Genomic DNA, 57,486 nt, shown 5'->3' with positions numbered 1-57,486 from the left:
GCGCAAGAGTTTCAGTATGGGAGAGGCGGACGAAAAGCGCTTCTATCTGGAGTGCCGCCGCTTGTTCTAGCTGTTTTTATGCGTGCGGAAAGTTTAATACCCAGACGCTTGCGTCGTATAAGGGATATTAAATCCGGCTTCAATCGCTACGCGGCTGTAAATAGTACTTTTTAAGAACCTGCAACCCCGCTGCTTGCGGCGAGGTTGTTGATTGTACCCTTATTCCAGCCGTTCACTTATAATACTGAGCAGTTGAGAACCGATTTTTTCAGCCTTGGCTGTTCCTATTCCAAAGATACTAAGAAGTTCTGCTTCGGACTGAGGTTTCTTTTCAACCAGTTCTTCAAGTGTCTTGTCCCCGAAAATAACGTACGGTGGAACGTTCTGTTCATCGGCATTTTTTTTACGCCATTCCTTTATTTCTTCGTACAGTGCAAGGTCGTTTTCGCCAAGTGTTTTTACGAATGCGCCTTTTTTGTGCAGCATGAACATAGGATTTGAGGATTTTTTCTGCTGCGGCGCATTTAGTACCGTTGACTGGTGAAGCAGCAGAGGAAGTTTTATCGTTTTTCGCTGTACAAGTGCATCTTGTCCGTCTTTTGTAAGGACAAGGACGTTATATTCACCGTATTTCTGAATGTACCCTGCTTCAACTAGAGCTTCGGAAAGTGCAAACCAGTCGTCTTTTTCAATTCCTGCGCCTATTCCCCAGGTAGAAATCGTTTCGTGGCGGTTTTCCAGAATGCGCTTCTGCTTTGAGCCAAGAAGGACGTCAATGATGTATGATGCTCCGAAGCGCTGTTTTGTCCTTATTATGCAGCTCATAAATTTCTGCGCAGGAATGGTAACGTCAAGGTCTGGAACAGGACCGCAGACGCAGTTGTCGCAGCATTCTTCCGGGGCGCAAGAGTTTTCTTTTAGCACTTCGCCAAAATATCCCAGCAGAAGCTGACGGCGGCATTTTCTTGTAGAAGCGTACTGAGTCATCCCTTTTAAAAGCATTTCTGCTTTTTCGGGATCTGCGGAATCTTCAAAGAAAAATCGTATTTTGTGAATATCGCCTGCGCTGTACAAAAGCAGTGCGTGGCTTGGAAGACCGTCGCGTCCTGCCCTGCCGATTTCCTGATAGTATTCTTCAAGAGATTTTGGCATATCGTAGTGGATTACGTATCTTACGTTCGGCTTGTCAATTCCCATTCCGAATGCAACAGTTGCTACCATTATGCGCACTTTATCCTTAATGAATTTATCCTGATGGTCAGCGCGTACTTTGTCAGAAAGTCCTGCGTGGTAGTTCAGTACTGAAAAACCCATACGGTCAAGGGATGCAGTAAGTTCGTCCGCGTGTTTTCGCGAAAAACAGTAGATTATTCCGCTTTCGTCACGGTGGCGGCGTATGCAGTCCGTAACCTGCTGGAGCGCGTTCTTTTTAGGCTTTACTTCAAGAAAAATATTTGCGCGGTTAAAACTTGCCGTAAAGACTTTCGGATTTTTCATCTGAAGGTTCTGCATAATGTCCTGCCGGACGCTTATCGTTGCAGTTGCGGTAAGGGCAAGGCATACTGCTTCCGGAAACTGGCGGCGGATTGCGGCAATTTCAAGATAGTCCGGGCGGAAATCATGTCCCCATTCGCTTACGCAATGTGCTTCATCTATGGTGATGCAGCTTACGGGAATTGACGAGTCGTGAAGTATTCCCTGAAGCCGCTCTGTTGCAAGTCCTTCCGGCGATACATAGACAAGTTTTATCTTCCCTGCCTTTATCTGCCTTACAGCGGCAAGATATTTTTCCCATGTCAGCGAACTGTTCAGAAAAACTGCCTCTACGCCGTTTTCCTGCAGTGAAGAAACCTGGTCCTGCATAAGCGAGATGAGCGGCGATACTACAATCGTAATTCCGTTGAAAATAAGCGCAGGAATCTGGTAGCACAGTGATTTTCCTCCGCCGGTCGGCATAATGGCGAGCGTGTCGCACCCTGAAATTACGCTTTGTATGATGTCAAGCTGCAACGGTCTGAAACTGTCGTAACCGAATATGTCTTTGAGCAGCCGTTCTGCCTTTTTTTTCGTTTCTTCCATAATTTTGTCTGTTTTTTCATTATAGCGTGCTTCTGCCACTTGAAAAACCCCGTATTTTTATGATATAGTTTTCACGTACGCCGGAGTGGTGGAATGGTAGACACGAAAGACTCAAAATCTTTTGCGGGCGACTGCGTAAGAGTTCAAGTCTCTTCTCCGGTATAGGCGGTTCTTTTCAGAGCCGCTTTTTTTATTTTCTGTTAATACTATCGAATTTATTGTTAAAAAAATGCACTTTTTGCAAAAAAAAAGAGCTTCCGTACGGAAACTCTTTTTTCAGCTTCAGACTGTTTTGAAATCCCTGAAAACACAGGTTTTCAGGAAATTTGTTTTATTTCTGGTGATCCTGAATTTTATCCTTTTCCTTTTTGATTTTGTTGTCAAGAACGTCCATCATCTTGTTGAGTGCCGCGCCGAAATCAAAATCTTCTCCTGAAACGTGAGCGGAAGTTCCCCAGCGGAAATTTACCGTTGCATCTGCAACGTATGCCTTTTCGTGCTTGATGTTCAAAAGCAAATCAACGATTAAATCATCTGCATAGGCAATTCTTTTAAGTTTAGAATCAACCATGTCCGACTGCTTTTGATCCAATGTAAATCCAACTGCTTTTACTGATGTAGTCATACTGTGCCCCCATAAAAAAGACGGCAGGAAAACAATGTCTTCAAACCGGCTTTTTAGCTGCTTTTCTAAGCAGCAGTTGATGTTATATCCTGATAATCAGGTCTTATATATAATATACAACCGTAATTGCGAAAACGCAAATTTTCTTTCTTTTTTCCTGTGCGAAAAACAGGCGGACGGACGGCGGATTTTTGGAAAAATCTGCGTAGTATTGTAAAATTCTATTTTACTGATTGAAAAAAATAATTGAGGTGTGTATAGTATACTTATATGTCGGATAAGAAATTCACTGTTTTGGATTTGCTCGAGCTGGACTTGCCGGGTCACGATGCGCTTGAACTGCGCTGCATCGGAGGACGAAGAGGCTTGCCGCGTGAAATTTCTATTCCTGACATAAACCGTCCGGGACTTGCGCTTTCCGGTTTTTTTGATGCTTTTGCATTCAAGCGCGTACAGCTTTTCGGGCGCGGCGAAGCGGCATACCTTCAGAAACTTCACGATGAAAACAAGAATGACAATCTAAAGGCGCTCTTCAGTTATAAAATTCCATGCTGCGTTTTTTCCAATAACCGTGAACCGACTCAGGAATTTTTCCAGCTTGCCGAGGAGGCATGCTGTCCGCTTTTACAGACTTCCCTTGATACGACAGATTTTTCTACGCGCCTTATCCGCGTATTTTCCAATATTTTTGCACCTAAGAAAACCGTTCACGGCGTTCTTGTAGAAGTTTACGGCGTTGGAATTCTTCTTACCGGTCATTCGGGCGTAGGAAAAAGCGAAACAGCTCTTGAACTTGTTGAACGCGGTCACCGTCTTGTTGCCGACGATATTGTAGAAGTTCGGTGCGTAAACGGAAACGTCGTTTTGGGGCGCGGCGCAAACGCCCTTATAAGTCATCATATGGAAATACGCGGTCTTGGAATTATAAACGTTTCCCAGCTCTACGGAGTCGGTGCAATCCGCGACCAGAAGGAAATTCAGCTTGTCGTTCAGCTTGAGGAATGGGATTCCGGTAAAGTGTACGACAGGCTTGGCGTTGACCAGAAATATATGGACATTCTTGGCGTAAAAGTTCCTGCCATCGACATACCGGTTCGTCCGGGACGAAATCTTCCGATTATCATCGAGGCTGCGGCAATGAACGAACGTCTTAAAAAGATGGGCGTTAATTCTGCAAAGGAATTCAATCAAAATGTCCTGAAATGGATAGAAAATGGAGAAGCTCAGTCCGCATTCTACGGAAATGATGATTCTTACTAATAATAAAAGGAAAGGAAATCTGTATGGTTGAGAAACTGCTTACTGTAAAAAATCGTGCCGGAATTCATGCAAGACCGGCTGCAATTATCGCTCAGACTGCCAATAAGTTTGAATGCGAGGTTATGCTTGCACGTGATGACACGACTGTAAATGCAAAGTCAATTATGGGTGTCATCACAATGGCGGCAGGATACAATACTGTTCTTACGCTCAGGACTGAGGGAACGGATGAAAAGGAAGCAGCTGATGCAATCGAGGCGCTTTTCAATTCAAAGTTTGAGGAGGAGTAAATGAGACAGATTACAGACCGGCAGAAGGAAGTTCTGACTTTTATTGCTGATTTTACGGAAGAGAACGTATATCCGCCTACAGTACGCGAAATCAGCGAGCATTTTGGAATTTCCCTCCGTGCAGTGCAGGATCATATAGCGGCATTGCAAAAAAAAGGCTACCTTTCTACGGAACAGAAGCGTTCCCGTTCTATAAGGGTGCTTGTTGATGAGCGTCAGAAAGAGCCTGCGCTTTTTGTGAGTAAAGTTCCGCTTCTTGGAACGGTTGCTGCCGGAAAACCTCTTTTGTGTGAAGAAAACCTTGACGGCTATGTGAACCTTACGGAACCGTTTATCAGACCGGGAAAAAGTTATTTTGCACTGCGCGTTCGAGGAACGAGTATGATAAATGCCGGAATTCTTGAAGGAGATCTTGCTGTTGTTGAACAGACGTCAACTGCCGTAGACGGTCAGATTGTAGTTGCTGTTCTTGACGATGCAATTACGCTCAAGCGGTATTATAAAGAGGCTTCTCGCGTCCGCCTTCAGCCGGAAAATCCTGATTTCCAGGCAATTTTCTGTCAGGACGTGCGCATAGTCGGTGTTCTTACAAATATCGTGCGGACTTATTAAATTTTTTAAGCAACGGAAGAAACGCAATGAGCGCACCTGTATATCTTTTTACAGGACCGGAAGCGGGAAAACGCAATGATGCCGTTCAGGCAGTAAAAGACTCCCTCAAAAAAAAGTACGGTCAGATAGAAGAATATTTATTCTACGCCTCAGAATCTGCGGCTGCCGAATATATGGCGGTTCTGCAGAACGAAAGTTTATTTGCGTCTGCTTCCTGCGTTGTAGTAAAAAATGCAGATTTTATAAAGAAGAAAGACGAAATTGAGATGATTACGGACTGGATTTCCTCCGTAAAATCTGATTCTTCTGTTCTTGTCCTTGTTTCCGATGAAATTTCCGTTGATTCCAAGATAGAAAAAGCCGTCCCGTCTGCCAATCAAAAAAAATTCTGGGAAATGTTTGAAAATCAGAAACTTCCCTGGCTTAAAAACTTTTTTTCCGGGAACGGCTATTCCATTGAAGAAGACGCTGCCGCCCTTATTCTGGAAATGATTGAAAACAACACGGAAGCGCTTAAAAATGAATGTTCGCGATTTTTTGTGTGTTTTCAAAAAGAGCATAGAATTACGCCGGATGATGTTGAATCGGTGCTGGCGCATACTCGCGAGGAAGATGCGTATTCTTTGTTTAATGCGATGGCGGCATATCCGGAAGAGCCACGCGTCCGCCTTGAAAAATCGCTTGATATTCTTCAGAAAATCAGGCTTTCAAAGGACAATGCGTCTGTGGGAATACTTGCGCGGCTTACGTTCTGCTTCAGAAATCTTGTTCTATGGCAGAAACTTTCTGCGGCAGGAACGGCAGATGACTTTAACCTTAAAATAAATGGCTTTTCAAGCCTTGCAAAAAAGCAGCTTTACGGACGCGCCGCACGAATATGGTCATCCGGTCAGGCAGTTGCCGTTTTGTCGCTGATTGCCGCTGCTGATATGAGCATACGTTCCGGCGGCAGTCTTTTGGAAGATGTCCTGCTGCAGAAACTTTTGTACGAGATTATTATGAAAAAAGGCGCTGCGAGCGCCTCTTACGAAATTTCTGACTGAACGGACTAAAGCGGAAGCGCGGAAATGATTTCTCCGAGTTTCTTTATTTCTTCGTCTGTCAGCGTAACGCCTTTTCCCATTTTCTGGTGATCCGGCGACCAGCTGCGAAGGTCGAATTTTGCCGGACGTCCGCCCCAGGACACTTTGTTCAGTTCCAGCGTCCAGCCAGTTTTGCTTACAGAAATTTCACCGACTTTTTCTGTAATCTGAAAAGAAAAATCGTCTGCCATAAAAGCCTCCGTAAAAAGTCAATATTTATCTTACTTTGAAGAACAGTCCTACAACGGCAACCGTGATGAGAAGCTGCATAATCATAAATTTAAGAAGAACCTGTGTTGCAGACCAGCCTCTGTTTTTCCTCATATGGTCGTGAAGCGGAAAGCGTATGTTTTCAAAAATGCGTATCTTTAAGAAACGAAGAAGTGCAACTTTCAGAAGTCCCATTCCGCCGTTCAGGAAAATGATTGTGGACGTTGCAATGAACATAAGCGGATTTCCTGTAATCAAAACCATCGTTCCTATAAAAAATCCCAGAGCACGGCTTCCTGCATCGCCCATCAGAACGGCGCTTGGATACGCATTGTGCCACAGATAGCCCATAAGTACGCCGGAAAGCGAGAACGTCATAAGTGCCCATTTTGCGCCGTCTGCAATATGCGGAACAAGAAGATATGCCGCAATCCGGCTGTGTCCGAGGATAAAATAAAATATTACGCCTAAAGTTAAAAGCGCAATAAGAACGAGCGTTCCGGAAAGTCCGTCTACGCCGTCCGTACAGTTTGTCGTGTTGATTGAAGTCCACAGAAGAATGACGCCTATGATGATAAATACGACTGGATGAACGATTACAGGATTTGTTATGAACGGAAACCAGAAGTGGACGTGACCGTCTGAACTTGTGCGCGAAAGGCAGTAATAAATCAGCAGGGAAGTTGCAATGCTGATGATTAAGTCAAGAAATCCTTTGAGGTATTCGCCCCAGCTTGTAACGCTTTTGTCGTCAAGAAAGCCTGTGAGCATTGTAAGCCAGGTAAGCGTAAGGACGCCTGACTGAAGAATTCCCATCGGAACAAAAAGAATGCAGATAATTGCATAAATTGTAATGAAAACTGCACCTGCTCCCGTCGGTTTTCCTTTTGCCGCTTCTGCCGTCAGTGTAAATTCTCTTCCGCGGTCGTGCGGAAGGCGGCTGTAAAAGCGCGGAAGCAAAAGGCAGGTTGCAAAAAATCCGGAATACAGTGCCAGCGCAATAAGTACTGTGTAAGACTGAAGCAGCCGCGCAGGTCCGAAAAACTGCTGTATATAGGCACCAAGATAATAGAGCATACGAGTCTCCCATAAAAAGTCAAGAAGATTGTTTCAACAATCGATTGACTTTTTATGCCGCTTCGCAATGAAATGAGAAGCGGCAGTTGATAAGGAAGTTCGCAACGCGAACTTGTGAATACGTCGAGTCAAGGCACGCTGTCGCTTAAAGCCTTGACTTCTCCGTTTTTAAGGTTTGTATTAAACCTTAAATAAAAACTTTGACGCTATTTCAGGCAGAGTTTTTATTACACCTCCTGATAAGAAAATAATCTTCAGCGAATTAAAAAGCTATATGGCGCATTCCGGTGAATACCATCGCAATGTCATTTTCATTGCAGTAATCAATAAGCTGCTGGTCAGACGAGGAACCGCCGGTCTGTATTATTGCCTTAACTCCTATTTCCACCGCATTGCGGATTTTATCATCGAACGGAATAGAAGTGTCGCTTACTAGAATTTCGGCACTTGTATCGGAAGAGGTTAGCCCGTTTTTAAAACATTCTTTTGCATCTTCTACGGCAAGCAGAACCGCCTTGCGCCTGTTCGGTTGACCGAACGATATTCCGATTGCGGCAGAATCGTTTATGATGATTGCAGAGTCTGATTTTGCGCCGAGGCTTATCATCGTTCCGAATGCCATTGCGTCAATCTGCGCCTGTGTAGGGCGGCGCGTAGTTACGACGTTCCAGTGCTTGAACAATGTGTGGTCTGAAATCTGGGCAAGAAGTCCGCCGTCGATTGTTGCCGTTTCATAGAAGCCGCTTACTGTATTTGATGCGACTATAAGGCGGAGCGAATTGGTTTTTGCAAGAATTTCACGCGCTTCTTTAGTAAAATCAGGGGCAATGATGGAATCAAGCGTCATTTTTGAAAGAAGAAGTGCTGCATCCCTGTCTATTACTGCGCTGCATCCGAGGGTTGCCCCGTCGAACGTTTCCGGTGCACAGTTCAGCGTTTTGGTGAATGAATTACATACGTCCGTTCCTAGCGCCGCACCGATTGGATTTCCGTATTTTATTCCTATTGTAAATACAAAACCTGCTGCCGGAGTAAACTGCGTTGAGTATGAGTAGCCAGAACTGTCCGTGCTTGGAACTTCAAACGGATTTTTGATGATTTTCAGGAACATACTGACGATGTTCCATGCGGCAAAATAATTTTTTATAAGATTGTAGTCAACTTCCTTTCCCTGAATTTTTTTAATTCCTGCGAGCGCAGAATTATGAAGTCCCTGCGAATACAGCCACGCCTGCTGGTGATTGTTTGCACCCTGCGCAAGACGTTTTTCTTTTTTATATGGGAATATAAGGTAATTAGGAAAATCAATCTGTTCGCGTTGAAAAAGAATTGAATATGCACAGCTTGCATCATACGCGGAAGTAAGATTCAGCGCTTTTCCTGCAAGATACAACCTGAACTGCTTTGAAATGCTTTCTGTCTTAAGCTGGATTATTGCTTCCTCATAGTCTTCCGGGTCTGTCAAAATCAATACGTTTGAATAATTTTTTGCGGCGGCGCGGATAAGCGACACGTGCTTTAAGTCTATGCAGTTTTCGGAGGAAGATTCTTCCAGAAACCGTGCAATGCTGTGGTATTTAGGCTGAATGTTTACGCAGAGAAGGGAAGCCGCATCCTCGTAATCAAGAGATGTATACGAGTCATAAGTTTCTTCGGATTTTGAATTTATTACAAGATTTATGAGCGATGTAAAACGGTCGTGCCCTTTTGTAACGGAAGAAAGAGACGGCTCCATCGTGTAGGGAATTAAATTCTTTGAAAGGAATTCGGCAGTGTCTCCGCTGGAAATTATTTCCCAGTCGTCCTGAACAAGGTAATTTACTAAAGTCAGAAGCCTGTCTGTGTTTTCTGCATATATAATTGCTTTTTTCTTCATATATTTATAGTAGCAAAAAACAAAATAATGTTGAAGTGCGAAATCCTTTGGTACAGCGCAGTGTGACAGCCTGCGCTGTTCGGATGTCATTTACATTTCCCGCAGTGCCGCCTGAATGTCTGAAAGCGAATATGCGTTTCTTTCGTTCTGTCGGGCAATCAGTGCCGCCCTGTTTATTACGGATTCAATCTGCGCGCAGGAAAAGCCGTTGAAGCTTCGTGCAAGAAATTCCGCCGTGCAGTCGGACGAGGCGTTTTTCCCTGCGGAATACCGTTCAATCAGTTTTTCGCGCGTAGTAATGTCCGGGAACGGAACGGTGTATTTTGCATCAAAGCGGCCCGGGCGTATAAGCGCTTCGTCTAGGGCGGAACGGCTGTTTGTGGCGGCAAGGACTAGTATTCCGCTGTTCTGCGTAAATCCGTCAAGTTCGTTTAAAAGAGCCGTTACAATCCGGGTGTTTTCCGTTTCTATTGCCGAGCCGGAGTAGTTCCGCCGCGTTCCTATTCCGTCAAATTCGTCTATGAACACAATGCACGGCGCACATTTACGCGCTTTGCGGAAAAGCAGCTTTACTTTTGCCGGACCGATTGCCATAAACATACTTTCAAAATCGGTTGCTTTTGCAGGAATGAATGAAACATCCGCTTCTCCGGCAAGTGCACGCGCAAAAAGAGTTTTTCCGTTTCCGGGCGCGCCTTCAAGAAGAATTCCCTTGGGCATTCTTATGCCTTTTGCGCGGTATTCCGCAGGGTGTTTCATAACTTCAATAATCTGTTTCATGTCTTTTTTTAGCGAGTCCATTCCGATGACGTCATCAAACGTAACGCCGGTTTTGTGAACCGTCCTGAACGTATTTGGACTTATAAACTTTCTGAAAACGATGATGATTGCCGCAAAAAATATAATGTAGAATATGCTGTCAAAAATGAGCGCAATAATTTCGCCGGCATCTTTTTCTTCGCTGACTGAAACGCCGTTTAAAAGCAGGTATTCTTTTAGTGAGGCGGAGTGCGGGTTTTCGGTGGAAAAACGCTCTTTTTCTGTGATACCGGTTTCATCGTCAGTTCCGCTGTTTTTGAATGTAAATACGATTTTGTCTTCGGAGATTTCAGCCGTTTCTATTTTTCCTTCCGCAACTTCGCTGTAAAACGTTCTGTATGGAACGGCTTTTGTTTTGGGTGAAGAATAGTAAAAAAATCCTGACGTAACGGCTGCTGCTGCCAGCGCAAAAATCAATATAATGCGTTTCTGTTTCTGCATTTCGGTTTCCCCTTTATAGAATTACTTTCTTGTAAAATTATGTGCTATGTTCTGATGCGATTTTAAAATATCCTGTAAGATATTTGTAGAACGCTTCAACGTGACTGTTTTCCTGCTTGTTACGCCGGTAGGTTATAAGAATATCCCTGCTGCATACCGGGTCTGTAATTTCAAGAAGAAGCACTTTTTGGGTATCAATTTTTCCCCATGAAAAGTCCGGCCAGAATCCTATTCCCATATTCGCCGCAATCATATTTTTTACAGATGCAGGATTGTCACTTTCAAAAATGATGTTCGGCTGAATTCCTGCATTTTCGCAGTATTTGTCGCAGATGGAACGCAGCTGCCGCGACCCCAGAAGCGATATAAATCCCATATCCTTTACTTCTGCAAGCGATATTGTTTTTCGTCCCTGAAAGCGCGGAATGTTCGGCACGGCAAGATAGATTTTTTCCGTGCAGACAAAAATCGAATTATGCGGACTTTCCGGCTCCTGATAGAAAAGGCGCGTCGTAACGCCGATGTCGTAAAAATCGTTCTGTTCGTTCTGCTGGATTTGAATTCGTATTTCATCGTCGATTTTCTGATATTCGATGATTGCCTCTGTTACAAGGGTGGATGCGGCAAGGACGTTCAGGTGGATTGTGGTGTTTTCCGTTTTTGCCATTAAATGAAGCTGGTCTGGCAGCGAATTCAGGGTGGAAAGCAGCGGACGGAGCTTTTCGTAAAAAAATGTGCCGTATGGGGTAAGGACGATGTTCCTTCCTTTTTGCGCGAACAACGGAACGTCAAGTTCTTTTTCCAGGCGGTGAATTGCCTGCGTAAGCGCCGGCTGGGCAACATTCAGCGTTTCGGCACTTTTTGTAACGTGCTGCGTGCGTGCTACTTCCAGAAAATATTTTAGCTGCGTAAGTTCCATTCTGTCTGTTTTCCTGTGTTTTGTCCGGCTGATTTATTTATTATTCAGGTACTTTTCATAACTTTAACATTATGAAATATTTTTTCAAGTGGCAGAATAATAATAATCCGTTATTAAAATAATAAAAATAATATATTGGAAGTTATGAAATTATTGGTGTATATTCATCACGAACGGAAAGGGATTTTCCGTATTCTATAAAAAAGGACGAATGATATGTCTGAACTTCTAGAAACTGTTATGTTGGTGTGTTTTGGTCTTTCATGGCCGATTAATGTCTGGAAAAACGTAAAGGCAAAAACTGCAAGGAATATGAGCCTTCGTTTTATTATGCTGATTGTAGCAGGATATGCAGCAGGCATTATAGCAAAAATTCATTCCGGTTCAGTAAGCTATGTGCTTGCCGTCTACATTCTTAATCTTGTTATTGTTGCCATAAATATTCCGGTTTATTTTATGAACAGGCGGTATGACAGGCTTGGTAAGGAAGAAAAAGTTTCGGCACAGGACGGAATTATCCAGCCGGAAGCAGTCTGATTTTTATTTTTTAATTCAGGAACATAAAATGAAACGATTTGAAGATAAAATTGCCGTATATAAAAAACTGAACGCACTTTCACGTAAAGGTTCTGCCGTATGTTTCGGCGCGCGTTTTTTCAGTTCTATGAATATAGAAGAACTTGCGCTTGACTATCCTGTTGGAGTTCCCGTATACAACAGAAGTTTTGAAAAACTTGACATTACATCTGCTGCCTCCGTTGCAGAATCGTGCCTTTACGAACTTCAGCCGTCAAAGATTTTTATCAATATCGGAGAAAATGACGTTCAGTCCGTACATTTTGATGAAAAGTCTTTTGCCTCTAAATACGAATGGCTGTTGCTTACGATTCACCGAAACTGCATAAACAGCCGTCTGTTCATCGTGTCCGTTGTTTCTGACAGCCCTGCTGCCATTCAGCTGAACAGGCGTCTTGAGGCACTTGCAAAGGAAGTCGGATGTACTTATGTTGACATTAACGTTCCGCAAAATGACGGAAACATATTTCTTAGGGCATTCAATATTCTGAAATCATATATACGTAATTTTCCGCCGAGCTTTGCGGACGCAATGGGATTTCAGGCCGTCTGACTCTGAAATTTTTTATTTCTGCCGTTTTTAATGATGTTTCTGCCCGGCACTCCGTGCCGTAAAAAATGAATTGTGATAAAAAACAGATAAGTAAAACAGTCTGTACGTTGAAAAGAATCATTAAAAATGGTATTATGCAGGCACTTTCAAATATAAGAGGTTTTGGAAAAGATGCCATATTCTGAGCCAACAGAACTTGCTGTTATAGCATGCCCGGGCGGAGAAGCCTTTGCAGATGCTGTAATTACGCACTTAAAACACATGTACAAGCATCGTTTTACTCTCAAAAACGATGCTATTTCAAAGCGTTATAATCTTGATAAGAATGAGCTTGTAAAAGACATCAATCTTAGAAATGATTTGGAAACATCTGATTTGATTATCCGCGGCGCAACGGACAAATACCGTGCTCCGGTTTTCAAAGTAAACACAACCTTTACGTATTTTGCAAACGGAGAATTTAAGACCGAAATCAACGAGTCTATCCGTGGAAAGGACATTTTTATTTTTCAGGACGTTGAAAATCACGAGGTGATTTCCCTGAACGGAGGAAAGAACAGGCTTTCACTTTCTGTTAATGACCACGTAATGAGCCTTCTTGTTACAATTGATGCAGTTCGTCAGGCTGGTGCCGCAAACATTACGCTTGTCGTTCCTGTCTATCCGTACAGCCGCCAGCACAAGAAGAAGGGACGCGAAGGTCTTACTGCTTCTATGCTCGGACACGTCTATGAAATGCTCGGCGTTTCAAGAATAATAACGCTTGACATTCACAGCCGAGAGATTATAAACGCATTCAACACAATCAATCTTGAGAACCTTCACGCAAGTTACCAGATTATCCGGGAACTTGGAAAAATAGTTGACCTTACAGGTCAGAAAGAAGAAATGGTCGTCGTTTCTCCTGATACAGGCGCTATCGACCGGAATAAATTCTATGCGTCCGGCTTAAAGCTTCCTCTTGCAATGATTTACAAGGAGCGCGACTATTCTGTTGTTACGCAGAACGCACACGAAACGAACATAAAGAGCGTAAAGCTTCTTGGCGACGTAAAGGGCAAGGTTGCATTCCTTGCAGACGATATGCTCGGTACTGGCGGAACTCTTCTTAAGGCAATGAGCTTTTTGAAGGAAAACGGTGCTACAAAAGTTATCGCTGCAATCAGCCTTCCGTTCTTTACCGGAAACGCCATCGAACTTTTTGACGATGCGTATAAACAGGGATTGTTCTACCGCATCATCGGAACGAACGCAGTTTATCACGAGGAACTTCTTAAGAAGGAATGGTACATCAGCACCGATGTTTCAGGATTGTTTGCAAATGTCATCACGCGCATTCACCATAATCAGTCTATCGGCGATTTGCTTGACAACCGCACGATTATAGAAAAGATTGTAAAGCAGCAGCAGGATGCTGCCACTGCAGCAAAAACTGAATAGAAGTACTATGGGCAGCATATTGTGTGCTGACATCGGGACGACTTCGCTTAAAGCCGGGATTATAGGCGGCTTGGGTGAAGTCGTTTCTTTTTGTATGCAGCCGTTTGTATGTGAAGATTCCTCGTTTATCGCAAACTGCTGGAAAGACGTATTTTTGCGTTGTGCAGAAGAGTGTCTTTTGCAATGCGCAAAAAAAGGCGTTTTTCCGTCCATTGATGCAGTTTGTATTTCAGGAAACGGACCGACAGTTGTTTCGCAGAACGGACGGACGCTTTTATGGAACAGTGCGCTTTCTGCTGGAATTCAGCCTGATTTTCCCAAGACGGATTCTTTGTTTTTGCCGCAGATTGCGTCTTTTCACCGCCTTTACAAAGAAGATTACAAAAAATCTGAACAGATTTTCTGCGGCCCGGAATTCCTTGTGTATGCGCTTACCGGTAACGCCGTTACTGTTCTTCCGGAAAAGCGTTTTGAGCCTGCCTGGTGGACGGACGATGAGGCGGCGCGCTTTGAAATAGATAAAAAAAAGCTTCCGCCGTTTGTTCCGCTAGGATATGCGGCAGGAACACTTTGCAGGGAGTATGCGGAACGGCTTGACGTTCCGTGCGTTCCAGTATTCTGCTGCGGTCCTGATTTTGCCGCCGCTTTAATCGGTACGAATACGCTTCGTCCCGGGCGGATATGCGACCGCGCCGGTTCTAGTGAAGGGATAAACCTTTGCAGCGACAAACCTGTTTTTGCTGAGGGTGTGCGGACTCTGCCGTCCGTAATTCCGGGGCTCTGGAATATAAGCGTCCTTATTAAGGAAAGCGGCAGCCTGCTTGCAGAATTCCGCCGGGAAATCAACGGACTTGAAAAAAAAGACAATTCTTTTAATGAAATAATTGATTTTTCGTTTGATGATAAAAACAGCGAAGGCTACAGGATTTTTACGGAAATCTCCTGTTCTGTGCGCGGTGCAGTACAAAAACTTAAGGCGCTTGCGGAAGAAAATGTCATCCCCTTTGACAAGTGTATGACGATGACCGGCGGACAGGCAAAAAACGGACGCTGGGTGCAGGAAAAAGCCTTTGCCGCAGGAATTGATATTGCTGTGTGTGCCTGTCCTGATGCGGAACTTTTGGGTAATGCAGTCTGTGCAAACGTCGGTCTTGGAAAGTACAGGACAGTTCAGGAAGCGGCAGATGCGCTTGTGTCCGTGCAGAACGTTTACAGCCGGAAAGCAGTAAAGCGTCCGCCGATGAAAATCTATAAAATTCCGGCAGACATAAAAACAATTATTTTTGACATAGACTCTACGCTGTATACAAGTGCGGCGTACGCTTTTGAGCAGGTGGACGCGCAGATTCGCTGCTTTGCAAAAAAAAGCGGAATGTCGCCTGCGGCGGCGCGCAATATGATAAGCGAATTCAGGCGCGACTGGTCACGGAAGAACGGCGGAAAGAAAATCAGCCTTGGAAATGCTTTTACCCATTTTGGCGTAACAATCGAAGAAAGCATAAAGATGAGGCGCGAACTTCTTGAACCGGCTGATTTTCTCTCTCGTGATGATGCGCTTATCGCCGCAATTACGGAACTGAAAAAATCGTATTCGCTTATCTGCGTTACGAATAATCCTGTTCTTCCAGCGCGAAAAACGCTTGAGGCAATCGGAATTGCAGACCTTATCCCTGACATTATCGGTCTTGATACGTGCGGAAAGTCAAAACCTGCAAAAGAACCGTTCCTTCTTGCCGCTTCCCGGACGGGTGCGCTGCCTGAGCAGTGCCTTAGTGTCGGCGACCGTTTTGATATGGACATTTCGCTTCCGCTTGAACTTGGAATGGGCGGAATTCTTGTAGGCGGCGTTTCTGATGTATATAAACTTCCTGAAATTCTGCTTCACGGTTCGTCCTGCGCTTGCAATTCCCTGGAAAAATCGTTATAGTAGAACAATCTTTACGGTATCCCGTTGGAAGGGAGGTGAAATTACAGATGGCAACAATCGTTGTAGAAGATTCAGAAAATCTTGAGAAAGCAATCAAACGCTTTAAGAGAATGGTTGAAAAAGAAGGCATCATCCGCGAATACAAAAAGCGTGAGTATTATGAAAAGCCGTCTACTATTCTTAACCGTAAGAATAAGACTCTTCAGCGTAAACTGATGAAAAAGAACCGCAAAACTCATGATTCAAAATCTGCATATTAATCTGTATGCACAAAGAAAGGCTGCCGGACGAACTTGTTTCAGGCAGCCTTTTCTGTTTATAGCGTGCATCTTCTTTTGTTTTATATGTATTACACTCTTCTCCTGCCGTACAACAGACGTAAACAAGCCCTGTATTCCTGTACCTGATTCTGCACTTTTTCCTTATGATGCGGCTAAAATAGAATGGCAGCCTGTTTCCGCCGGAATGGACGTGTTTGTCCATAAAGACAGGAAAAACAGCATTATGTACGAAATTGTCCGTATTGACCTTGCAAACCCGGCGCTTTCTGTTTTCAGTATGAAATCAAAGCCGGAATGGCAGAAATCTACGACGGTAAAGGCTTTTGCAAAGCGGACGAATGCTGACGTTGCGATAAATACATCTCCTTTCTATATAAAAAATTATATTCTTCCATGGTCAAAGGGAAGACCGTGCGGACTTGTCGTGTCTTGCGGAGAAGTTCTTGTTCCGCCGGATGAACGCTACTGTGCAATTGCGTTTTATAAAGAAGAATGCGGCTTTTCGGCGCAGATATATGACAGTCAGGCGGAAGTGCTTTTGGAAGAGCGGATACCTTTTGAAGCTGCCGGCGGTTTCTGGACGATATTCCGTGATGGAAACATACGTCAGTTTAATAATATAAAAGACGTCCGCTCTGCTGCTGCAACGGCTGATGACGGGCGGACGCTGTATCTTTTTGCAGGAACAAACCTTACTTACGGCGAATGTGCCGTGATTTTCCAAAAACTAGGAGCTGATACTGCGATGGAATTTGACGGCGGCTCTTCAACGCAGCTTGTTATTAATGGAAAAAATACAATCCGTCAGTCGGTTCAACGGAGTGTTTGCGCAGTTATCGGTTTTTCCATAAAAAAATCCGCTGAATAGAAAAAATATTAAAAATAATTATAAACATTGAAGAACAGTTATTATTATGATATATTAAATAAGTATGGGACCGACGATAGCTGTAAATCAGATAATAAACAGATATTATGATTTATACCGCGAAAATGAGATTATTTTCACAAAAGATATAATCCGCTATCTGAAAATAGATTTACGCCAGATTTACGTAAAGTGCGCCGGTGCTCAGTGGCCTTGCATTATAAATTCAACGTCTTTTCAAATGACAAAAATTATTATCGGAACGGCCGGCGGTGCTTTTCAGCAGATTACCAAAAAAGACGCTCCGCCGGTAAACATACGTTATTGTTTTATTGAAGACGACGGTCATCCGATTTATTTTTTTGTTTCCTGCCACGTTACTGAAGTAACTCCCTATATGAATTCAAAGGATCTTGCCGTTGTTACGCTGACTTTTACGCAGCGTCCGCCTGATGATTTGATTTTGAAACTTGGAACTCTGCTTGATGCAAAATCCGGGTTTTTAAACAGAAAAACGGAGCGCATTGTCCTGAATGATGCATCAAAACGGCTTCTGGGGCTTAGCAAAAAAGAATCAATTATATTTGTGCAGAATGTTCCGCGCCGCTGTATTCTGTGGGATTTGTCTTTTTCCGGAGCAAAAATCGTCATTATGGGACTTGCAAATTTCCTGAAAGGCAAGGACTGTATGCTGCGCTTTATGTTCTCTGACCCTGACGAAGTTGTAGACGTAAAAGGTACTATCGTAAATGTTGATCCTATTGAAGGACGGCGCGATATCGTTTCTGCCGGTATCAATTTTGACGAAAATCAAGTACCTCTTTCCTACAAAATCAGAATAAATGATTATCTTTCTACCAATAAAAAAACATTTCTTGAAGCATCTTCCGTTCTGCAGGCAAAAAGAGAGGCAGAAGAAAAAGAAAAGGCTGCTGCGGAAAATGCAGTTAAGCCTGTGCCTTCGCCAGCGCCTTCGGTTCAGCAGGAACAAAGTGCCGGAAGCAGTAATGCCAGTAATGTATAAAAGCAATAACATTTTTATGGAGCAGGTATGAATCCAAAAACACCTCTTGAGTCGGTATATTTTATTTCCATACCGGAAAATTTTGAATTTTCAAATGCAGCTTTAAAAATCGACAGGACAATTCCTCTTCCTGTGCAGAAAAAAGACAGTGATGCACCGGGCAATTTTAATATGGAAGAACTTGCGCCGGAGCAAATTCTTGCAGGAATTCTTACTGTTCTTGCATACGATCATCACAACGAACATCTAGACTATTACCGTTCGATTATAAAACAGGCGCGTCCCGGAATTGAAAAGGAACTTACCGAGGCAGCAATCCTTAAGACAAAGAACGAAGACTGGGATTTGGCGGAAGAACTGTTTTTAACGCTCAAAGGACTTCTTCCTGATGATCCGGCGGTAACGCTGAATACGGCGCTTTTCCTTGACCAGCGTGCGGAAAGTTACCGCCGTTCAGGGCTTCACGATGATGCCGACGCATACGACAATGATGCCGCTGAATATTACAAGGAAGCGATGGACGCAGAGCCGCCGCTTGCAGATGCGTTTTTTAATGCAGGTTTTTTCTACCTAAAACAGCATGATTTTTCCGAAGCAAAAGGCTGTTTTGAAACGTATCTTGCGCTTACCTGCGATATTGACGACAAGGAACTTGGAGAAAACGGAATTTACAAGAAGGAACGCGCTCAGGAAATTATAGACAACATTACCAATGATAATATGGACGATCAGGCGTTCCGTAATGCCTATAAGCTCATTTCGTCAGGGCAGGAAGAAAAAGGACTTGAAGAAATAAAGAAATTCCTTCAGACAAACCAGAAAGTCTGGAACGCGTGGTTTCTGCTTGGCTGGGGAATGAGAAGGCTCTGCCGCTGGGAGCAGGCTCAGCAGGCGTTCCTTCAGGCATTGAGCTGCGGCGGCGATAAAAATGCCGATACGTACAATGAACTTGCAATCTGCCTTATGGAACTTGGAAATCTTGACGAAGCGAAAAAAACGCTTTTAAAAGCATTTGCGATTTCCCCGGAAGATACAAAAATCATATCAAATCTTGGCTATCTTGCAGAAAAGCAGGGAAATAAAGAGGAGGCGCAGAAATATTTTACCGCCGTCCTTGAATTTGACCCGAACGATATTATTGCCGCTTCTGAACTTGCAAAACTTGAGGCTTCAAACTAGTTAAAATCAATGATGAGTATGTCGCCGGCAGAAATGCCGGCTTTTTTGTACCAGCCCTGCGGCACTTCAAGTGCGTATTTTACATAGCCGGTACTTGTAACGTCTGCAAGGCTGTACGGCGTCATATCAAAAATATCGCGGATTTTTCCGCCGCTTGTAATATACGCAATAGAAAGCGGAGAAGGCGTGTTTTTCATCCAGAAGCGGAGAATCTGGTCGTTTTCAAAAACAAAAAGCATTCCCGTTCCGTCTGGAATGTGTTTTCTGTTCATAAAGCCGTACTGCCGCTGTGTGTCCGTTACTGCCATTTCCGCTTTTAGCGTTACTACAGTTCCGTCCTGTTTTTGTATGGAAAGTGTCTTTACTTCGCATTTTTTTTCTGCGCAGGACGCAGAAAAAAGCATCGTAAGGATAGCGGCAATTATGCAGGAAAAGCGGATAATTGAATTTTTTTGAATTAAAATCATAAATTACAGACCTTCAAGGAAAAGTTCTCTCGTCATCTCCGTGCCGGACGGACCTACAAGCGATTTTTTTTGCAGTTTATTGAACGTTTCGTTGTCAACGTATTTCAGCGTAAGCGGACGTTCAAGGCTCATCGTAATGTTTCCGTCTGACCATACCGATTTTTCCGGCGAAACGGAATCTGGATTTCCGTATTTTTTGCACAGTGTGTCAAAAATTGAAAAATGATCCATTTTTTCGCGGTTTACGTTTATCGTTATGATGTACAGCCTGTCATTGTAGAACTGAAACCAGCACCTTTCCAAAAAAGAAATCGTATGTCCTGCTTCTGCGTCTGTTTCTATAAGTACGCGGTTTTCACCCGGCAAAAGCGAAACGTCACGGTCGCCGTGATAGCCAAAGTCCGAATTTTTTTTAAGTGCATCTTTTGTCTGTTCTACCGTCATTCCAAGTGTTATTCCGCCGTAGCCGTCAGGAACGTTTTTTTTCTGTGCAAACGAAAAAGCAGCTGCAGACACAAGAAGTGTTGCCGCAAAAACAGTGCATTTTTTCATACGGGTTTTCCTTGTGATTTTGAAGATGTTGCTTCCTGTTTTCTGAAGAATGCGGCGGCTTTTATGATTTCTGCGCAATCAGGAACGAAAATCTTGTTCTGCACGATTTTTATGGACGGTTCACTGTGAATCTGAACGTATGCCTGCGGCTGCAGTTGCTGTGGAATTCCGCACATATTGATTATGTCATTTACCGAATAGTCAGTCTGGAACGAGCCTGAAAAACGGCGTGTTTTTTCAAGTTGAAGGGCAAGCATATCAATTACTTTGTGCATAGGTTCTCTAAGGCATGTATTTCCAAGCTGTCGGTACATAGACCACAGGCGTTCTGCAAGAGTTGTGGTAAGGCGGGTAATCAGCTGAGGCTGGCTGCTTACCATCTGGTTAAAGTTGGAACGGTTTATTACCATAAGAACGCAATCCTGATGTGCTATTGCACTTGCAGAACGCGGCTTGTTTTCCAGAATGGCCATCTCTCCGAACATATCGCCTTTTTTAAGGACGGCAAGGATTACCTCGTTTCCGTCAACGACTTTTGAAATTGAAACCTGTCCGTCCTGAATAACGAACATTTCCGAACCGCTCTGACTTTCCGACATAATCATAGTTTCCTGCGGATAGCGGCGCACAAGTTCTTCCGTAGGTTCAAAGTAGACAGCCTTTGATGCAGGCTTGAGTGCAACAAAACGCTTCTGCGCAAATGCTGTGTGTGCGCCTTTAGGACATTCCTTGAGATAGCGGTAATAAGCATACGTTGCAATATCCGTACGGCCTGTTTTGTCATAAAACTGTGCAACGTCAAAAATGTGTTCAGGAGTATCTTGCGAAACGTTTTTAAGCGTAAGCTGAGTAAGCTGCTCGTTCATCTCGCGTGTCCTCGTTGCAAATGTCCTGATGATTTTTAATGCTACGGGGATGTTCTTTGCAATTAGTTCTGGGTACTGACCTTTCGGAACGGAAATGCATTTTACGTCTGTAAGGGCAATTGCGTTTTCAATCTGAGAATGGCAGGACATACAGGGAATGACACCGACAAAGTCGCCGGTTGTAAGGATTTTTGTTGCATTCTTTCCTGGGTCAAGGGAATTTGAACAGCTTACTTTTCCGGACTGAATGATAAAGAAACGTTCGCTGTTTTCTGCCCCGTCTACGAGAATGTAAGCTCCTTTTTTAAATTCAACGAAAGATAACTGCAACACCTCTGCCTGCCTTTGCTGCATTTACAGCATATATAGAAGTATAAAGGTTATCCGTCTGCAATTCAAGATGATTTTTGTGCACGAGATTCTGAATGAACGTCATTCTTTTTTTATCAAAATGGATTTCAGTCATTTTATTTGCCGCAGAAAATTATTTCCGGCTGCAATAAAAAGCCTTTTTTTTCCTGTACCGTGCGGACTGCTAAATCTACAAGATCGCGGACATCTTTTTGCGTAGCATTGTCAGTGTTGACGATGAAATTTCCGTGCCAGGGAGCAATCTGCGCGCCGCCGATACGTTTTCCGCAAAGTCCGCATTCATCTATAAGTTTTCCGCTCGGTTCGCCAAAATCCCTGTTGTTTTTGAAAACGCTTCCTGCACTCGGATACTTAAAATGACCTTTCTGCACGCGCTCGTTTACATAACGCCTGCATTCGGCGGCTATTCTTTCCAGTTCGTCAGAATGTTTTTTTTCAAGGGTGAAAGTTGCCGATGTCAGGATTTTTCCTCCGCACTGAAACGGCGAACGTTTGTAATCCCAGTCATTTTCGCAAAAATCGTAATGGACGGTGCTCATTGTCTTAAGGTCGATATATTCTGCGCTTTTAAGAAGGCCGCTTATAGAAAGGTCGAAGCAGCGTGCATTCATAAAAAGCGCGCCCCCGATAGAACCCGGAAGCCCTGCAAATTTTTCTATGCCTGAAAGACAGTTCTGCGTACAGTAAGAAACAAGGCGCGCCGTCGGCGTTCCCGAAAGGCAGGTAACTTCTGCCGACGAGCCGGAAACGAGGCGGAATTTTATGTCGTTCAGCCGGGAAGTAGAAATTACTGCGCCGTCAAAACCGTCGTCAGAAACAACGATGTTGCTTCCGCCTCCAAGAATGAAAAACTGTATTTTGTTTTTACAAAGCGTTTCAAGCGTGAATAAGAGCGAGTCCGTATTTTCCGGCTCAAAATAGAGCGGCGCAGTTCCGCCGATTTTAAACGTTGTTTTTTGCGCAACCGGCTCGTTTAAAAGAACAGTGCCCTGATACCGTCCGGATTTTACGAAAAATTCCCTTATTTCCGTTGTTTCTTTCATAATATAGAAATATACTGAAAATATCTGTTTTTTTACAGTAGGGCACCTCAAAAAACTCGTCTTTGTTGATTTTTTCGAAGTGCTGGCGGGTTCTAAGTTGCTATAATATCACAATTTAGAACTCGCATTTTCAAAGTTACCTTTAAAAATTGCAATTTTTAGAGGTTCCCGGTAGTATTTTGAAAAATCCGTCTTTGCAGCTTTACGGCTGTTTTTAGGGAAGTGCTGATTAACACTTGAAGCGATTACTCAGCACTTCCCGTCAAATTGCCGTAAGTCATTGACTTACGGCAATTAGCTAAATTCAAGGTTAACACTGAAAAATCCTCAATAGGATTTATTCAGTGTTTCCTTAGAGGTTCTTTATGTGGCTTATATTCGCCGTTCTTTCTGCCGTATTTGCGGCGGCAACGTCAATTCTTGCAAAAGCCGGAATTGAAGGCATTGATTCTACGGTTGCTACGGCAATCAGGACAGCTATTGTGCTTTGTATGTCCTGGCTTATGGTTTTAGTTTCTCATTCCTGGAAGGGAATTGGCGGAATTTCCGGCAGAATCTGGCTTTTCCTTGTGCTTTCCGGAATTGCGACCGGCGCATCATGGCTGTGCTATTTTAAGGCTCTGCAAATCGGCGATGCATCAAAAGTCGTTCCTGTTGACAAGATGAGCACGGTTTTTACGATTGTCTTTGCGTGTATTTTTTTGCACGAGCAGTTTTCCGTAAAGACGGCTGCAGGAATCATTCTTCTTACTGCCGGAACGCTTTTTATTGTTTTGTAAATTTTTTTTTCATTATGCAGATGTTTTTCCTGTTCGGTGTAGAACAGAAATAATCTTTGTGATATATTTGTTTCTACTCATAGTAATAGTAATGATAGGGGCAGTGCGGCAGGAATTATGAAGTTTCTGTTCTGCGTATGCCATCTAGCAGTTTATTTATCCGGGGTTATATATGAAAGAGATTTCTTCACTTTTAGGTTACAGGGAAGGCGTGCGTGTTGTTGACGCAACGCTCCGCGACGGAGGACTTGTAAACAGCTTCCGTTTTTCAGATGAATTTGTAAAGGCGCTGTATACGGCGAACATTGAAGCCGGCGTTGATTATATGGAAGTCGGCTATAAGGCATCAAAAAAGATGTTCGACGTTCAGGAATTCGGCAAGTGGAAATTTACGAATGACGAAGATATTTTAAAAGTTATCGGCGAAAATGCGGAAAAGAAAATCAAGCTTGCCGCAATGGCAGACGTAGGACGTTGTGACTACAAAGAGGACATTCAGGACAGGAAGAACAGTCCGCTTGATGTAATCCGCGTTGCCTGCTACGTTCATCAGATTGCCGCCGCCATTGAAATGATAGAAGACGCCAAGAAAAAGGGATATGAAGTTACCTGCAACATTATGGCAATTTCAACGGCGCAGGAAGGCGACATACGCGTTGCGCTCGATATGCTGGGAAAATCTCCTGTTGACACTATTTATATAGTAGATAGTTTCGGTTCTATTTACCCGGAACAGCTTGCGCGAATCGTGAATCTTTACAAGGAATATGCGGATAAATACGGAAAAACGCTTGGACTTCATGCGCACAATAACCAGCAGCTTGCGTTTGCAAATACGATTGAGGCTGTAGGTGACGGTGTTGACTGGCTTGACGCTACATATAACGGAATGGGCCGCGGTGCCGGAAACTGCTCTATGGAAAATCTTATCGGTTTTCTGCACAATCCGAAGTATAACCTGTTCCCGGTTCTTTCGTTTGTTGAAAAATACATTATGCAGCTGAAAAAAGACGGCGTTGTATGGGGCTACGACTTGCAGTATCTTGTAACAGGTCTTTTGAACCAGCATCCGCGCACGGCAATCGACTTTACAAAGCAGAACCGCACTGACTATTCAAAATTCTACAACGAAATGACTGCACAGGAATAGACTGAACGTTTTTTTGTTTGCTTAGGATTTTTTTCTGTATAAGAAAATGCCCGGTATTCATTGTAAAATGAAGCCGGGCATTTGTTGTTTTAGATACATTCAGTGTTTCTTTGTTTTCGGATACTAATCAGCATTTGCTATTCTATATTTTATCTATTAAAAAAAAAGCATCTCTTGTAAATACAGTTATCAGGAATGGTTTTAGTTATTGTTTTGCCAGCAATAGTGTAATGTTACTGCCCTGTATATATCCGTAATCGTAATGTAAATAAATCCGTAAGACTGTCCATAATAAATCCATTGTGCAGGCAGTAAGCTCTCCGTATAACAGCCCCCTTACTAGACTAGTAAAGGGGCTACTGATTAGACTAGAAAGTACCCTGCTTCCTAGTCTAGTAAGTGGTGTGCTGATTAACTAATCAGCGGTGTGCTTATAAGGTTAGTAAGCAGTATGCTGATTAACTAATCAGCAGTCAGCTTACAAACAGATTTGCGTAAGTTTTTTAAGTGAAGAACAGAGGTAAAAAAACCGCCCGGTTTTGAAAACCAGGCGGTTGTGATTATTAATTTGGCTTATAATTCGTATTGTCTCCGCCACTTGTAGAGAAGTAGAACTCTTTTGGAGAAGTTTTTACACCGGTTATTGAATTTGTTTCAAGATTGAATAATACAACGCGATTTTCTTGATGCATCTTAGAATTCTCTATAGAAGCACCGTCATCGGCAATTACTATTTCTTTTGGCTTAATGGCAATAATTTTTTGTGGTCCATAGAAGTAGTTTTGTGTTTCTTCATTATGTTTATAATTATAAACATTTTCTGTTATAATAAGTTGTGTGTCTGCCCAGCCAATCAATGGATTTGTGCTATCTGCCAACGTAAGATCTTCTGCTTTTATTTTGCATACACCACCTAAACTGCGAACTGAATCTGTTGGTGTTAAATAATCAATAAAAACATCACGTACAATAAGATAAATATATCCGTCTTCATAATGCATATCTGTAATTGTTATGTTAGAAGAGATATTTGCAGGAAGATAATTACTTGTAACGCTATTATCAGTGTTTGAAATCGTAGCGAGTGTTATACTATTTTGTTTCGTTAATACACCCTCAGTAATTGAAAATTTTGCAAGCAATATATTGCTTTCTGAATCTTTATATGTTATGTACATTATTCCAGCATCATCTACGCAGAATGACATAATTTGGTCTGTGACTGAAACTTCACTCATTTTTAGATGTTGTGGAATGTTCGCAGCACCTTGAGTACCAGTCTCATTAGGGAGTAGATCAACAATACCAAATGCCATACCGTCACTGATTAAACTAAATTTTACATATAATTTATTGTCATTACCCATTCTTATAAGATTTGGTTTAAAAGAAGAAGCATAATCTACAGATGCATAATGCATATCTGTATTTGCGTGATAATATGTTGCTTTTTCAATATATGGATTACCATTTCCAGCTGCATAAATGATATATGCATCATTTGTTTTTGTATCTATACAGAAATCACTGATTATGGCATCAGAAAGAATCCATGAAAGATTGGGGTTTGCATTCAAACTTGCAAGTTCTGCATATCCAAGACCATATTTTGTATAAAGTAATGCCGTCTGTTCTACCGCAGTCAAGGTAGTTTGAACTGTTGCATACTCTCCGTTGTATCCAACAAGACAAATAATTCTATTATCAACACCTGAATCTCCAGTCACACCAATTCGTATACTACATGACTTAGGATCATCTTTATTAGCTTCAACCTGTTCACCGTTAACAAACCATGCAAATGTTGTGTCTTGTGCAAACGTAGCTCCAGCTTCTGGTGTTGCTGTAATTACAACTGTGTCTCCGGCATAAAGCAGTGTGCCTTTTGTAACATCAACACCGTCTTTTGTAACTGCAAGGCTGTAGTTAGGAATTCCTTCAACGGAAACCCCAGTTGCATAACTAGGTATGATATAGAAGTTTGTTGTTTTATAGGTTTCGTCGTCTGAAGAATTAGTTACAACGCTATATGAGTTTGAAAGAGATTGTTCTATAGAAACTCTAAAACTTGTTGAAGAAGTACTATGATTTTTAACTGTAACGCAAGGATTTTCTACATAATAACTGTCAAAAGTAGTAGAATCAGGAGGCATACATATTGTTGTACACGCTATTTGATTGTTCTGATCTGTAAGGTCAATAAATACAGATGTATTATCTTTCAAAACAAATTCAGGGCTTCCTAATGCAACTATTTTTGCGCTTCCACTAATTCCACTAGAAGATTGACTGTTTTTCAGTGTAACAGTAGTTACAGATCGCTCTATATCAATAGTCGGCTCATCACCCTCTACAGCTGCACCTGTAATCGTGTAACAAGGAGTGCTGTTATATTCTTGGGTCTTTTCGCTTTTTGTATAAATGCAGTATGTTTTTCCTGTTGCATTTACTTTTGAAACATCAATTTCCGGGTACGATGTTGATGTTTCATCTGTCAGTACTTCATCTACTATATAAATATTTGCCGTAGAAATAGTCGTTCTGTTTATATCAACAAGCAGTTCGTCAAGGTTTTTAGGCATTGATTCAAAAGCACCGTTTCCTATTGTTTCGCCTTTTGTTGCATAATAAGTTTTTGAATCTTCAAGGGAAACTGTTATATCTGCTGAACCTTTTGTTTCAAGTCCGTCAACGATTTCTACAAGGAAGTCATGATACGGATAGAAAATTTCTTTTGTTTTTGTTAAAAGTTGTCCGACTGAATCTTCACCAACGACCCATGTATATTTAATAGAAAGTGTATAAAAACCAGAAGGAATTGATTCTGGTGTGCCTGAAGAAACCGAAAATGAATAAGTACTTCCAGCTTCAGTTACAGATGCACTATGAGATATTTCTGTTGGAGTCCAAGTAGCGACAGGATTTTCACCTCCATAAGGTGTAAGACTTACAGTGAAATAATTACCAGAAACAATAGGTGTATAATTTCCAAATTCACCACTTGTTGTAACCGTAAAATTAAAAGAACCTTTTCCACCATCAGATTTCTTTGGCGCAACAAATACGCTTATGCTGGCAGATTTACCGTTTTCTACGGTAACGGTACTTTCTCCGTAAAAAGGAACTGGCTGTGTTGTTGCAGTTTCTCCTGACGTATCATTATTTGCCGTTCCGTTAAGAGTTACATTGTATGTTCCAAGCGGAAGCTGTATTTGCTGATTTGCGCTTTCAGAAAAAGAAACTGTTTTTACAATATCGTTATATTTTTCTGAGCGCGATTTAGTTATGTCTTCAAACGTAACAGTCCATTCGCTTACGTCCTTATACGAAATATCTGATGCAGGAGAAATTGTCCTTTGCGTATCGTTTGCAATGGAAAGGGTAACTGTTCCTGGCTTTGAAGAAGCGTTTTCTTTTTCTTTTAGTTCTGATGAACAGGCACAGAATAAAAGTGCCGTAATGCTTGTAAAAAGTAAAAAGACATTATGTTTTTTCATAAATGTTCCCCTGTATATGCGTTTATTCAGCCAGTGTGAATGACTGTGTTCTTGTAATAATCTGGCTGCCGTATGTTATTTTTGCAATCAGCGTGTTATTTCCAGACAGAATGTTGGATTTTGCGGTAATCAGAAGTGTAAAAGGATTTCCTTCTTGTGCACTCTGTTCATTACCGTTCAGTAACCAGGTTACGGTTATTTCATCTGAAGATGCAGGCAGACGTGAAAGCTTTGCGGTAAACGGAAGTGCAAAAGAAAAAAATTCTCCTTCGTCTGTAACGGTAACTGTTTCATCTGTATCATTTTTATAAGTTACTTCAAGAACAATGTTTTCAATTCCGTCAATAGAAATCCCTGCAAAATCTTCAATTTTTTCCAGTTTAAGGGTGATTGTGTTGTTTCCGGGCTTAACGGTTATTTTGTCTGATTCTCCTGCATACAGGCGGTATTCAGGTTCATTTTTGCTTTTCGTTAAAGAACCGTATATAGTTGCAGAAACAGAAACTTTCGTTCCTGCCGGAATTTCACTGAAAGTGATGACGTTATTCTTTTCGCCGTTAAGTTCTACAGACTCTGAAGCAATTTCCTTATTGCTGCTGTCTTTAAGCGTACATTCTAGTTTTTGAACAGGGTATTTCTGAGCATCCGTACCGTCAGAATTTTTCAATACAGTCTGGGTAAGTTCCCGTGGAACTGAAAGTGAAATGCTTGCATCATCTGTCGTACTTGAACAGGAAACAAACAGTGCTGCAATTGCCAGTGAAATGAAACAGGTTGTTTTTTTCATTTTGTCCTCCGTGATACAAAATGCGGGTGGGTGTGAACAGCTGCTGAGAATAAGAAAGTAATACTATGGAAACACTGAATAAATCCTATTGAGGATTTTTTCAGTGTTAACCTATAAATTATGCGGAAATTATAACATATTTTTCTTATTATAACAACAGAATTATGCGTATCTGAATTGTAGTGGTCGTGTCTGTGCAGGGTGTTTTGTTACATTCCGCAGAAGCAAATTCTAAATCCCAGATTGCTTCCTTTTCCGTTAGGTGCGGAGCGTGAGCGGAATGTTGCGGTACACTGTATGTCGTCGTCAAGCCAGCTTCCGCCGCGCTTTATGCGGAGAGTTCCTTCATTAGGGCCGCAAGGATTGCGCAGTTCTGCAAGTCCGTATTCTTCGTAAAAATCCCAGCACCATTCTTCAACGTTGCCGCACATATCGTAAAGTCCCAGTGCGTTCGGTTTTTTCTGACATACCTGATGTGTGGAAATGTTGCTGTTTTCACCATACCACGCTACTTCGTCTATGCTGTTGCTTCCGGCATATTTGTACGGTTCGTGCAATGTTCCTCCGCGTGCGGCAAATTCCCATTCTGCTTCCGTAGGAAGGCGAAAACCGTTCAGCGCAAAGTTACAGGTTACGTTTTTCCATAACGTACTTCCCTGCTGAATTTTTGAAAGGTCTGTTATAGAGCCTACTTTATAGCACGGCGAGCGGCCGTAAACTTCGCTTAGCATATTGCAGAATATAATTGCATCGTACCAGCTGACGTTTTCTACAGGGTGGAGTGCGTCCTGAATTTTTGACGGATTTGTTCCGGTTATCTTTCTATATAAATACTGCGGTACAGGAATGTTTGACATACTGAACGAAGCGATATGGACTTTTTGAGTGCCGGTTGTGCTGTCACCCATAATAAATTCCCCGCCGCGGATGGCAATCATTTTCATTTCTACCTGAGAAGATTTTACAAGTTCCGGCTGTTCTTTTCGTGCAAGCGGAGTTCCGCATATCGGGCAGAAGTTAAAAGTCTGTGAAAATTCTGCACTGCAGTTGGAACATTTTGTAATCTGTGTAACCGGCGTTTTGCAAACAGGGCAGACATTTGTGCCTTGAATCTGTGAACCGCATTTTATACAGGTAGGCATAGTTAATTCCCTTCTCGTTGTAAAATATTTCTTCCATTATTATAACATTTATTCAAAACTTTACAATGAAAAAAAAAGGCTCTATAATAAAGGCATGACTATAAAAGAACAGTTAAATGGTGTTTCGCTTGAACTTTTTGTAGAAGGACGGCTTGATACAAATACGGCTCCTATCCTTGAAAACAGAATAAAAGAATATTTTTCGCGCGTTATAGAACTTACGCTTAATCTGTCTGCGGTAGAATATATGTCCAGTGCAGGGCTTCGCGTTATTCTTGCTACTCAGAAAATGGCAGGAACGGAAAAGCGCGTAATCATAAAAAGTCCGAGTGCGTTCTGCATGCAGGTGTTTGAAGCTACCGGAATGGCTGGCATTCTGAACATCAAGAGATAGTTTTTGTAATTGTAAGGACATTCCGGTTATTCTTGCGGACGTAGGAAACCGTGTCCATATATTTTTTTGTAAGAAAAATTCCAAGTCCCCCGATTTCGCGCTCTTCTACTGATGCCGTAATGTCGGGGTCTGGCTTTTCAAGCGGATTAAATGCTTTTCCGCTGTCCGTAAACGAAACTGTAAGTTTTGCCGGCGCATCTGAAGTTTTTTCCACCGAACAGTCAATCTGTACCGTGCCTTTGTCCGGGCTGTAGGCATAATGAGAAATGTTTACGAAAATTTCTTCTACTGCCAAATCAATTTGAAAAAGAGTCTGGCTATGGCAGGAAAAAGGTTTTATCTGTTCGTGAATAAAATCATTCACAGCTTCAAGATTTTCGTCTGCTGCTTCAAATATTTTTACAGGCATGTTTTTTTCTCCCTGCATCCTTTTTTACGCTATCGGCGTGTCAAGAATAAGTTCCATCATCGTAATGTCGTCAAACTGAGGTGCGCTTCCGGTAAAATCGTCAATTGATTTTTTCATGTAACCGATAGATTCGTGCGTGTTCATTGAAAGAGTTTCCGGGAGGGTTTTAAGGATTCTTTCGTTGCCGTAAAGGTTGTTATCTGCATCGGTTGCTTCAGAAACGCCGTCCGTGTAGATAAAAAGCCTGTCGCCCCTGTTCATCGTAATCGTATGCTCTTTGTATACTGTCTGCGGAAGGGCAGCAAGTACAAGATTCGGTTTTGTTACCACCGGCTTAAATTCTCCGTCATGATACCATATCGGGTCGGGGTGACCTGCGTTTACAAAAGTAAGCTTTCCTGTGCTTATTGTAAGGATTCCAAGCCAGCATGTTACGAACATTCCCGTTTCATTGTTCTGGCAAAGCTGTGAATTAGTCGTTTCAAAAATCTGCTTTGGAGACATATTCTGTATTGCGTGAGATGATAAAAGCGTTTTTGTAATGACCATAAAAAGCGAAGCCGGAACGCCTTTTCCGGAAACATCGCCTACTACAAGCATAAGGTGATCCTTATCTAATAGAAGATAATCGTATAAATCGCCGCCAACTTCCTTTGCCGGAGTCATGCTTGCAAAAAGGTCAAAATCTTTTCGCGCAGGGAATGCCGGGTACAGGCTTGGAAGCATATCTGCCTGAATTTGGTGGGCAACGTTCAGTTCCGTGCTTATGCGTTCCTTTTCTGCCGTAACGGAAGTGAGGTTTTCTATATAAGCAATGATTTCGTCTTCCATTTTTTCTACGGAGCGGGCAAGGGTTTTTATTTCGTCCTTGTTTTTGATTTTTTCAATCCAGCCCGGTGCTGTTTTGTTTTCTTCTGCAAAACGCCCTGCTTCTTTTGTAATTTCCATAAGTGGCTTTATGATTGAATGGTCTGACGCAGCCGTAATAACTATGATAAACAGAATTGCTATGATTATTTCTGCAATTGTTGTTATAAGAAGATAATGCTTTCTTGCATCTACAAATTCCTGCATTGATTTTTGTACGCCAAGAACTGCTACGATTTTTCTTTGCGAATTTGTAACAGGAACCATTGCCGTAATGTGCGAACCGGAGCGGGTCTTGAAAGTGTGACGGACGGACGGTGTTCCGGCTTCAAAAACGGCTTTTGCACTTTTATTGTAGTTTTCTTCTATATAACTTTCTGTGTAGCCAAGTTCGTAAGGCGTCCATTTTGATTTTGAGTTTACTGTATCAAAAATATAATGAATTTTTGTGTAGTCTGGAGCTTCTACATAAGAAACATAAGAAAACGTAAGGTCAAATTTTTCCGTAAGGTCAATCAGGATTTTTTCTACTTTTTCGTAGGCTTCGTCCTTTTGATTTGTTACATAATATTGTTCTATTTTATCCGGTTCAAGGCAGGCGCGTGCAGTTTGTGCGATTGACATAATGTAGTTGTTGTACTGAACGGTGAATATCCTCGTAAACTGGCTGTAGCCTATAAGCGTAATTGAGGAGGCAAGAATAAAACCAAGAATGATTGCACTTCGTATTATCCGCTGGGTGATTTTTGGAGTCTTAAACAGTTTTTTCATTGTTTCCTCTTTTTGGGTGTTTTTATCAGTATAAATCAAACTTGAAGAAAAAAGAATTTATTTTTTGGGAAAAAACTGTTCCTGTACGGCGCAAAACGGCAGGACTGGTGCAGGATTTTCTTCGTGGGAGGCGATTAACTTTTCCATCCAGACCATATTGTACCACCGTCCGAATTTGCTTCCGCACTGGTGGAATGTTCCGGCAAGGGTGTAGCCCATTCGTTCATGGAAGAGAATGCTGTCATTTGAAAGATATTCGTCTTCTTTTTCGGGAGCGGCTATGCAGGCATTTACATTTTTTATGTTCATTGCCTTAAGGATTTTTTCAAGGGTAGTGTAGAGTGCGCGACCGGTGCCGCATTTTCTAATGCCGCGCGCTACATAGATTGAAGTTTCTACAGACCAGTCGTAGGCGGCGCGGCTTTTGAATGCACCGGCATAAGCGTAACCTACGATTATGCCGTCTTTTTGCGCAACGATGTACGGATAGCGTTCAAGCGTATGCGCTATCCGGCTGGCGAATTCTTTTTTGGACGGAACATCGTATTCAAAGGTGATTGCGGTGTCCTTTACGTAAGGTGCGTATATTTCAAGAAGCTTTTGTGCATCAGAAAGCTGCGCCGGTCGTATAATGATTTTGTTCATACGCTTATATAACCGGGCGCAGTGAATTATGTCAATCAGCTTTTGCTATTCTGCTTCCTGAATTTCAAATTCGGCAACAAGTCCTTTCTGCGTGTCGGCAAGCGCGCCTTCGTCAATGCCGCTTTTGATGTAGGAAAGCACTTTTTCCATATCTTTCTGCGTAATTACAGGACCTATATCCGGATTTTCAAGCGGATTTCCGATTGTCATACGCTCTGCTTTTTCCTTAAGTCTGCGGACAAATTCATCGTGCGCGCTTTCTTCTATTATAATGCGGCTTCCGGCAGCGCAGACTTCTCCCTGATTGAAGAAAATCCCTATCATTGCCCATTCAACGGCGGCATCAATGTCTGCGTCTGCAAAAATGATGTTAGGTGATTTTCCGCCGAGTTCAAGACCGATTTTCTTTTCGCTGCCTTCCGTCCATTTTCCGCCGATAAACATTTTCTGTGGTTCCATAGCACCTCCCTGCGGGTTTCTGTCCGCCGTAAAATGATTTAAAAACAAAAAAAGGCGGTTGAACCCATATCGGGTGCAATCGCCTTTGATATGACTGAAGAATAGTATTATTTGTTAAGATTATCAATGACTTAGGGATGTGGTGATTAACACTTGAAACGATTACTCAGTACTTATCTCAGTGCAGGAATCTTGAAACAGAAGTTCATCAAATTTCTTTACAATATTGTCTGTTTTGACATTGTTTAGTTTTATAGGTTTTTGCAAGTACAACCCTTCCAGCGACTTGCACCGACTTAATGCTACATAAGCTTGTCCGGGAGCAAATGCTTCCTGAACATCAATGTCTACGCAGTCTAATGTCATTCCTTGTGCTTTGTGAATGGTAAGAGCCCACCCTAATCTTATCGGGAATTGCTTGAATGAACCTATTATTTTACTTTCTAAAATATTTTTTTCATCATTCCATTCGTATGAAATCATATCCCATGAATATTTTTCCAAACGGATTTCTTTACCATTCAAAAGGCTGACTGTTATAAATGAATTATCAGATGCTATTTCTTTTATAAAACCAAAAGAGCCGTTTACAACATCCAGTGTACCTTTGTGTTCCCTGAAATAAATATTTCTGGTAATCATTATTTTTGCTCCAATACATATTCGAAGCAATTTAGGAGTAAGAATTCTTTCGACTTTTGATTCAGTCATTTTTCCTTCGAATGTTCCAGTGAATTCTATTATAGGTTGTCGTGTTTCTTCAGAAAACTTTAGTAAACGTTCGTTATTCACCTTATCAGCTTTTTCATTTGTGGTTGTCAAATAAACGCAGTTTTCAGGAAGGTGGAATCTTCCATTTCTTTCTAGTTTTGATTTTACTTCACAGTTTGTATTAAGGAATTCTATATCTTTTTCATAGCCGTTATCTAATGTTCGGATTCGATTCAGAATATTTATAAAATTAATGTCATTTTGGCGGTGTACTTTAGTTAACTTGAAGACTTCTGTGTTTACATTATTGAATACATGAGCATCAAAAAAGAATTGACTGTCCCATTGGGATTTAAACTTTTTAGTTGCTTCATTATCCCATCTTATCCATGGTGAAAGCTGAAAATAGTCTCCTATTAGTAATAGTTGCTTACCTGCAAAAGGAATATTTGAGTTGCACCATAATCGTAATGCATAATCAATATGATCCAGTAAAGAGGATTCTACAATAGAAATCTCGTCTATAATTATTAAATCTGTTTTTTCGGCAGCAGTATTTTTTTTGAATTTGTGAATTTCAGAAGAATCAAAATCCCTTGCAGGAAAATTGAAGAAAGAATGTATTGTTTGACCGTTTATATTGAGAGCTGCTGAACCATAACAGGCTAATATGACATATTCTTTTCCAGAATCTTTAGTTATGTTATTACGGACATAATTGATAAATGTTGATTTTCCTGTTCCTGCTGCTCCGGTTACAAAAACAACAGGAATGTTGTTCAGCAAAGCATTGTATGCCTTTTTTATTTCAATATTATCGGGAGAATTGATGTCATATCCTTCTGGAAGAGGAAATAAATTTTTGCGCTCTTCAATTATTGACTGTTTGTTTTCGATTCTGGCTTTTTTAGCTATATATGATAAATTCATTGTTATCCTTTCAAACTTTATTATTTTTGTATTTGTTAAGATTGTCAATGACTTGGGGAAGTGCTGATTAACACTTGAAGCGATTACACAGCACTTATCTCAGTGCAGGAATCTTGAAACAGAAGTTCATCGAATTACCCAAGTTCAGATTTATGTAAAGGATAAATTAATTTATCTTTTACATAAATAAATTTATCCAAAGGATAATTTTCTGTCTAAAAAAATACGCTGGCTTTTCTGCTGTAAATTTGCGATGTTTTCCTCGTTGCCGATATTTGCGGTAATCAGTATACTTGCATTATGAGTAATACTACTATTCCTGCACGCAAGGACATCCCGGAAAGCGATAAATGGGATCTTTCTTCTATTTACAAATCAAATGAGGAGTGGGAGGAGAATCTTAAGGTTCTTCCTTCTTTGACGAAAAAAGTCGTTCAGTATAAGGGGCGGCTTGGCGAATCGAGTGATGTTCTGCTTGAGGCGCTTAAAGCCCTTGAGGAAGCCGAACTTCGTATGGAAACGGTGTATCATTATGCGTCGCTTCAGCACGAGGCGGACGAAGATGATTCTTCTGCAACTGACCGCGACGGAAGGGCGATGATGGCATATACCCGGATGATGAGCGACTTGAGTTTCATCGACCCGGAAATTCAGTCTGTTGACGAAACAAAGCTGCGCAAATGGATTTCGCTCCCGGAATTCAAGGACTATAAGATTTATATAGAAAAGCTTTTGCATTTCAAAAAATACATTTTAAGCGAAAAAGAGGAGCGCATCCTTTCCCTTCAGATGCAGCCGGCTCAGACTCCGTACAATGCGTTCAGCGTCCTTTCCAATGTAGATATGAACAAGACGTTCGGAACTGTTAATGTGTGCGGCGAGGAGCGTCCTCTTACAGAAACAACTTGGTCTGTATTTATGGAAAATCAGGACAGAAAAGTTCGCGAAGAAGCTTATAAAAAATTCTATAAGAAATTCGAAGAGCACCAGAATACGATTGCCGCGCTTTATGCCGGAAACGTAAATCAGGATGTGTTCCTTATGCGTGCACGCGGCTATTCTTCAAGCCTTGAGATGGCGCTTTTTGGGAACAAAGTGCCTGTTTCCGTGTATCACAATCTGATTGACTGCGTTCACAAAAATCTTGTGCCTCTTCACGAATATTATGCGCTCCGTAAAAAAGTTCTTGGCGTGGATGAACTGCGCCATTATGACGTATACGTTCCGCTCGTAAAATCTGTGGAAACAAAGACTTCTTACGATGAGGCTGTAGAAATCTGCCGGAAGGCGCTTTCTCCGCTTGGCACAGAGTATACAGACAGGCTGTGCGATGGTCTTAAAAACGGCTGGGTTGACCGTTACGAAAACGTCGGAAAAAGAAGCGGCGCTTTTTCAAGCGGAAGTTATATTGGAAATCCGTACATTCTTCTGAATTACAAGGATGATGTTATCCGCGACGTGTTTACTATGGCTCACGAAGGCGGACACAGCATGCATTCCTGGTATTCGGTGCATAATAATCCGTTTATGTGCTACGACTACACGATTTTTGAGGCAGAAGTTGCTTCTACGTTTAACGAAGAACTTGTGTTCGAGTATCTTCTGAAAAATGCAGAAACAAAGGAAATGAGGGCGTATCTTCTTTCTATGCGTGCCGGTGACATTCTTGCAACTCTTTACAGGCAGACGATGTTTGCAGAATTTGAACTTAAGGCGCACGAACTTGTTGAGGGCGGAACGCCGCTTACGGCAGAACTTTTGCGTAAAATTTACCGCGAACTTCTGGAACTGTATTTCGGACCGGAAATGCATTTTGAGCAGAACAGCGATATGGAAGGCCTTCGCATTCCGCATTTCTATTCGTCGTTCTACGTTTATAAATATGCAACGGGAATTTCGGCGGCTCTTGCGCTTGCAAAACGCGTTACTGAGGGCGGAGCAAAAGAAAGGGAAGATTATTTTGCGTTCTTAAAGAGCGGTGGCTCTCGCTATCCGATAGAAAGCCTTAGGATTGCAGGCGTTGATATGGAAAAGACTAAGCCGGTTCAGGATGCGTGTGATGAATTTGCAAAGGTCATTGCAGAATTGAAAGAGATTTTATAGCAGATTTTAGTTTTTTTTCAGAACCGGCGTTGGTGATTTTTATAATCGGGACGCCGGTTTTTTTGTATTCGGAGAAAAGTCCTTTTTGCGTGGCGAAGCGGCTTAGAATCTGGCGTAGCGGCATTCTGTCGCGTTTTAGGGCGCGTACAATGCGCGTGATTTTTGGTGCGTCAACGTAGATGATGTATTTGCAGAGACGGAGAAGTTCCGGCGTTTTGTACAGCACTGTTGCGTTCAGAATTATGTCTGCCTCTTTTTTCTGTTCCTGCTGTTTTTGAATAAAACGTTTGGTTTCTTCTATAATAACCGGATATACGATGCGTTCCTGTTTTGCAAGAAGGTCTTTGCTGGTAAAAAGAAGCCGTCCTAGTTCACGCCGGTTTATCCGTTCGTTTTTGTCTGTAAGCGTGATATTCTGCGCATTTGCTTCTTTTGAAAACGTTTTTATGATTTCCGGGGCGGCTTTTTCTATTGCGCCGTGAACCTGTCTGTCTGCGTCAAGTGCAATAAATCCGCGTTCTTCAAGAATTCGGCAGACGGCATTTTTTCCTGCTGCCATAGGTCCTGTTACGCACAAAATCATCAGTGGAATTCTCCCCAGTTTTTGCCATATTCAATGGAAACGCGGAGCGGAACGGAAAGTTTTACGGCGTTTTCCATCTTGTCTTTTACAAGGGCGATTGTTTTTTCTATTGTTTCGGGATTGTCCGGGCATTCAAGAATAAGCTCGTCGTGAACCTGAAGCAGAAGCCGCGCGCCGTTTTTCTCTTTTGAAAGCGCTTCGTCAACATCAAGCATTGCTTTTTTTACGATGTCGGCGGCGCTTCCCTGAACCGGCGTGTTTACTGCAATTCGTTCCGCACCGGACTTTTCCAGCCTGTTCTTGCTGTTTATCCCTGCAATCGGGCGTTTCCGTCCGAAAAGCGTTTCTACATACCCCTTTTCTTCTGCCTTGCGTATTGTTTCCGTTATGAAAGTGTTTATGCTTGAATATGTGTTGAAGTAGTTTTCGATAAACTCTGCCGCTTTTGTGCGCGAAATTCCAAGGTCATTTGCAAGCCGGAACGCGCTCATTCCGTAGATTACGCCGAAATTTATGATTTTTGCTGTACGGCGCATTTCCTGCGTTACGTTTTCCGGTTCTACGCCGAAGATGAGCGCCGCTGTTGCCTTGTGAACGTCTGTTCCTTCAGTAAACGCGCGGCACATATTTTCGTCGCCGCTTAAATGCGCAAGGATTACAAGTTCAATCTGTGCATAATCCGCACTGACAAGAACTTTTCCTTCCGGTGCGGTGAATGCGCTTCTTATTCGCCTTCCGGCTTCGTTCCGCACCGGAATGTTCTGAAGGTTCGGGTCGCGGCAGGAAAGCCGTCCTGTTGCCGTTCCAGTTTGCACAAAATCAGTATGAATTCTTCCGTTTTTGTCACACATTTCAGGGAGCGTTTCAACGTAAGTTGACTGAAGTTTTGTCATTTCGCGGAATTCGAGAATCATTTTTGGAATAGGGTCGTAAAACGCAAGTTCTTCAAGGACGCTTGTGTCTGTGGAGTAGCCGCGCTTAGTCTTTTTTCCGGGTTTTAAATGACGTTCTTCAAAAAGAACTGTCTGGAGCTGCTTTGGGGATGCAATGTTGAACGTATGTCCTACCGTCTTGTAGATTTCGTTTTCCGAATCTTCTATTCCGGTGGTCAGTTCCGTGTTGTAGTCGTAAAGTGTCTGCGCGTCAAGGTGTATTCCGTCAAGTTCCATCTCCGCAAGAACAGGCATAAGTTTCATTTCTGTGTCTGAAAAAAGCGCAAGCAGGTTTTCTTCTGCAAGTTTTTTCTTAAAAAGTGACCACAGCTGGAGCGTAAAGTCCGCGTCTTCTGCGGCATAAGGAACTGCTTTTTCAAGTTCAATGTCTGCAAACGTCATTCCTTTTGGCACGATTTCTGAAAATTCAGTTCCGGAAAGCCGGAGCATATTTTCTGCAAGCCATTCAAGCGAATATGCGTTTTTTCCCATTCTGTCAGGCGTTAAAATCCAGGCGGCAATCATCGTGTCTGCAAGCGTACAGTCTGGTTTGTTGTTACGGAATGTCATTCCGTTGGAGCGGAGAACTTTGTAGTCAAATTTTCCGTTGTGAAGGACGACAGTAACGTCCGGGTTTTCAAACAGGCGCAGAAGTTCAGAAAATGCTTCGTCTTTAGGGATAAGTTCGTTTGAGCCAAAAAGATTGTTCGTAAAAAGCGGAATGTAGACGGCCGTTCCGGGTTTGTGGCATAGACTGAATCCTGCAATTCTTGCATTTATCGTATCAAGGGAGTCTGTTTCGCAGTCGAAGGCGACCGTCTTTTCTTCGGAGGAAAGCACTTCGTCAATAAACGAATGAAGTGCCGCCCTTGTTGTTATGCTTGTGTATTCGCCGGAATTTTTTACAAGCGGCGGAAGGTTCTGCTGGGCTGAAAGATGCTGACTTGAGGCGCTTTGGGTGAATGCGTCTGCGTGCGGAAGAACGGCGGCATTTTCTTCAGTTCCACCTGCACCAGTGTTTGAACCGAACAGTTCGCCGTCTGTAAAAACAGTTTCTCCGTGTTCAACTGCAAGTTCCGCATACTGCTTTGACACGGCAGAAATTCCGTAAAATTTAAGACGTTCTGCTGCCGCTGCATAGTGAAGGACAAGCGGTTCTGCCTTAAGTGCCGCATCTATGTCCGGGCAGGGAACTGTATTGCAAAGGCGTACAAGTTTCTGCGAAAAATATGCATTTTCTTTTCCGTCTATGAGTTTCTGCTTCATTGCGCCTTTTATTTCTTCAATATGCTCATAGATTCCGTCTAGCGTTTTGTATTGCGAAAGAAGTTTTGCAGCTGTTTTTGCGCCTATTCCGTAAACGCCCGGAATATTGTCTGCAGTATCTCCATAAAGTGAAAGCAGGTCTAAAAGCTGTTCCGGGCGAACGCCCCATTCTGCTTCAACTCCGTCTGCGCCGGTTACTTTCCATGTACTTCCGTTTTCCGGCTTTAAAATCTGCGTTGTATCGTCTACAAGCTGCATAAGGTCTTTGTCGCCGCTCAAAATCCTGCAAGTCCGTCCGTTTTCGGCGCATTTTCGCGCTACGGTTGCTATGACATCGTCCGCCTCGTATCCGTCACACTGAAGGACTGGAATTCCGAGTGCTGAAAGAACGTCTTCTATCCACGGAATTTGTGCGTGCAGATCCTCCGGCGTCTTGTTCCGGGTTGCCTTGTACTGTTCGTACATTTCGTGCCGGAACGTTTTTGTCTTTGAGTCCATTGCGGCAAAAATGTGCTTTGGCGCGTAGTGTTTTAGAATATAGTGAAAATTCCTGAAAAAACCGAACAGTGCGCTTACGTTTTCGCCGGAAGCATTTGTGAGCGGACGGGAAATAAATGCAAAGTAGCACCGGTAAATAAGTCCGTAAGAATCAAGTATATAAATTGTATTACTGTCAAAATCTGCCATACGGGTATTTTACACGCAATCCCTTAAGTTTAACAATAGACAAACCGTTAAGGTGCGTGAATGGTGAAGGACTTCCTTTTCTCCGTTTATTTTTTCCTGCAAACTTGCTATACTCGTTTGTATGACAGACGTTGATTTTTTGATTATTGGCAGCGGAGCGGCAGGACTTTCTGCGGCACTTTACGGAGCGCGCTCCGGGCTTGATACGTGCGTGCTTGATGAAAGCGTTTCCGGCGGACAGGCAGTTCAGATTGACAGCCTTGAAAATTATCCCGGCGTATTTCCTGCCGTAAGCGGTACGGTTCTTTCAAATTCAATGCGCACTCAGGCAGAAGCGTTCGGAGCGCGTTTTGTTCAGGCGGCGGTCAGTTCTATTGATAAAAAAGGTGATTTCTTCTATATAAAAACGTCCCGTGAGGCCTTCCGGGCGTATTCGGTTCTTGTAGCTTCCGGTGCGGAGCATAAGACTCTTGGCGTTGAGGGTGAAAGGGAATTTTTCGGACGAGGCGTTTCCTACTGCGCTGTATGCGACGGTCCGTTTTTCCGCGGAAAGACAGTCGTTGTTGTCGGCGGCGGTGATTCTGCCTGTACAGAGGCACTTTTTCTTTCGAAACTTGCATCCCGCGTAATTCTTGTACACCGCCGCGCTGAATTTCGTGCACAGAAAGTTTCCGTTGACCGGGTAATGTCTGCACCGAATATTCAGGTGCGGCTGAATACTGTAGTAAAAAAGATTACGGGCGGTGATGCTGGGAAAAACGGCGGCGGAGTAAGCGGCGTCATTCTTTCTGCACCTGACGGCAGTGCAGAGGAAACTGTTTCTGCGGACGGAGTATTTATTTTTGCAGGGATGAAGCCGCGCACGAATCTTATTGATTTCCTTAAAAAAGACATCGGCGGCTATATCGTTACGGATGAATCTATGGCGACGGCTGTTCCCGGACTTTTCTGCGCCGGTGACATACGTTCAAAACCCCTTCGTCAGATTGTTACGGCATGTTCGGACGGTGCAGTTGCGGCGTTCTCCGCAGAAAAATATATCGACAGCCTTAAGCGCGGAGAGTCAAAATGAAGCTGATTTTATGCTGCGTGCGTTCTGTCCGCGTTTTACTGTTTTCGGTTTTCTGCGTTTCGGCATTTTTAATTGTTTCTCCTGTTTCTGCGCAGGATGTGGCTTCTCGCCATAAAGAAAATACTATTCCACCGGAAGTTCAGATTGATTTCTGGAGCGACTATCCGAACGAACTTCTTGCGCGTTCTCTTGTTGATCGTATGACGGACGAGGAACTTTATGCGCAGATTTTAATGTTCGGGTGGGCAGGTGCAGAGCCTGAAAAACTTTTGTATCAATGGGTGGGCGGACGCGGTCTTGGAAGCGTCAAGGTTTTTGGCTGGAACACGGATGACATAAATCTTGTTGCAAAATCAATTTCTTCACTGCAAAAGAGCGCGGCTTCGCGCCGTTTTAAAATTCCGCTTTTTGTTGCAACTGATCAGGAAGGCGGCTGGATTCGTCACGTTAAGGGCGAAACGGCGAATACTCCGGGAAATATGGCTATCGGTGCATCTGGCTATCCTGCCGATGCCTGGTACAGCGCGTATTATATAAGCCGTGAAATAAAGGCGCTCGGAATAAATATGAATTTTGCGCCGCCTGTAGATTTGTTTACGAACCACGATTCTACGATTATCGGAACGCGCTCGTTCGGCGAAAATCCGCAAAAAGTCGGGCTTTTAGGCGGTGCGTTTGCCGCAGGAAGTATTGCCGCAGGCGTCATTCCTACTGCAAAGCATTTTCCCGGTCACGGCGACACCGATTCTGATTCCCACATAAAGCTTCCTGTAATCGATGTTGATTTTGAAACGTTCAAAAAGCGCGAGCTCGTTCCTTTTATCTATCTTATAAAAGAGAATATTCCTGCCGTTATGTCAGGTCATCTTTCTTTTCCTAAAATTGATTCAAGCGGCGCTCCGGCTTCCCTTTCAAAATATTTTCTGACTGATTTACTTCGCGGTGAGCTTGGCTATAAAGGTCTTATCATTACGGACGATATGATGATGAACGGAGATACGCTTTATGCAGGCTCTCTTTCAAACGCATTCCGAATGGCTATTGAAGCAGGAAACGACATTGTAATTTCTTCTACGACGGCGCGCCTTAACGAGGCACTTTGGACAAACAACCTTTCGCTTATGCAGCAGGATGAATTATTTAGGGAACGCATAAAGGATGCGGCGTACAATGTCATAAAGGCAAAACTTGACTATTTTAAGGGTGGAAATGCAGCACCGCTTTACCCGGATGCATCTTCTGTTTCGCATCATATTCCGGACAAGGAAGGACAGCTTTTCTTTTTGGAGCAGGCGTGCCGTTCAATAACGTTTTTCAAGCAGGGGGAAGTTCCTTTGCTCAGTGAAAATGCCGGTTCGGTGCTGCTTGCCGGTTCGCTTCCGAAATTTTTTGAGGCAGGGAGAAAGCGTTATCCGGACTGCGCAGAATTCCGTTTCAGCTATGAGCCTGGACCTAACGAAACTGCATGGATGAGCGAAAATATCGTAAAAACAGCCGCCGGTTATGATACGGTTATAATCTGCGTTTCAAGCGAACGGAGTGCTGCAATTGCACAGGCACTTAAACCGTTGGGAAAGAAAGTCATCGTTCTTTCAATTATGACTCCGTCGTATTCATTTGCGCTTGACTGGGCAGACAGCATTCTTGCAGGCTACAGCTATTCACCGTATACGTTTGAAGCGTTATTCGGCGCACTGAACGGTGAATATACTGTGCGCGGCACTTTGCCTTACACTGCGCAGTAATACGGTAAAAGTTGTGCAGGGTGTTGATTTTTATGCCCTCATACCGATACACTAGAGAATATGAAAAAAAACATTTCTACAATAATTTTTACAGTTTTTTTATTTGTTCTTGCCGGTTGTAATTCAGTTCCTGAAATTCCGGCGGATGCTTCTTCAACACAGCTCATTCAGCTGGGGCAGGATGCAATGGGCATTTCCAACTACACTGCGGCAGAAGCATACTATAATGCGGTAATCCGGCGTTACGGTATGGATACGGCTGTGTACGTAGAAGCGCGCTATGAACTTGGGCATCTTTACCTTAAGCAGAAAAAGTATGAGCAGGCGTATGCCTGTTTCAGTGAAATTCTTTCTATCTTTGAGAATGCGGAATTCGGCTCTGTTCCTGCGGCATACAAAAAACTTGCGCAGATGGGAATGAACTCAATTCCAGAAAGATATAAGACTACTGCTCAATAAAGCGCTGTGGCGGACTTACTGTCCAGATTGCCTTAAGAACGTCATCGCCAGTGTTTTCCAGCGTATGGGGGCAGCTTGCCGGGAACGAAACGCTGTCTCCCTTATTCAGTACGTATTCGTGGTTCTCGTATTTTAGAATGCAGCTTCCCTGTATTATTACGCCGAATTCGCGCCCTATGTGACCGTAAGAACCGCGGTGCGTGTGCGAGTGCGGCGGAATTTTCAGAACGTATGATTCAAACGCGTTTGATTTGTCGTCCTCTTCCGGGCGCGCAATCTGTTCATAAGTAACGTCATCTTCGTGGATTGTAGGGCGTTCTCCGCAGCGTATTATGTGTACGGGGCGTTCGCGCCTGTATTCTTCAAAAAGGAATTCAAGATTGATGTCAAGAACGTCTGCAAGGGCAAGAAGCGTATCTATTGCCGGGGATACGTGATTGCGTTCTATCTGCGACACAAGACTTTCGCTTACCCCGGCTGCCTTTGCGACCATCTTAAGGGTGTAGCCTTTGTGTTCGCGCACTTTCCTGAGTTTTTCCCCGAATTTAATCGGTATTTTCTTTGCAGGCTCAAGTTCCGTCTGCTCACGGTTTTGCGAAGGTGTCATTGCTCTGCTTCTCCCTGTTTTTTTCTGTTACAAACTGAATGAAGTAGTCTTCAAGTGTCTGGTGCGGACCTTCAAGTTTCATTCGTGCGCGGGCGCGTGCGTTATCGCGGCGGACTGTGTACAGGGCGTAGAAATCCCTGTAGCCTAATCCAGCATCAGATTTTACGTGTTCGCCTAAAAAAGACGATACTTCGTCACGGCTGATTGCAGGAATTCCCTTTGTTTTAAGAATTTCCCTAAGATGCTTTATCTGCTCGTATGAAATGCCGAACAGGAATTCTTCCATTGCCTGAGAAACGCCCTGTTCTCCCATTTTCTGCTTTATGAACTGAATCCACTGTTCGTCCATCTGAATTGACATAAGGAGAAGTTCGCTTGTTCCCATCATCGTGCCGAATGCCGGCGCAAGTTTACGGCGCGCACTCCATACGGACTGAAGGACTGGTGCAACGGATTCGATTGTCTGGTCGTTCCTGTGTTCCCACAGAAGAAGAAGCGCAAGTGCCCATTCCCTGCGGAATTCCATAGGTTGCATTGCATCGTTTATAAGGTTCAGGTAAACGTCTTCAGCCATAAGCGTGAACATCATCGTAATTGTTTCAAGCTGGAGTGCCTGCGTAAGTTTTTCCGGGGCACCTACACGCTGGCTTAAGCTTGTAAGCGAAGAGAACGTGTGGATTTTTGATACGATATAGCCTTTTCCGAGCGTTGCCTTTGACGGAAGCTGGAGTGTCGTATCGCCGCTGTTCTGGTGCTTTATCAGCGAATCTATAAGAAGCTGCGGCGTCCTTATTCCGCCCGGAATGTCGTGGCGTTCAAGCAGGGAAGGAAAGCGCGCGATTGCTGAAGCAAGCTGGTTCAGGTCGCGTATACGGCTTTCCAGAATTTCTACGCGTTCCGGCTCTTTCTGCCGCACGTAGACCATAAGTTCTTCGTACAGGGCACGCTCGTTCGGCGTAAGTATAATGCCGTCGTCCTGCTGCTCTGTTTTTTCTTCTGTGATGTCGTAAAATTGAGAAATGTCGACTTGTGTAAACTCTGTTTTGTTTTCTGTCATAATGGAGTATACCGTAAAATACATTATACACCGTAAAAGAGATTATTTTCAATGAAAAATACAGTTCTTTCTGCCGATAATTAACGTATGAAAAGTTGCAGATTTTTCCTGTTTTTTGCCGTTTTCTCTTTTTCCTGGCTGTGCAGCGCACAGAATTCGCTTTTAATAAGACCGCAGGACATCCGTCTTGAACCGGAATATGCTGAACGTTCTGCTTCCGGCGAAGAGTCCGGGAGTTTCGGCGGAATTTCCGGCTATCACCTGTATATAAAGAAAATTCCTGGCGTTGAATCAGTTATGCTTACGGAAACGACTAAAGACCCGGAAGGAAAAGCAGATAACTATGCCTACCGCGCGCTTGAATACAATGAGGTAAACGGAGATGAAATGCGTATTCTGGACGGAAAAAAACTTGAGTCTGAATATTCAAAATTCAGTCTTGTTGATTCTTCTGCAGAAAAAGATGCGCAGTTTGGCGAAGCATTCCATATTTATATTCCGGCGGAAATGCAGTTCGGATATCCGTGGAGCAGGAACGGAACTGTAAAAATCGGACGCGGTACGTTTATGAATATCCGTGCATTTTCAAAAAAATATGCGGACTACACGGGCGAATTCTACGACAATCCGTATATGTTCGATTTGGGCAAAAAAATAGAAAAAAAAGAAGTAAAAGAGCCGGTGAAGGAGGAACTGCCTGTCGTGGAAAAAATCGAGGAAAAGGAAGTGCCTGTCCTTACGGATGACTATAATCCTATGGCAAGCGAAAAATTTTCCGAATTTTCCGACATTCTCATTTATTCAAAAGGCCCTGACTCAATTATAGACGACATTATGGAATCCCTGATGGCAATTTCACCAAAGCAGAAGGCGGACGTAGTTTTTGTCATTGATTCTACCGGCAGTATGAAGGACGACATAGAAAAACTGCGCAAGGAATGGGTTCCGCGCCTGATTGAAGGGTGCAGGGAATTCGGCTCGCTCCGGCTAGGGCTTCTTTTGTACCGCGATTATGTTGACAGCTATCGCTATAAAAACATTCCTGTAAAATTCTTTGATTTTACGAGTGATATTTCCGTATTTACAAAAAATCTGAACGGCTTTACAATCCGCGGAAACGAAGGCGGAGACATTCCTGAAGCGGTGTACGAAGCCCTTTACGGCGGACTTGAATTCTACGACTGGGATTCTGAGGCTGTGCGGAAAATCATTCTGATTGGTGATGCCGAGCCGCATCCGGTGCCACGCGGAACTGGAAAATACACTAAAGAACTTGTGATGAAACTTGCAAAGCAGAAAAATATCGGTATTGACGCGATTATTACTCCTGATGAAAAGGCAAGGCGCGGAAGATAAACGCCGTTTTTGCCTTTGCCTTTAAATTGCTTTTTTTTCTCTATTGTCTTGATACGCACTCTATAAATCCGTATAATTATGAAAATCTAATAAAATGGAATGAATAAATATACATATTTTTTTTATAGGAGCTGCTATGAATAGTAAAATAACTGATAAAATGATAGAAAAATTATCTTCCCGAGCAGTTCTGAATGATCCTATTAATCCGGATTTATATGAAAAATATGATGTAAAGCGCGGTCTTAGAAACGCAAACGGAACTGGTGTACTTGTTGGTCTTACGCGAATTGGTGATGTTGTGGGCTATGAAATCGGTGCGAACGGAGAAAAAATCCCTGTTCCCGGAAGGCTTATGTACCGCGGATATGACGTTATTGATTTGGTAAAAGATGCAGAAAGCCACGACGACTACTGCTACGAGCAGTGCGCTTATCTTCTTTTGATGGGAGAACTTCCTACAAAAGAGGAACTTCAGAATTTCCGCGATTTTTTGGGCAGCGTCCGTTCCCTTCCGCCGAATTTTACTGAAGATATGATTATGAAAGCACCGTCTCAGGATATTATGAACAAACTTGCGCGCGGCGTCCTTGCAAGTTACTCTTACGATGAGAACCCGGAGGACAGGTCTGTTCCGAACATTATGCGCCAGTGCATAGAACTGATTTCACGCTTTTCCACCCTTGCTGCTTACGGCTATCAGGCGCGCCGCCGTTATTACGAAAATCAGAGTATGTTCATCCATAACCCGATACCTGCTCTTTCTACTGCTGAAAATTTCCTGCACTTAATCCGCCCTGACGGAAAATATACAAAACTTGAAGCGCAGGTTCTTGACCTTGCACTGATTATCCACGCAGAACACGGCGGCGGTAACAACTCTTCCCTTACAGTACACGTCGTTTCTTCTGCCGATACGGATACGTATTCTGCCATTGCCGCTGCTGTCGGTTCACTCAAAGGTCGTCGTCACGGAGGCGCGAACATCCGCGTAGTAGAGATGATGGACGAAATCAAGGAAAACGTAAAAGACTGGTCAAGCGAAAAGGAAATCCGTGACTATCTGTATAAAATTGCAAAAAAACAGGCGTTTGACAACACAGGACTTATCTACGGAATGGGGCACGCCGTCTACACGATAAGCGATCCGCGCGCCCTTCTTCTCCGCGAAAAAGCAAAACAGCTTGCAGAGGAAAAAGGCTGTCTTGAAGAATTCAACCTGTACAGGACAATCGAACAGGTCGCTCCTGAAATCCTTATGGAAGTTCATCATTCAGACAAGCGTATCTGCGCAAACGTCGATTTGTATTCCGGCTTTGTCTATTCAATGCTGAACATTCCTCGCGAACTGTTTACGCCGATTTTTGCAATTTCAAGAATTGCCGGCTGGTCTGCCCATAGAATAGAAGAAATCGTTGCAGGCGGAAGAATTTACCGCCCTGCATACAAGAACGTCTGCGAGGAGCGGAAGTACATTCCGATTGACGACCGCAAATGAGTACGGAACGCATAGACAAACTGCTTTCTCACGAAGGATTCGGTACGCGCAGGGAAATAAAGCGTCTTGTGCGGTACTCGGAAGTCTGCGTGAACGGAACGCGTATTTTTGATTCCGGCTTTCCCGTAAATCCAGACAAGGACACCCTTACAGTTGACGGCGAAAAAGTAAGCCTTCGGAAAAACGTTTATCTTATGATGAACAAAAAGCCGGGCGTTGTGAGCGCAAATAAAGACGGACTTCACCAGACTGTGTTTGACTTTCTTCCTGAGGAGTACCGCTCAGGCTACCTTGCAGAAAACCTGCACATCGTAGGACGTCTTGACATAGATACGGAGGGGCTTCTGCTTTTTACGACGGACGGCACCCTTACGCATAAAATTATTTCGCCAAAAACGCATTTTCCGAAAACATATTTTGTCCGCCTTGCAAAACCTGAAAGCGCCGCTCGCCAGGCGGAAATTACGCGGCTTTTTGCGGACGGCATTCACGTAAGCGCAGAGGGAAAAGAAGCTGAGTTTGACGCAAAGAGTGCTCATCTTGTGTGGAAAAACGAATCGGAAGCAGAGCTGACGATTACAGAGGGAAAATATCATCAGGTAAAGCGGATGTTTGCAGAGGCTGGAAATGAGGTTTCCTACCTAAAAAGGCTTTCAATCGGCAGCCTTAAACTTGACGAATCGCTTGCACCGGGGGAATTCCGCGAGCTTTTGCAAGTTGAAACGGACGCTTTGTTTTTGTAGAATATGGCGCAGCTTTAGCTGCTTCATAAAATCAAGTTTCCTTTTGGGAATTTGCATATTGACTTTATTATTTTTGGAGGACGTATGCCTACTGATATTGAGATTGCTCAGAAAAACAAAATGGTTCCTGTCGGGGAAATCGCATCTAAAATCGGCATATCACCGGAAGCCCTTGAACTGTACGGTCCGTATAAAGCAAAAATTACGATGAAGGAACTTCGCGCCCTCCAGCAGAAAGCGTCTGATCCTGAAAAACGCGGAAAACTTATTCTTGTAACGGCAATTACTCCGACTCCTGCAGGAGAAGGAAAATCAACCGTTTCAATCGGACTTGGTGACGGACTTCGCAAAATTGGCAAAAAGTCAGTGATTGCACTCCGCGAGCCTTCACTCGGACCGTGCTTCGGCGTAAAGGGCGGAGCGTGCGGCGGCGGCTATGCGCAGATAGTTCCTATGGAGGACATAAACCTTCATTTTACCGGCGACATCCACGCAATTTCCATTGCAAATAACCTTATCGCCGCCCTTATAGACAATCATATCCAGCAGGGAAACGAACTTAATATAGATCCGCGCACGATTTCCTGGAAACGCTGCGTCGACCTGAATGACCGTTCACTCCGTAACATCGTAATAGGAATGGGCGGAAAGACAAACGGCGTTGTCCGTGAAGATCATTTCAGCATTTCCGTTGCCTCTGAGATTATGGCAATAGTCTGCCTGTCACGCACGATTACAGAACTTAAAGAGCGCATTTCAAATATCATCATTGCGCAGACATATACAAAAGAAAACGTTAAGTTCGGAGATTTGCACTGTACAGGTGCTGTTGCGGCACTTTTAAAGGATGCAATCCGTCCTAATCTTGTGCAGACTCTGGAAAAGACGCCGGCATTCGTTCACGGCGGACCTTTTGCGAATATTGCCCACGGATGCAACAGCGTTAACGCTACGCTGTGTGCGCTTGCTTCCGGCGATTACGTTGTAACGGAAGCAGGATTTGCCGCAGATTTGGGTGCAGAAAAATTTATGGACATAAAATGCCGCGCCGCAGGAATTGCGCCTGATGCAGTTGTGATTGTAGCTACAATCCGCGCGCTAAAAATGCACGGCGGCGTTGCAAAAGCCGACCTTTCCGCACCGAACGTTTCTGCCCTTGAAAAAGGCTTTGAAAATCTTGCAGTTCATATTGAAAACATTTCAAAATTCGGCGTTCCTGCCGTCGTTGCCGTAAATAAATTCATCACCGATACCGACGAAGAAATTGCAAAACTGGAAGAACTTTGCGCCGGATTTGGTGCAAAGGCAGTCCTTTCCGAAGGCTGGGAAAAAGGCGGCGAAGGAGCTGCGGAACTTGCCCGTACTGTTGCAGACGTATGCGCCGAAAAATCGTCGTTCCATTATCTTTACGAATCGGAACTGCCGCTTTCTCAGAAAATCGAGCGCCTTGCAACAGAAATATACCGTGCAAAAAGCGTTGATTTCCAGGGAAATTCGCTTAAAAAACTCAAGGCGTTTGAAGAAGCCGGCTACGGAAACCTTCCTGTCTGCGTAGCAAAAACGCAGAATTCAATCAGCCACGACCCTAAGGCAATCGGCGCACCAGCCGGCTATGTTTTCCCAGTGCGTGACGTTCAGCTGTATGCAGGCGCAGGATTCGTAGTCGTTCTTGCCGGCGACATTATGACTATGCCGGGACTTCCAAAACGCCCTGCGGCAGTTGACATTGACGTTGACGATGACGGCGTAATTTCCGGTTTGTTCTGATTCTCCTTTTATTGTAGCAGGTCAGATATTCAATCAATTCTTTCTTGAAATTCTCAATTGACTCAAAGTTCTGTAATACAGGGGTTATGATTTTAATAAACGGTATCATTCTTATAGTATAGAAAATGAAATGAATATAAATAAAAGACAAAATCTGATATAATTTTAACGCAATTTAAAATAATAAGTGAGTAACAAGTATAAGGTGCAGTCTGTTATATTTTTTGTAATTTTATTTATTACAGGTTTTGAATGTTCAATTACAGAAACATGGAGATGATAATAATTAAAGGCAGAATCCGAATAAAAAAGTTGCAGAACGGCGCGCTGTCTTGCTTTTATTCATCCCTCTGTGGATTTTCTGCTCCTGGATATGCTATACTGACTTCCTATGAGCTGTAGATGCCAGATGTGTTTCAGGCCGGCAAACTTTTGTCTTTGTAAATATACAAAAGAAATTGATTCCGGCGTAAAATTCGTTTTTCTTATGCACCCTAAGGAGTACCGCAAGCAGCGGACGGGAACAGGGCGGCTTGCAAAAATCTCGCTAAAAGATTCTGAAATTCTTGTAGGAATAGATTTTTCGCAGAATACGCGCCTTCAGGCGCTTTTGAATGATCCGCGCTATTTTCCCGTACTTTTATATCCCGGCGAAGATGCCTGGAACGTAAAAAAAGAAGGCTTTGTTCAGGCGGCCGGCGGCAGGATTTTGCTTGCCATTATTATTGATGCAACGTGGTTCTGTTCACGCAAGGTAATTCAGCACAGTCTGTTCCTGCTTGACCTGCCTAAACTCTCTTTTGCAGGCGAGTACCGTTCGATTTTTACATTCAAGCGCGAGCCTAAGCCGGAATGTGTTTCTACAATAGAAACGTGCTACTATCTTATAAAGGAACTTCAGTCGGCAGGGCTTGCAGAAAAAAGCGCAGACCCCGAACCTCTTATGACCGTATTCAAGCAGATGATTACTGACCAGCTGCGTGCGGAAAACGAGCGCATTGCCGGAATTCGCCCGAATACTCACCCTAAAGACTGGAAATACACCAGAACGCGCGAAATTCCTGATTTTTAGGAAACTTCCAGCACTTCCTTAAAAAATCCGTGTGCTTTTAATTCCGTGTCCGTGCGCTTTTGTGCTGGAAAACTGCACGTGCGGCTATTGTTCCCAGAATGAGGGCGCCTCCTGCCGCGCATTTTACGGACGGATATTCTCCTGCAAAAATTATGACCCACACAGGATTCATAAGCGGTTCAAGCATCGTGATGAATGATGCGGTCAGCGCACGGACGCGCTTTATTCCAAGCGAGTAGGTGACTGACGGAATTCCCATCTGAAAAATTCCCAGAAGGACAAGTCCTGCGCAGGATTTTGCGGACGGCATTCCTGCTGAAATCATAAACGGAATTCCTGCTGCAAGCGTAAGGATGTGCGCAATCATAAAAGAATGTGCGGAACTGCATCCGTATATCTGCTGTTTTCTCATAAAAAGCGTCGTAAATCCGAACGTAAGCCCAGAACAGGCGGCAAGAATGTTCCCGGTCTGATTTCCGCTTTCAAGTCCGTCGGAAAAAAACAAAATCATTCCTGCCGTTACGCCCAGCGCGGCAAGGTAGTCGGACTTTCTGTTCTTTTCGCCAAGCATAAGCGGTCCAAACAGGATTATGTAAACCGGATTTGTGTATTGCAGAAGGATTGTATTTGCGGCTGTCGTAAGTTTGTTTGCAGAAACGTACAGGATCATCGTGAGCGAGTAGCATATTCCTGCTGCCCACAGGCACGCCGTTCCTTTCGGGTCAGTTGTGCTGTCCTCTTTTTTTATGCGGAAAAGCGGCGCACCTTTTATCGTAATGGCAATGAAAATACCGGCAATAAGGCTTCTGATTGCGGCGATTGCAAACGGATTCCAGTCTACGAGTTTTACCAATATTCCGCCTGTGCTCCAGAAAAGCGCGCACAAAATCAGGGAGGGAATTCCGTCTATCTGTTTCATAACGGGAATATTAGCACAATCACAGTTCCTGTTCAATTTTTTTCATTAACATTGCATAAATTCAAATTCTTATTGTTGACCTTGTACGTCTTTTGAAACTAAAATAGTATATGAATTCGTTTAAATTATGGAGGATTCGTTTGAAAAAAAGTTATGTTTCTTTTTTGGGTGCAGTTGCGGCTCTTGCTGTTTTTGCTTCGTGCGGCTCAACTCCAAAAGCTCCGGCGACTGAGGTAGAAGAACCGGTTGAAGCGCCGGTTGAAGAAGACTCTGCTGAACAGAAAGCGGCTGCGGATAATTTCAGCGCTCTTGAAAAGGCGGAAGCTGCGCGTCAGGCGGCTGTTGATGCCGGTGCAGATACGGTTGCTGCCGAACAGTTTGCGGCTGCCGATGCATTGTTTCAGTCTATAAAGGTTTTGTCGGAGTCCGGTAAAGATGTTTCAAAGGAGCTGGCAGACGTACAGACTCGTTTTACCGCTCTGGAACAGTATGCAAAAGCATTGAAATCAAAGAAGAAGATTGAGGACAATAATTTTGTTTCCTACGATCAGGCTTCTTATGACAGCGGATGCAATTCGCTTGCGGAACTTGAACGTCTTTTCGTAAATCCGGCGGCTACGTCAGAAGATATGCTTGCTGCGGCAAAAGCGGCACTCGGATCATTCGATAACGTTCTTTTTAAAGCGTATAAGGCTCTTGCAAAAGATGCACGCGCCGCGGCGTTCAGCGCAAAAAAAGATGCTGACGGCGTAAAGGCGGGCGCTGCTGCCAAGGCTGAATACACTGCTGCCGTTGAAGAATTCAAGGCGGGCGACACAAGTTATTCAATGCAAAACCCGGAATCCGCCCTTTCTCACTATACGGCTTCAAAAGCACAGTTTGAGTCTGTGTACGCGGCTGTTTCCGTAAAGCGCGAAGCGGCGCAGAAGGCTATGGACGAGGCTAAGGCAAAGGTTGCTGAAAGTCAGAACTATGCACAGGCGGCAGATGAAAAAGCGCCGCTTTCTGGTGATGACGTTCAGGGTATAGAAGCGGCAGATGCTGTTCTTCTTGAGGCTGACGAATACGAAAATCCGCAGGGTTTTGAAGCAGACGTGCCGGAAGTTATAGAAGAGGCGGCTGCTGATTTTGAAGATGCCGGACAGGAGGCTGAATAATGAAAAGACTGTTTGCAGCATTTGCTGCCCTGCTGATTTCTGCCGCATTGTTTGCGGTCAGCTATACGAACAATACATATCAGAAACTTGCGGATGAATATACAAAAAAAGCGGAAGCTGCTTTTGATGCCGGTCAGTATGACGATGCAGTTGACTATTCTGCAAAGGCTGCTGAAAATGCCGCTCTTTCAAAAGCGTATATTGATATGATGCTTGCGCGTTCTAACGCTGAATCCGAGATGAAAATTGCCCTCAACAGGATTAACTGGGCAGAAAGCATCAGTGCGGACAAGACGTTCCCGATGGCGTTTACTGCGGCAAAAGACGCGTACGCCAGTGCGGAAGGTGCTTTCGGCAGGGAAGATTTTGCCGGCGCTTACGACTACGCAAAGCAGTCGATTGCCGCTCTTGACGGAATTTACGAAGTAACTCCGCTCCCGGAATTCTACATTGTACGTCCTTGGGCAGAAACAAAAGACTGCTACTGGAACATTTCCGGCCGTCCGTATGTATACAATAATCCGCTTCTTTGGGAAAACCTGTATCAGGCAAACAAGCAGAATATGCCTAAGCCGCAGGATCCTAACCTCATTATGCCAGGTATGAAGATGAAAATTCCTAGTCTTACTGGCGAATATCGTGAGGGTGTATACAGTCCTTCTAAAAAATATGAGGCATACGGAACAAAATAACGTTTAGCGTTCCATAACTGATTATTTAAAAGCGCAGGAAGCTTTATGTTCCCTGTGCTTTTTTTTATCCCTGAATGACTGCATTCCGCCCTTGAAATTTCCTTTGTTTTTACAAAATTTTTATTCGTATATCCGCTTCCTTTATTTGACATATTGAATGTTCGGTTTTATTATTAAGATGAAATAAAAAAAAGAAAATACATTTTAAGTGCTGCCTTCATTACGCTGGCTGATTTTATGTTTTTCATAGGAGGTTTTTATGGGGGTTATTGCAATATCAAGACAAGTTGCTGCATTAGGAGATGAGATCGCGGCGGAACTTGCAGAAAAACTCGGCTATAAATTTATAAACCGTCAGGAACTGGAGAAGAGAATCGTTACGCTGGGATTTCCTGCTGGAAAACTAAAAAAATACGACGAGAAAAAACCGGGATTTTTTGCATCTCTGGTAAAAGACCGCGATGAATACCTGCATTATCTTCAGACCGCCGTTCTTGAAGCCGCTGAGGAAGGGAACTGCATTCTTATAGGACGCGGTGCATTCATCATTCTTGAGAGCCTTCCTAATCTCGTATCGCTTCGCTTCGTTGCAAAAGATGAAATCCGTATGCAGCGCCTTCAAAAAGAATTCGACTGGAACGAAAAACAGGCACTCCAGCGCATAAACGAAAGCGACACGAACCGCAAGGGATTTCACAAGAGTTTCTTTAATGTGGAAATAGACGATGCATCGCATTTCCTTATGGTTCTGAATACCGGCATCTTTGATGAAAAGTCATCCGCCGATGCAATCGCTACTCTCGTAAAGCATTACATCACGCCGGAAAAAGAAGTTGCCGGCAAGGAAAAACTTGCGGAACTCATAAAATGCCAGCATCTTGTAAACAAACTGATTTTCGAGTACAAGCTGAACATCGAATTCCTGCGTGCCGTCATCGACGGAAAGAACCTTACGCTCCAGGGTGTTGCGGATTCTACCGTTCTTGTCGAGCGTGCCATAAAAATCGCCGCCGTTGAACTTCCGGAATATACAATTTCTTCTGCAATCAGCGTCGTTCAGGATTTCAAAGGTCACCTGTAACCTGTAAAGAAAATCTGATTTCTGCTTAAATAACCGGCGTGCTCATATTCCGTATGAAAACGCCGGTTGTTTTGCGGCAATAAAAATAATTTTTTCCATTGACTTTTATCAAGTAAAAAAAGATACTTATATTCTATGAAAACTTCTAACAAATTTACAACAATGCGTGTTGCTTTTGCGCCGTTTTTTTTCCTGATTTATAATATTCCGCTTTGGACACAGTCCGAACTTCTCTATAAAATATCTGCATTCTGTATGATTCCGCTTCTTGCGCTTTTTGAACTTACGGATTTTTTTGACGGCTATTATGCCCGGAAAAACGGCGAAGTTAGCGATTTCGGAAAACTGTACGACCCCTTCGCCGACGTTATGCTGAACCTGACCGTATTCCTGTGCGCAACAAAATCCGCCGCAGGAAACGGCGTTTCATATATGCCGCTTGTAATTTTCGCCCTGATTTTGTACCGCGAATTCTCAATGAATTTCATAAGAATGGTCGCCGTTTCAAAAGGAACAGCAATCGCCGCGCGCAAAGGCGGAAAATTCAAAACAGTTTTCTATATCACGTCCGGCTTTTTTATGCTCGCAGTTGAATCAGCACTCCGTCTAGGCTTTGAACCGGCCTGTTTTGCCTCTCTCCTTGTTGTGGCAAAAATTCTCTTCTCCGTCTGCCTTGTCCTGAGCTACATTTCCTTCATCGATTATATAAAGACATTCTATTCACTTATTAAAAACGGTTCGTAGCCAGTCTTTTTTATTTTTACATTCAGTAGGGCGCAAACGAAAATCACCCACCGGTGTTCCACGGCCCGCCAGAGGCTCGGTCCGCCGGCTCGCCCGCAGTTTTTTTTTTCATTCAGAAAAGCCTTTCCGCCGCACGGAGGGGCTTTTTTTTATCGGGGCAGTTTTTCCATCTGCCGCCGTCCTGCTCCCCGTTCGGGTCGCACCGTTCCATACCGGCGCAGGCGTAATTTCCGCGCAGCGCGCTTCCTGCTGTTCCGCCCTCCGCTCCGTCCGTCCTTTTCCGTGCGTTTTCCTCTGTACTGGTTTTCCGTAAAAAAAGAATGCAAAAAGAATTCTGAAAAAAAGATAAAAAAAACAAAAAAAAGTAAAAAAAAATGAATTTTTTTACAGTTAGGAGTTGACACTTTTTTAATCCGGGTGTATATTCATTATCACCGTCGCGCAGGACTCCTGCACGGCAGTAACAACGGTGTTTGACATAAAAGGGAAGGAAAGAAAGACGAAATACAAGAGGTTCGTGCCGGGAAGCTGTCCTTATGGAGGGTAACTTCCCAAGAAATGAAACCCGGACGTTCGGATCCGAAAGGAAGCCGGATGTCTGCAATTCTTTAATAAGAGCATAAAGAGGTTTCGAACTGAAATGATATTGAAAATCTCAGGCCTTCGGGCCTAAGAAATAATCATGGAGAGTTTGATCCTGGCTCAGAACGAACGCTGGCGGCGCGTCTTAAGCATGCAAGTCGGACGGTAAGGAAGGAGCTTGCTTCTTCCCTAGAGTGGCGGACTGGTGAGGAACGCGTGGGTGACGCACCCTCCGGACGGGGATAGCCGGTAGAAATACCGGGTAATACCGGATAAGAGCGCCTCCTTGGAGGGAGGCGGAGAAAGCGGCTTCGGCCGCGCCGGAGGAACGGCCCGCGTGCTATTAGCTAGTTGGCGGGGTAACGGCCCACCAAGGCGACGATAG

The 57,486-nt window shown here is 43.4% G+C and carries 53 protein-coding genes, 1 tRNA gene and 1 rRNA gene (1 of these 55 only partly in view); 31 read left to right on the top strand and 24 right to left on the bottom strand.

Annotated features, from left to right (window positions below; all coding sequences use genetic code 11):
• Window positions 1-70, top strand: the end of a protein-coding gene (locus B5D55_RS07430) for a DUF1015 domain-containing protein (protein ID WP_078933376.1). 1,274 nt of this gene lie to the left of the window's left edge; only the last 70 of its 1,344 coding nucleotides appear in the window; its start codon lies off the left edge, out of view; the stop codon is at window positions 68-70.
• A gap of 149 nt (window positions 71-219) precedes the next feature.
• Here B5D55_RS07430 and recQ read toward each other — a convergent pair whose 3' ends face one another.
• Window positions 220-2,079 (bottom strand): DNA helicase RecQ, encoded by a 1,860-nt coding sequence (recQ, locus tag B5D55_RS07425; protein ID WP_078933432.1) that lies wholly within the window; start codon window positions 2,077-2,079, stop codon window positions 220-222.
• A gap of 79 nt (window positions 2,080-2,158) precedes the next feature.
• Between recQ and B5D55_RS07420 the strand changes: the two genes are divergently transcribed.
• Window positions 2,159-2,241 (top strand) — tRNA-Leu (locus B5D55_RS07420).
• 169 nt (window positions 2,242-2,410) lie between these two features.
• On the opposite strand, the gene B5D55_RS07415 is transcribed toward B5D55_RS07420, so the two are convergent.
• Window positions 2,411-2,704, bottom strand: coding sequence for an HPF/RaiA family ribosome-associated protein (locus B5D55_RS07415; protein ID WP_078933375.1), 294 nt, complete (start codon window positions 2,702-2,704; stop codon window positions 2,411-2,413).
• A gap of 270 nt (window positions 2,705-2,974) precedes the next feature.
• Here B5D55_RS07415 and hprK point away from each other — a divergent pair, with 270 nt between their 5' ends.
• The 4 genes from hprK to holA are packed head-to-tail and all read left to right on the top strand — an operon-like array spanning window position 2,975 to window position 5,909.
• Window positions 2,975-3,964 (top strand): HPr(Ser) kinase/phosphatase, encoded by a 990-nt coding sequence (gene hprK, locus B5D55_RS07405; RefSeq protein WP_078933373.1) that lies wholly within the window; start codon window positions 2,975-2,977, stop codon window positions 3,962-3,964.
• Window positions 3,965-3,987: 23 nt separating this feature from the next.
• Entirely contained in the window at window positions 3,988-4,254 is a 267-nt protein-coding gene (locus B5D55_RS07400; RefSeq protein WP_078933372.1) for an HPr family phosphocarrier protein, read from the top strand.
• Window positions 4,255-4,866, top strand: coding sequence for a transcriptional repressor LexA (gene lexA / locus B5D55_RS07395; protein ID WP_078933371.1), 612 nt, complete (start codon window positions 4,255-4,257; stop codon window positions 4,864-4,866).
• Between the two features lie 26 nt (window positions 4,867-4,892).
• Window positions 4,893-5,909: a DNA polymerase III subunit delta gene (gene holA / locus B5D55_RS07390; protein ID WP_078933370.1), complete on the top strand. Its 1,017-nt coding sequence runs from the start codon at window positions 4,893-4,895 to the stop codon at window positions 5,907-5,909.
• 5 nt (window positions 5,910-5,914) lie between these two features.
• On the opposite strand, the gene B5D55_RS07385 is transcribed toward holA, so the two are convergent.
• The 5 genes from B5D55_RS07385 to B5D55_RS07365 all read right to left on the bottom strand — a co-directional run bounded on the left by B5D55_RS07385 (window position 5,915) and on the right by B5D55_RS07365 (window position 11,290).
• Window positions 5,915-6,139, bottom strand: coding sequence for a YdbC family protein (locus B5D55_RS07385; protein WP_078933369.1), 225 nt, complete (start codon window positions 6,137-6,139; stop codon window positions 5,915-5,917).
• 25 nt (window positions 6,140-6,164) lie between these two features.
• Window positions 6,165-7,235, bottom strand: a complete 1,071-nt coding sequence (locus B5D55_RS07380) for an MraY family glycosyltransferase (protein ID WP_078933368.1) — start codon at window positions 7,233-7,235, stop codon at window positions 6,165-6,167.
• Window positions 7,236-7,497: 262 nt separating this feature from the next.
• The gene (locus tag B5D55_RS07375; RefSeq protein ID WP_159446178.1) at window positions 7,498-9,111 is read right to left on the bottom strand and encodes a hypothetical protein; all 1,614 of its coding nucleotides are present in this window, start codon (window positions 9,109-9,111) and stop codon (window positions 7,498-7,500) included.
• 90 nt (window positions 9,112-9,201) lie between these two features.
• Complete coding sequence (locus tag B5D55_RS07370; RefSeq protein ID WP_078933366.1) at window positions 9,202-10,371, bottom strand: FtsH/Yme1/Tma family ATP-dependent metallopeptidase; 1,170 nt, start codon at window positions 10,369-10,371, stop codon at window positions 9,202-9,204.
• Window positions 10,372-10,408: 37 nt separating this feature from the next.
• Window positions 10,409-11,290, bottom strand: a complete 882-nt coding sequence (locus tag B5D55_RS07365) for a LysR family transcriptional regulator (protein WP_078933365.1) — start codon at window positions 11,288-11,290, stop codon at window positions 10,409-10,411.
• A gap of 216 nt (window positions 11,291-11,506) precedes the next feature.
• On the opposite strand from B5D55_RS07365, the gene B5D55_RS07360 reads away from it, so the two are divergent.
• The 8 genes from B5D55_RS07360 (at window position 11,507) to B5D55_RS07325 (ending at window position 19,138) form a co-directional block, all read left to right on the top strand.
• Complete coding sequence (locus B5D55_RS07360) at window positions 11,507-11,827, top strand: hypothetical protein (RefSeq protein WP_078933364.1); 321 nt, start codon at window positions 11,507-11,509, stop codon at window positions 11,825-11,827.
• A 28-nt stretch (window positions 11,828-11,855) separates the two neighbouring features.
• Window positions 11,856-12,419, top strand: a complete 564-nt coding sequence (locus tag B5D55_RS07355; RefSeq protein WP_078933363.1) for an SGNH/GDSL hydrolase family protein — start codon at window positions 11,856-11,858, stop codon at window positions 12,417-12,419.
• 171 nt (window positions 12,420-12,590) lie between these two features.
• A complete protein-coding gene (gene prs, locus B5D55_RS07350) occupies window positions 12,591-13,859 on the top strand; it encodes a ribose-phosphate diphosphokinase (protein ID WP_078933362.1) in 1,269 nt (422 codons plus the stop codon).
• Window positions 13,860-13,866: 7 nt separating this feature from the next.
• A complete protein-coding gene (locus B5D55_RS12005; protein WP_320874451.1) occupies window positions 13,867-15,786 on the top strand; it encodes an HAD family hydrolase in 1,920 nt (639 codons plus the stop codon).
• A gap of 47 nt (window positions 15,787-15,833) precedes the next feature.
• Window positions 15,834-16,046 carry a 30S ribosomal protein S21 gene (gene rpsU / locus B5D55_RS07340; RefSeq protein ID WP_078933361.1) on the top strand — a complete coding sequence of 71 codons (213 nt, stop codon included), beginning with the start codon at window positions 15,834-15,836 and terminating at the stop codon, window positions 16,044-16,046.
• A complete protein-coding gene (locus B5D55_RS07335) occupies window positions 16,024-16,935 on the top strand; it encodes a phosphodiester glycosidase family protein (protein WP_078933360.1) in 912 nt (303 codons plus the stop codon). The genes rpsU and B5D55_RS07335 overlap by 23 nt, the downstream gene beginning before the upstream one ends.
• Before the next feature lie 64 nt (window positions 16,936-16,999).
• Window positions 17,000-17,959 carry a PilZ domain-containing protein gene (locus tag B5D55_RS07330; RefSeq protein ID WP_078933359.1) on the top strand — a complete coding sequence of 320 codons (960 nt, stop codon included), beginning with the start codon at window positions 17,000-17,002 and terminating at the stop codon, window positions 17,957-17,959.
• Between the two features lie 27 nt (window positions 17,960-17,986).
• On the top strand, window positions 17,987-19,138 hold the full coding sequence (locus B5D55_RS07325; protein WP_078933358.1) for a tetratricopeptide repeat protein: 1,152 nt from the start codon (window positions 17,987-17,989) through the stop codon (window positions 19,136-19,138).
• Here B5D55_RS07325 and B5D55_RS07320 read toward each other — a convergent pair.
• From B5D55_RS07320 to murB, 4 genes are all read right to left on the bottom strand, one after another.
• Entirely contained in the window at window positions 19,135-19,605 is a 471-nt protein-coding gene (locus B5D55_RS07320; RefSeq protein ID WP_143593263.1) for a DUF192 domain-containing protein, read from the bottom strand. The genes B5D55_RS07325 and B5D55_RS07320 overlap by 4 nt on opposite strands.
• A 3-nt stretch (window positions 19,606-19,608) precedes the next feature.
• Window positions 19,609-20,157 (bottom strand): hypothetical protein, encoded by a 549-nt coding sequence (locus B5D55_RS07315; protein WP_078933357.1) that lies wholly within the window; start codon window positions 20,155-20,157, stop codon window positions 19,609-19,611.
• Window positions 20,154-21,356 (bottom strand): Crp/Fnr family transcriptional regulator, encoded by a 1,203-nt coding sequence (locus B5D55_RS07310; protein ID WP_078933356.1) that lies wholly within the window; start codon window positions 21,354-21,356, stop codon window positions 20,154-20,156. The genes B5D55_RS07315 and B5D55_RS07310 overlap by 4 nt, the downstream gene beginning before the upstream one ends.
• Before the next feature lie 134 nt (window positions 21,357-21,490).
• A complete protein-coding gene (gene murB, locus B5D55_RS07305; protein ID WP_078933355.1) occupies window positions 21,491-22,438 on the bottom strand; it encodes a UDP-N-acetylmuramate dehydrogenase in 948 nt (315 codons plus the stop codon).
• 365 nt (window positions 22,439-22,803) lie between these two features.
• On the opposite strand from murB, the gene B5D55_RS07300 reads away from it, so the two are divergent.
• Complete coding sequence (locus tag B5D55_RS07300; protein WP_078933354.1) at window positions 22,804-23,217, top strand: EamA family transporter; 414 nt, start codon at window positions 22,804-22,806, stop codon at window positions 23,215-23,217.
• 172 nt (window positions 23,218-23,389) lie between these two features.
• Complete coding sequence (locus B5D55_RS07295) at window positions 23,390-24,367, top strand: aldolase catalytic domain-containing protein (protein WP_078933353.1); 978 nt, start codon at window positions 23,390-23,392, stop codon at window positions 24,365-24,367.
• 563 nt (window positions 24,368-24,930) lie between these two features.
• On the opposite strand, the gene B5D55_RS07290 is transcribed toward B5D55_RS07295, so the two are convergent.
• From B5D55_RS07290 to B5D55_RS07280, 3 genes are all read right to left on the bottom strand, one after another.
• Window positions 24,931-27,864 (bottom strand): hypothetical protein, encoded by a 2,934-nt coding sequence (locus B5D55_RS07290; RefSeq protein ID WP_078933352.1) that lies wholly within the window; start codon window positions 27,862-27,864, stop codon window positions 24,931-24,933.
• Between the two features lie 22 nt (window positions 27,865-27,886).
• Complete coding sequence (locus B5D55_RS07285; RefSeq protein WP_078933351.1) at window positions 27,887-28,651, bottom strand: hypothetical protein; 765 nt, start codon at window positions 28,649-28,651, stop codon at window positions 27,887-27,889.
• 209 nt (window positions 28,652-28,860) lie between these two features.
• Window positions 28,861-29,793, bottom strand: coding sequence for an SUMF1/EgtB/PvdO family nonheme iron enzyme (locus B5D55_RS07280; RefSeq protein ID WP_078933350.1), 933 nt, complete (start codon window positions 29,791-29,793; stop codon window positions 28,861-28,863).
• Between the two features lie 94 nt (window positions 29,794-29,887).
• Between B5D55_RS07280 and B5D55_RS07275 the strand changes: the two genes are divergently transcribed.
• Window positions 29,888-30,187, top strand: a complete 300-nt coding sequence (locus B5D55_RS07275) for an STAS domain-containing protein (RefSeq protein ID WP_078933349.1) — start codon at window positions 29,888-29,890, stop codon at window positions 30,185-30,187.
• Here the strand turns inward: B5D55_RS07275 and B5D55_RS07270 are convergent.
• From B5D55_RS07270 to B5D55_RS07250, 5 genes are all read right to left on the bottom strand, one after another.
• A complete protein-coding gene (locus B5D55_RS07270) occupies window positions 30,177-30,596 on the bottom strand; it encodes an ATP-binding protein (protein WP_078933429.1) in 420 nt (139 codons plus the stop codon). The genes B5D55_RS07275 and B5D55_RS07270 overlap by 11 nt on opposite strands.
• A 24-nt stretch (window positions 30,597-30,620) precedes the next feature.
• The gene (locus B5D55_RS07265) at window positions 30,621-32,234 is read right to left on the bottom strand and encodes a PP2C family protein-serine/threonine phosphatase (protein ID WP_078933348.1); all 1,614 of its coding nucleotides are present in this window, start codon (window positions 32,232-32,234) and stop codon (window positions 30,621-30,623) included.
• A 57-nt stretch (window positions 32,235-32,291) separates the two neighbouring features.
• The gene (locus B5D55_RS07260) at window positions 32,292-32,879 is read right to left on the bottom strand and encodes a GNAT family N-acetyltransferase (RefSeq protein ID WP_078933347.1); all 588 of its coding nucleotides are present in this window, start codon (window positions 32,877-32,879) and stop codon (window positions 32,292-32,294) included.
• Between the two features lie 45 nt (window positions 32,880-32,924).
• On the bottom strand, window positions 32,925-33,338 hold the full coding sequence (locus B5D55_RS07255; RefSeq protein ID WP_200805305.1) for an aldehyde dehydrogenase family protein: 414 nt from the start codon (window positions 33,336-33,338) through the stop codon (window positions 32,925-32,927).
• Window positions 33,339-33,500: 162 nt separating this feature from the next.
• On the bottom strand, window positions 33,501-34,979 hold the full coding sequence (locus B5D55_RS07250) for an ATP-dependent DNA helicase (RefSeq protein WP_078933346.1): 1,479 nt from the start codon (window positions 34,977-34,979) through the stop codon (window positions 33,501-33,503).
• A 300-nt stretch (window positions 34,980-35,279) separates the two neighbouring features.
• Between B5D55_RS07250 and pepF the strand changes: the two genes are divergently transcribed.
• Entirely contained in the window at window positions 35,280-37,082 is a 1,803-nt protein-coding gene (gene pepF / locus B5D55_RS07245; RefSeq protein WP_078933345.1) for an oligoendopeptidase F, read from the top strand.
• Here the strand turns inward: pepF and coaE are convergent.
• Together coaE and polA are read right to left on the bottom strand one after the other, a co-directional pair.
• On the bottom strand, window positions 37,054-37,665 hold the full coding sequence (gene coaE / locus B5D55_RS07240; RefSeq protein ID WP_078933344.1) for a dephospho-CoA kinase: 612 nt from the start codon (window positions 37,663-37,665) through the stop codon (window positions 37,054-37,056). The two genes, pepF and coaE, sit on opposite strands and share 29 nt — an antisense overlap.
• Entirely contained in the window at window positions 37,665-40,550 is a 2,886-nt protein-coding gene (gene polA / locus B5D55_RS07235) for a DNA polymerase I (protein ID WP_078933343.1), read from the bottom strand. The genes coaE and polA overlap by 1 nt, the downstream gene beginning before the upstream one ends.
• A gap of 121 nt (window positions 40,551-40,671) precedes the next feature.
• On the opposite strand from polA, the gene trxB reads away from it, so the two are divergent.
• Genes trxB through B5D55_RS07220 form a run of 3 tightly spaced genes read left to right on the top strand, consistent with a single transcriptional unit; the run spans window position 40,672 to window position 43,826 of the window.
• Entirely contained in the window at window positions 40,672-41,622 is a 951-nt protein-coding gene (trxB, locus tag B5D55_RS07230) for a thioredoxin-disulfide reductase (protein ID WP_078933342.1), read from the top strand.
• Window positions 41,619-43,367, top strand: a complete 1,749-nt coding sequence (locus B5D55_RS07225; RefSeq protein ID WP_078933341.1) for a glycoside hydrolase family 3 protein — start codon at window positions 41,619-41,621, stop codon at window positions 43,365-43,367. Before trxB ends, B5D55_RS07225 begins: the two co-directional genes overlap by 4 nt.
• A 60-nt stretch (window positions 43,368-43,427) precedes the next feature.
• On the top strand, window positions 43,428-43,826 hold the full coding sequence (locus B5D55_RS07220; protein WP_078933340.1) for a tetratricopeptide repeat protein: 399 nt from the start codon (window positions 43,428-43,430) through the stop codon (window positions 43,824-43,826).
• Here B5D55_RS07220 and B5D55_RS07215 read toward each other — a convergent pair.
• Together B5D55_RS07215 and B5D55_RS07210 are read right to left on the bottom strand one after the other, a co-directional pair.
• Window positions 43,813-44,433: a helix-turn-helix domain-containing protein gene (locus B5D55_RS07215; RefSeq protein ID WP_078933339.1), complete on the bottom strand. Its 621-nt coding sequence runs from the start codon at window positions 44,431-44,433 to the stop codon at window positions 43,813-43,815. The two genes, B5D55_RS07220 and B5D55_RS07215, sit on opposite strands and share 14 nt — an antisense overlap.
• Entirely contained in the window at window positions 44,411-45,490 is a 1,080-nt protein-coding gene (locus tag B5D55_RS07210; RefSeq protein ID WP_078933338.1) for a hypothetical protein, read from the bottom strand. The genes B5D55_RS07215 and B5D55_RS07210 overlap by 23 nt, the downstream gene beginning before the upstream one ends.
• 87 nt (window positions 45,491-45,577) lie before the next feature.
• Between B5D55_RS07210 and B5D55_RS07205 the strand changes: the two genes are divergently transcribed.
• The 5 genes from B5D55_RS07205 (at window position 45,578) to B5D55_RS07185 (ending at window position 51,926) form a co-directional block, all read left to right on the top strand.
• Complete coding sequence (locus tag B5D55_RS07205; RefSeq protein WP_078933337.1) at window positions 45,578-46,846, top strand: vWA domain-containing protein; 1,269 nt, start codon at window positions 45,578-45,580, stop codon at window positions 46,844-46,846.
• 136 nt (window positions 46,847-46,982) lie between these two features.
• Window positions 46,983-48,344 (top strand): citrate/2-methylcitrate synthase, encoded by a 1,362-nt coding sequence (locus tag B5D55_RS07200; protein ID WP_078933336.1) that lies wholly within the window; start codon window positions 46,983-46,985, stop codon window positions 48,342-48,344.
• Complete coding sequence (locus B5D55_RS07195; RefSeq protein WP_078933335.1) at window positions 48,341-49,087, top strand: pseudouridine synthase; 747 nt, start codon at window positions 48,341-48,343, stop codon at window positions 49,085-49,087. Before B5D55_RS07200 ends, B5D55_RS07195 begins: the two co-directional genes overlap by 4 nt.
• Before the next feature lie 84 nt (window positions 49,088-49,171).
• Window positions 49,172-50,854, top strand: a complete 1,683-nt coding sequence (locus B5D55_RS07190) for a formate--tetrahydrofolate ligase (RefSeq protein WP_078933334.1) — start codon at window positions 49,172-49,174, stop codon at window positions 50,852-50,854.
• 391 nt (window positions 50,855-51,245) lie between these two features.
• Window positions 51,246-51,926 carry a tRNA-uridine aminocarboxypropyltransferase gene (locus tag B5D55_RS07185; protein WP_078933333.1) on the top strand — a complete coding sequence of 227 codons (681 nt, stop codon included), beginning with the start codon at window positions 51,246-51,248 and terminating at the stop codon, window positions 51,924-51,926.
• A 37-nt stretch (window positions 51,927-51,963) separates the two neighbouring features.
• Here B5D55_RS07185 and B5D55_RS07180 read toward each other — a convergent pair whose 3' ends face one another.
• A complete protein-coding gene (locus B5D55_RS07180; RefSeq protein ID WP_078933332.1) occupies window positions 51,964-52,845 on the bottom strand; it encodes a DMT family transporter in 882 nt (293 codons plus the stop codon).
• Window positions 52,846-52,985: 140 nt separating this feature from the next.
• Here B5D55_RS07180 and B5D55_RS07175 point away from each other — a divergent pair, with 140 nt between their 5' ends.
• The 5 genes from B5D55_RS07175 to B5D55_RS07150 all read left to right on the top strand — a co-directional run.
• Window positions 52,986-54,002, top strand: a complete 1,017-nt coding sequence (locus B5D55_RS07175) for a hypothetical protein (RefSeq protein ID WP_078933331.1) — start codon at window positions 52,986-52,988, stop codon at window positions 54,000-54,002.
• On the top strand, window positions 54,002-54,694 hold the full coding sequence (locus B5D55_RS07170; RefSeq protein ID WP_078933330.1) for a LysM peptidoglycan-binding domain-containing protein: 693 nt from the start codon (window positions 54,002-54,004) through the stop codon (window positions 54,692-54,694). Before B5D55_RS07175 ends, B5D55_RS07170 begins: the two co-directional genes overlap by 1 nt.
• Window positions 54,695-54,953: 259 nt before the next feature.
• Window positions 54,954-55,775 (top strand): cytidylate kinase-like family protein, encoded by an 822-nt coding sequence (locus B5D55_RS07165; RefSeq protein WP_078933329.1) that lies wholly within the window; start codon window positions 54,954-54,956, stop codon window positions 55,773-55,775.
• Window positions 55,776-55,910: 135 nt separating this feature from the next.
• Complete coding sequence (locus tag B5D55_RS07160) at window positions 55,911-56,519, top strand: CDP-alcohol phosphatidyltransferase family protein (protein ID WP_078933328.1); 609 nt, start codon at window positions 55,911-55,913, stop codon at window positions 56,517-56,519.
• Between the two features lie 679 nt (window positions 56,520-57,198).
• Window positions 57,199-57,486 (top strand): 16S ribosomal RNA (locus B5D55_RS07150); the annotation flags it as partial.

It is taken from the genome of Treponema porcinum (assembly GCF_900167145.1).
Classification (GTDB): Bacteria; Spirochaetota; Spirochaetia; order Treponematales; family Treponemataceae; genus Treponema_D; species Treponema_D porcinum.
This window is presented reverse-complemented; position numbering and strand designations above follow the sequence as displayed.

Bases quoted from the DNA above. Each gene is read 5' to 3' on its own strand.
- B5D55_RS07255 (WP_200805305.1), bottom strand. From the start codon at position 33,338: ATGGAACCACAGAAAATGTTTATCGGCGGAAAATGGACGGAAGGCAGC.
- B5D55_RS07160 (WP_078933328.1), top strand. From the start codon at position 55,911: ATGAAAACTTCTAACAAATTTACAACAATGCGTGTTGCTTTTGCGCCG.
- hprK (WP_078933373.1), top strand. From the start codon at position 2,975: ATGTCGGATAAGAAATTCACTGTTTTGGATTTGCTCGAGCTGGACTTG.
- B5D55_RS07185 (WP_078933333.1), top strand. From the start codon at position 51,246: ATGAGCTGTAGATGCCAGATGTGTTTCAGGCCGGCAAACTTTTGTCTT.
- B5D55_RS07385 (WP_078933369.1), bottom strand. From the start codon at position 6,139: ATGGCAGACGATTTTTCTTTTCAGATTACAGAAAAAGTCGGTGAAATT.
- B5D55_RS07165 (WP_078933329.1), top strand. From the start codon at position 54,954: ATGGGGGTTATTGCAATATCAAGACAAGTTGCTGCATTAGGAGATGAG.
- B5D55_RS07355 (WP_078933363.1), top strand. From the start codon at position 11,856: ATGAAACGATTTGAAGATAAAATTGCCGTATATAAAAAACTGAACGCA.
- B5D55_RS07290 (WP_078933352.1), bottom strand. From the start codon at position 27,864: ATGAAAAAACATAATGTCTTTTTACTTTTTACAAGCATTACGGCACTT.
- holA (WP_078933370.1), top strand. From the start codon at position 4,893: ATGAGCGCACCTGTATATCTTTTTACAGGACCGGAAGCGGGAAAACGC.
- B5D55_RS07215 (WP_078933339.1), bottom strand. From the start codon at position 44,433: ATGACACCTTCGCAAAACCGTGAGCAGACGGAACTTGAGCCTGCAAAG.
- B5D55_RS07200 (WP_078933336.1), top strand. From the start codon at position 46,983: ATGAATAGTAAAATAACTGATAAAATGATAGAAAAATTATCTTCCCGA.
- pepF (WP_078933345.1), top strand. From the start codon at position 35,280: ATGAGTAATACTACTATTCCTGCACGCAAGGACATCCCGGAAAGCGAT.
- B5D55_RS07190 (WP_078933334.1), top strand. From the start codon at position 49,172: ATGCCTACTGATATTGAGATTGCTCAGAAAAACAAAATGGTTCCTGTC.
- B5D55_RS07335 (WP_078933360.1), top strand. From the start codon at position 16,024: ATGATTCAAAATCTGCATATTAATCTGTATGCACAAAGAAAGGCTGCC.
- B5D55_RS07380 (WP_078933368.1), bottom strand. From the start codon at position 7,235: ATGCTCTATTATCTTGGTGCCTATATACAGCAGTTTTTCGGACCTGCG.
- coaE (WP_078933344.1), bottom strand. From the start codon at position 37,665: ATGATTTTGTGCGTAACAGGACCTATGGCAGCAGGAAAAAATGCCGTC.
- B5D55_RS07300 (WP_078933354.1), top strand. From the start codon at position 22,804: ATGTGGCTTATATTCGCCGTTCTTTCTGCCGTATTTGCGGCGGCAACG.
- B5D55_RS07325 (WP_078933358.1), top strand. From the start codon at position 17,987: ATGAATCCAAAAACACCTCTTGAGTCGGTATATTTTATTTCCATACCG.
- B5D55_RS07170 (WP_078933330.1), top strand. From the start codon at position 54,002: ATGAAAAGACTGTTTGCAGCATTTGCTGCCCTGCTGATTTCTGCCGCA.
- B5D55_RS07400 (WP_078933372.1), top strand. From the start codon at position 3,988: ATGGTTGAGAAACTGCTTACTGTAAAAAATCGTGCCGGAATTCATGCA.
- B5D55_RS07205 (WP_078933337.1), top strand. From the start codon at position 45,578: ATGAAAAGTTGCAGATTTTTCCTGTTTTTTGCCGTTTTCTCTTTTTCC.
- B5D55_RS07225 (WP_078933341.1), top strand. From the start codon at position 41,619: ATGAAGCTGATTTTATGCTGCGTGCGTTCTGTCCGCGTTTTACTGTTT.
- B5D55_RS07280 (WP_078933350.1), bottom strand. From the start codon at position 29,793: ATGCCTACCTGTATAAAATGCGGTTCACAGATTCAAGGCACAAATGTC.
- B5D55_RS07270 (WP_078933429.1), bottom strand. From the start codon at position 30,596: ATGCCTGTAAAAATATTTGAAGCAGCAGACGAAAATCTTGAAGCTGTG.
- polA (WP_078933343.1), bottom strand. From the start codon at position 40,550: ATGGCAGATTTTGACAGTAATACAATTTATATACTTGATTCTTACGGA.
- B5D55_RS07180 (WP_078933332.1), bottom strand. From the start codon at position 52,845: ATGAAACAGATAGACGGAATTCCCTCCCTGATTTTGTGCGCGCTTTTC.
- rpsU (WP_078933361.1), top strand. From the start codon at position 15,834: ATGGCAACAATCGTTGTAGAAGATTCAGAAAATCTTGAGAAAGCAATC.
- B5D55_RS07375 (WP_159446178.1), bottom strand. From the start codon at position 9,111: ATGAAGAAAAAAGCAATTATATATGCAGAAAACACAGACAGGCTTCTG.
- B5D55_RS07320 (WP_143593263.1), bottom strand. From the start codon at position 19,605: ATGATTTTAATTCAAAAAAATTCAATTATCCGCTTTTCCTGCATAATT.
- B5D55_RS07330 (WP_078933359.1), top strand. From the start codon at position 17,000: ATGGGACCGACGATAGCTGTAAATCAGATAATAAACAGATATTATGAT.
- B5D55_RS07285 (WP_078933351.1), bottom strand. From the start codon at position 28,651: ATGAAAAAAACAACCTGTTTCATTTCACTGGCAATTGCAGCACTGTTT.
- B5D55_RS07360 (WP_078933364.1), top strand. From the start codon at position 11,507: ATGTCTGAACTTCTAGAAACTGTTATGTTGGTGTGTTTTGGTCTTTCA.
- B5D55_RS07295 (WP_078933353.1), top strand. From the start codon at position 23,390: ATGAAAGAGATTTCTTCACTTTTAGGTTACAGGGAAGGCGTGCGTGTT.
- B5D55_RS07275 (WP_078933349.1), top strand. From the start codon at position 29,888: ATGACTATAAAAGAACAGTTAAATGGTGTTTCGCTTGAACTTTTTGTA.
- recQ (WP_078933432.1), bottom strand. From the start codon at position 2,079: ATGGAAGAAACGAAAAAAAAGGCAGAACGGCTGCTCAAAGACATATTC.
- B5D55_RS07365 (WP_078933365.1), bottom strand. From the start codon at position 11,290: ATGGAACTTACGCAGCTAAAATATTTTCTGGAAGTAGCACGCACGCAG.
- B5D55_RS07210 (WP_078933338.1), bottom strand. From the start codon at position 45,490: ATGACAGAAAACAAAACAGAGTTTACACAAGTCGACATTTCTCAATTT.
- B5D55_RS07415 (WP_078933375.1), bottom strand. From the start codon at position 2,704: ATGACTACATCAGTAAAAGCAGTTGGATTTACATTGGATCAAAAGCAG.
- trxB (WP_078933342.1), top strand. From the start codon at position 40,672: ATGACAGACGTTGATTTTTTGATTATTGGCAGCGGAGCGGCAGGACTT.
- B5D55_RS07250 (WP_078933346.1), bottom strand. From the start codon at position 34,979: ATGAATTTATCATATATAGCTAAAAAAGCCAGAATCGAAAACAAACAG.
- lexA (WP_078933371.1), top strand. From the start codon at position 4,255: ATGAGACAGATTACAGACCGGCAGAAGGAAGTTCTGACTTTTATTGCT.
- B5D55_RS12005 (WP_320874451.1), top strand. From the start codon at position 13,867: ATGGGCAGCATATTGTGTGCTGACATCGGGACGACTTCGCTTAAAGCC.
- B5D55_RS07220 (WP_078933340.1), top strand. From the start codon at position 43,428: ATGAAAAAAAACATTTCTACAATAATTTTTACAGTTTTTTTATTTGTT.
- prs (WP_078933362.1), top strand. From the start codon at position 12,591: ATGCCATATTCTGAGCCAACAGAACTTGCTGTTATAGCATGCCCGGGC.
- B5D55_RS07315 (WP_078933357.1), bottom strand. From the start codon at position 20,157: ATGAAAAAATGCACTGTTTTTGCGGCAACACTTCTTGTGTCTGCAGCT.
- B5D55_RS07265 (WP_078933348.1), bottom strand. From the start codon at position 32,234: ATGAAAAAACTGTTTAAGACTCCAAAAATCACCCAGCGGATAATACGA.
- B5D55_RS07195 (WP_078933335.1), top strand. From the start codon at position 48,341: ATGAGTACGGAACGCATAGACAAACTGCTTTCTCACGAAGGATTCGGT.
- B5D55_RS07370 (WP_078933366.1), bottom strand. From the start codon at position 10,371: ATGCAGAAACAGAAACGCATTATATTGATTTTTGCGCTGGCAGCAGCA.
- B5D55_RS07260 (WP_078933347.1), bottom strand. From the start codon at position 32,879: ATGAACAAAATCATTATACGACCGGCGCAGCTTTCTGATGCACAAAAG.
- murB (WP_078933355.1), bottom strand. From the start codon at position 22,438: ATGAAAGAAACAACGGAAATAAGGGAATTTTTCGTAAAATCCGGACGG.